At 36.2% G+C, this 57,671-nt stretch carries 54 protein-coding genes (2 of these 54 running past the window's edge); 28 read left to right on the plus strand and 26 right to left on the minus strand.

All coding sequences use genetic code 11. The features are described from left to right. Window positions 1-1,068: the 3' portion of a sensor histidine kinase gene (locus MUB18_RS09840; RefSeq protein WP_248755770.1), read on the plus strand. Its footprint begins 222 nt before the window's first position; the window shows 1,068 of its 1,290 coding nt (coding positions 223-1,290); the start codon falls outside the window, past its left edge; the stop codon is at window positions 1,066-1,068. Window positions 1,069-1,219: 151 nt separating this feature from the next. Here the strand turns inward: MUB18_RS09840 and MUB18_RS09845 are convergent, their stop codons facing one another. Together MUB18_RS09845 and MUB18_RS09850 are read right to left on the minus strand one after the other, a co-directional pair. Further along, window positions 1,220-2,023, minus strand: a complete 804-nt coding sequence (locus MUB18_RS09845) for a DNA alkylation repair protein (RefSeq protein WP_248755771.1) — start codon at window positions 2,021-2,023, stop codon at window positions 1,220-1,222. Further along, on the minus strand, window positions 2,020-2,658 hold the full coding sequence (locus MUB18_RS09850) for a peroxiredoxin-like family protein (protein WP_045753520.1): 639 nt from the start codon (window positions 2,656-2,658) through the stop codon (window positions 2,020-2,022). The genes MUB18_RS09845 and MUB18_RS09850 overlap by 4 nt, the downstream gene beginning before the upstream one ends. A gap of 92 nt (window positions 2,659-2,750) precedes the next feature. On the opposite strand from MUB18_RS09850, the gene MUB18_RS09855 reads away from it, so the two are divergent. The 4 genes from MUB18_RS09855 (at window position 2,751) to MUB18_RS09870 (ending at window position 4,869) form a co-directional block, all read left to right on the plus strand. After that, complete coding sequence (locus tag MUB18_RS09855; protein WP_045753521.1) at window positions 2,751-3,092, plus strand: winged helix-turn-helix transcriptional regulator; 342 nt, start codon at window positions 2,751-2,753, stop codon at window positions 3,090-3,092. Window positions 3,093-3,133: 41 nt separating this feature from the next. After that, window positions 3,134-3,640, plus strand: a complete 507-nt coding sequence (locus tag MUB18_RS09860; RefSeq protein WP_248755772.1) for a GNAT family N-acetyltransferase — start codon at window positions 3,134-3,136, stop codon at window positions 3,638-3,640. Window positions 3,641-3,847: 207 nt separating this feature from the next. Beyond that, a complete protein-coding gene (locus MUB18_RS09865; RefSeq protein WP_045755405.1) occupies window positions 3,848-4,270 on the plus strand; it encodes an NUDIX hydrolase in 423 nt (140 codons plus the stop codon). Window positions 4,271-4,437: 167 nt separating this feature from the next. After that, on the plus strand, window positions 4,438-4,869 hold the full coding sequence (locus MUB18_RS09870) for a nuclear transport factor 2 family protein (protein ID WP_248755773.1): 432 nt from the start codon (window positions 4,438-4,440) through the stop codon (window positions 4,867-4,869). 157 nt (window positions 4,870-5,026) lie between these two features. Here the strand turns inward: MUB18_RS09870 and MUB18_RS09875 are convergent, their stop codons facing one another. Next, a complete protein-coding gene (locus MUB18_RS09875; protein ID WP_045753523.1) occupies window positions 5,027-5,464 on the minus strand; it encodes an RrF2 family transcriptional regulator in 438 nt (145 codons plus the stop codon). Window positions 5,465-5,508: 44 nt separating this feature from the next. Then, on the minus strand, window positions 5,509-5,871 hold the full coding sequence (locus MUB18_RS09880; protein ID WP_094772277.1) for a hypothetical protein: 363 nt from the start codon (window positions 5,869-5,871) through the stop codon (window positions 5,509-5,511). A gap of 124 nt (window positions 5,872-5,995) precedes the next feature. Between MUB18_RS09880 and MUB18_RS09885 the strand changes: the two genes are divergently transcribed. From MUB18_RS09885 to MUB18_RS09895, 3 genes are all read left to right on the plus strand, one after another. Next, window positions 5,996-6,388, plus strand: a complete 393-nt coding sequence (locus tag MUB18_RS09885; RefSeq protein ID WP_248755774.1) for a group III truncated hemoglobin — start codon at window positions 5,996-5,998, stop codon at window positions 6,386-6,388. Window positions 6,389-6,736: 348 nt separating this feature from the next. Continuing rightward, window positions 6,737-7,159: a Fur family transcriptional regulator gene (locus MUB18_RS09890; protein WP_045755095.1), complete on the plus strand. Its 423-nt coding sequence runs from the start codon at window positions 6,737-6,739 to the stop codon at window positions 7,157-7,159. Window positions 7,160-7,219: 60 nt separating this feature from the next. Then, window positions 7,220-9,277 carry a heavy metal translocating P-type ATPase gene (locus MUB18_RS09895; RefSeq protein WP_248755775.1) on the plus strand — a complete coding sequence of 686 codons (2,058 nt, stop codon included), beginning with the start codon at window positions 7,220-7,222 and terminating at the stop codon, window positions 9,275-9,277. 74 nt (window positions 9,278-9,351) lie between these two features. Here the strand turns inward: MUB18_RS09895 and MUB18_RS09900 are convergent, their stop codons facing one another. Beyond that, on the minus strand, window positions 9,352-10,227 hold the full coding sequence (locus tag MUB18_RS09900; RefSeq protein ID WP_248755776.1) for an SIR2 family protein: 876 nt from the start codon (window positions 10,225-10,227) through the stop codon (window positions 9,352-9,354). 364 nt (window positions 10,228-10,591) lie between these two features. Between MUB18_RS09900 and MUB18_RS09905 the strand changes: the two genes are divergently transcribed. The 3 genes from MUB18_RS09905 to MUB18_RS09915 all read left to right on the plus strand — a co-directional run bounded on the left by MUB18_RS09905 (window position 10,592) and on the right by MUB18_RS09915 (window position 13,059). Beyond that, window positions 10,592-11,314, plus strand: coding sequence for a ferritin-like domain-containing protein (locus tag MUB18_RS09905; RefSeq protein ID WP_094772279.1), 723 nt, complete (start codon window positions 10,592-10,594; stop codon window positions 11,312-11,314). Between the two features lie 20 nt (window positions 11,315-11,334). Then, window positions 11,335-12,168: a ferritin-like domain-containing protein gene (locus MUB18_RS09910; RefSeq protein WP_045755092.1), complete on the plus strand. Its 834-nt coding sequence runs from the start codon at window positions 11,335-11,337 to the stop codon at window positions 12,166-12,168. A 621-nt stretch (window positions 12,169-12,789) separates the two neighbouring features. Beyond that, window positions 12,790-13,059, plus strand: a complete 270-nt coding sequence (locus tag MUB18_RS09915) for a hypothetical protein (RefSeq protein ID WP_045755091.1) — start codon at window positions 12,790-12,792, stop codon at window positions 13,057-13,059. Between the two features lie 24 nt (window positions 13,060-13,083). On the opposite strand, the gene MUB18_RS09920 is transcribed toward MUB18_RS09915, so the two are convergent. Next, window positions 13,084-13,848, minus strand: a complete 765-nt coding sequence (locus MUB18_RS09920; RefSeq protein ID WP_248755777.1) for an SDR family NAD(P)-dependent oxidoreductase — start codon at window positions 13,846-13,848, stop codon at window positions 13,084-13,086. An 82-nt stretch (window positions 13,849-13,930) separates the two neighbouring features. After that, window positions 13,931-14,338 (minus strand): helix-turn-helix transcriptional regulator, encoded by a 408-nt coding sequence (locus tag MUB18_RS09925; protein WP_094772280.1) that lies wholly within the window; start codon window positions 14,336-14,338, stop codon window positions 13,931-13,933. Between the two features lie 280 nt (window positions 14,339-14,618). On the opposite strand from MUB18_RS09925, the gene MUB18_RS09930 reads away from it, so the two are divergent. Continuing rightward, window positions 14,619-15,941: a MutS-related protein gene (locus tag MUB18_RS09930; RefSeq protein WP_248755778.1), complete on the plus strand. Its 1,323-nt coding sequence runs from the start codon at window positions 14,619-14,621 to the stop codon at window positions 15,939-15,941. 190 nt (window positions 15,942-16,131) lie between these two features. On the opposite strand, the gene MUB18_RS09935 is transcribed toward MUB18_RS09930, so the two are convergent. Beyond that, the gene (locus MUB18_RS09935) at window positions 16,132-17,124 is read right to left on the minus strand and encodes a GlxA family transcriptional regulator (protein WP_248755779.1); all 993 of its coding nucleotides are present in this window, start codon (window positions 17,122-17,124) and stop codon (window positions 16,132-16,134) included. A gap of 129 nt (window positions 17,125-17,253) precedes the next feature. Here MUB18_RS09935 and MUB18_RS09940 point away from each other — a divergent pair, with 129 nt between their 5' ends. From MUB18_RS09940 to MUB18_RS09955, 4 genes are all read left to right on the plus strand, one after another. Beyond that, window positions 17,254-17,676 (plus strand): SRPBCC domain-containing protein, encoded by a 423-nt coding sequence (locus MUB18_RS09940; RefSeq protein ID WP_248755780.1) that lies wholly within the window; start codon window positions 17,254-17,256, stop codon window positions 17,674-17,676. 21 nt (window positions 17,677-17,697) lie between these two features. After that, window positions 17,698-18,147: an SRPBCC family protein gene (locus MUB18_RS09945; protein WP_248755781.1), complete on the plus strand. Its 450-nt coding sequence runs from the start codon at window positions 17,698-17,700 to the stop codon at window positions 18,145-18,147. A gap of 12 nt (window positions 18,148-18,159) precedes the next feature. Next, entirely contained in the window at window positions 18,160-18,579 is a 420-nt protein-coding gene (locus tag MUB18_RS09950; RefSeq protein WP_248755782.1) for a VOC family protein, read from the plus strand. A 116-nt stretch (window positions 18,580-18,695) separates the two neighbouring features. Continuing rightward, complete coding sequence (locus MUB18_RS09955) at window positions 18,696-19,607, plus strand: NAD(P)/FAD-dependent oxidoreductase (protein ID WP_248755783.1); 912 nt, start codon at window positions 18,696-18,698, stop codon at window positions 19,605-19,607. Between the two features lie 158 nt (window positions 19,608-19,765). Here the strand turns inward: MUB18_RS09955 and MUB18_RS09960 are convergent, their stop codons facing one another. Both MUB18_RS09960 and MUB18_RS09965 read right to left on the minus strand, forming a co-directional pair. Next, complete coding sequence (locus MUB18_RS09960; protein WP_248755784.1) at window positions 19,766-20,122, minus strand: hypothetical protein; 357 nt, start codon at window positions 20,120-20,122, stop codon at window positions 19,766-19,768. A 54-nt stretch (window positions 20,123-20,176) separates the two neighbouring features. After that, the gene (locus MUB18_RS09965; RefSeq protein ID WP_248755785.1) at window positions 20,177-20,686 is read right to left on the minus strand and encodes a ClbS/DfsB family four-helix bundle protein; all 510 of its coding nucleotides are present in this window, start codon (window positions 20,684-20,686) and stop codon (window positions 20,177-20,179) included. A gap of 304 nt (window positions 20,687-20,990) precedes the next feature. Here MUB18_RS09965 and MUB18_RS09970 point away from each other — a divergent pair, with 304 nt between their 5' ends. Both MUB18_RS09970 and MUB18_RS09975 read left to right on the plus strand, forming a co-directional pair. After that, a complete protein-coding gene (locus MUB18_RS09970) occupies window positions 20,991-21,575 on the plus strand; it encodes a DUF3267 domain-containing protein (protein WP_248755786.1) in 585 nt (194 codons plus the stop codon). Window positions 21,576-21,873: 298 nt separating this feature from the next. Further along, window positions 21,874-22,155: a hypothetical protein gene (locus MUB18_RS09975; RefSeq protein ID WP_248755787.1), complete on the plus strand. Its 282-nt coding sequence runs from the start codon at window positions 21,874-21,876 to the stop codon at window positions 22,153-22,155. A 66-nt stretch (window positions 22,156-22,221) separates the two neighbouring features. Here MUB18_RS09975 and MUB18_RS09980 read toward each other — a convergent pair whose 3' ends face one another. Then, window positions 22,222-24,969: a substrate-binding domain-containing protein gene (locus MUB18_RS09980; RefSeq protein WP_248755788.1), complete on the minus strand. Its 2,748-nt coding sequence runs from the start codon at window positions 24,967-24,969 to the stop codon at window positions 22,222-22,224. A gap of 269 nt (window positions 24,970-25,238) precedes the next feature. On the opposite strand from MUB18_RS09980, the gene MUB18_RS09985 reads away from it, so the two are divergent. The 5 genes from MUB18_RS09985 to MUB18_RS10005 all read left to right on the plus strand — a co-directional run bounded on the left by MUB18_RS09985 (window position 25,239) and on the right by MUB18_RS10005 (window position 34,024). Beyond that, on the plus strand, window positions 25,239-26,600 hold the full coding sequence (locus MUB18_RS09985; protein ID WP_153196633.1) for a sugar porter family MFS transporter: 1,362 nt from the start codon (window positions 25,239-25,241) through the stop codon (window positions 26,598-26,600). Between the two features lie 2 nt (window positions 26,601-26,602). After that, complete coding sequence (locus tag MUB18_RS09990) at window positions 26,603-27,553, plus strand: carbohydrate kinase family protein (protein WP_248755790.1); 951 nt, start codon at window positions 26,603-26,605, stop codon at window positions 27,551-27,553. A gap of 66 nt (window positions 27,554-27,619) precedes the next feature. Then, the gene (locus MUB18_RS09995) at window positions 27,620-30,712 is read left to right on the plus strand and encodes a SusC/RagA family TonB-linked outer membrane protein (protein WP_248755791.1); all 3,093 of its coding nucleotides are present in this window, start codon (window positions 27,620-27,622) and stop codon (window positions 30,710-30,712) included. Between the two features lie 43 nt (window positions 30,713-30,755). Then, window positions 30,756-32,450 carry a RagB/SusD family nutrient uptake outer membrane protein gene (locus tag MUB18_RS10000; RefSeq protein WP_248755792.1) on the plus strand — a complete coding sequence of 565 codons (1,695 nt, stop codon included), beginning with the start codon at window positions 30,756-30,758 and terminating at the stop codon, window positions 32,448-32,450. Between the two features lie 83 nt (window positions 32,451-32,533). Beyond that, window positions 32,534-34,024 (plus strand): glycoside hydrolase family 32 protein, encoded by a 1,491-nt coding sequence (locus MUB18_RS10005; protein WP_248755793.1) that lies wholly within the window; start codon window positions 32,534-32,536, stop codon window positions 34,022-34,024. 66 nt (window positions 34,025-34,090) lie between these two features. Here the strand turns inward: MUB18_RS10005 and MUB18_RS10010 are convergent, their stop codons facing one another. Continuing rightward, window positions 34,091-34,330, minus strand: coding sequence for a hypothetical protein (locus tag MUB18_RS10010; protein ID WP_248755794.1), 240 nt, complete (start codon window positions 34,328-34,330; stop codon window positions 34,091-34,093). 115 nt (window positions 34,331-34,445) lie between these two features. Here MUB18_RS10010 and MUB18_RS10015 point away from each other — a divergent pair, with 115 nt between their 5' ends. Next, window positions 34,446-35,255 (plus strand): alpha/beta hydrolase, encoded by an 810-nt coding sequence (locus MUB18_RS10015; protein WP_248755795.1) that lies wholly within the window; start codon window positions 34,446-34,448, stop codon window positions 35,253-35,255. A gap of 47 nt (window positions 35,256-35,302) precedes the next feature. Next, entirely contained in the window at window positions 35,303-36,496 is a 1,194-nt protein-coding gene (locus MUB18_RS10020; RefSeq protein ID WP_248755796.1) for a metallophosphoesterase, read from the plus strand. Window positions 36,497-36,525: 29 nt separating this feature from the next. Here the strand turns inward: MUB18_RS10020 and MUB18_RS10025 are convergent, their stop codons facing one another. The 5 genes from MUB18_RS10025 to MUB18_RS10045 form a co-directional block, all read right to left on the minus strand. After that, entirely contained in the window at window positions 36,526-37,116 is a 591-nt protein-coding gene (locus MUB18_RS10025; protein ID WP_248755797.1) for an HD domain-containing protein, read from the minus strand. Window positions 37,117-37,273: 157 nt separating this feature from the next. Beyond that, window positions 37,274-38,287, minus strand: coding sequence for an SMP-30/gluconolactonase/LRE family protein (locus tag MUB18_RS10030; RefSeq protein WP_248755798.1), 1,014 nt, complete (start codon window positions 38,285-38,287; stop codon window positions 37,274-37,276). A 409-nt stretch (window positions 38,288-38,696) separates the two neighbouring features. Beyond that, complete coding sequence (locus tag MUB18_RS10035) at window positions 38,697-39,209, minus strand: hypothetical protein (protein ID WP_248755799.1); 513 nt, start codon at window positions 39,207-39,209, stop codon at window positions 38,697-38,699. Window positions 39,210-39,497: 288 nt separating this feature from the next. Next, window positions 39,498-40,211, minus strand: a complete 714-nt coding sequence (locus MUB18_RS10040) for a response regulator transcription factor (RefSeq protein ID WP_248755800.1) — start codon at window positions 40,209-40,211, stop codon at window positions 39,498-39,500. Between the two features lie 11 nt (window positions 40,212-40,222). Then, window positions 40,223-41,626, minus strand: a complete 1,404-nt coding sequence (locus tag MUB18_RS10045) for a sensor histidine kinase (RefSeq protein WP_248755801.1) — start codon at window positions 41,624-41,626, stop codon at window positions 40,223-40,225. A 141-nt stretch (window positions 41,627-41,767) separates the two neighbouring features. On the opposite strand from MUB18_RS10045, the gene MUB18_RS10050 reads away from it, so the two are divergent. Further along, window positions 41,768-43,174 (plus strand): alpha-L-fucosidase, encoded by a 1,407-nt coding sequence (locus MUB18_RS10050; protein ID WP_045755068.1) that lies wholly within the window; start codon window positions 41,768-41,770, stop codon window positions 43,172-43,174. Window positions 43,175-43,358: 184 nt separating this feature from the next. Here the strand turns inward: MUB18_RS10050 and MUB18_RS10055 are convergent, their stop codons facing one another. Then, the gene (locus tag MUB18_RS10055) at window positions 43,359-45,908 is read right to left on the minus strand and encodes a prolyl oligopeptidase family serine peptidase (protein ID WP_248755802.1); all 2,550 of its coding nucleotides are present in this window, start codon (window positions 45,906-45,908) and stop codon (window positions 43,359-43,361) included. Window positions 45,909-46,307: 399 nt separating this feature from the next. Between MUB18_RS10055 and MUB18_RS10060 the strand changes: the two genes are divergently transcribed. Further along, the gene (locus tag MUB18_RS10060; RefSeq protein WP_248755803.1) at window positions 46,308-47,660 is read left to right on the plus strand and encodes an FAD-dependent monooxygenase; all 1,353 of its coding nucleotides are present in this window, start codon (window positions 46,308-46,310) and stop codon (window positions 47,658-47,660) included. 122 nt (window positions 47,661-47,782) lie between these two features. Here MUB18_RS10060 and MUB18_RS10065 read toward each other — a convergent pair whose 3' ends face one another. The 7 genes from MUB18_RS10065 to MUB18_RS10095 all read right to left on the minus strand — a co-directional run bounded on the left by MUB18_RS10065 (window position 47,783) and on the right by MUB18_RS10095 (window position 56,669). Beyond that, on the minus strand, window positions 47,783-49,948 hold the full coding sequence (locus MUB18_RS10065; protein WP_248755804.1) for a TonB-dependent siderophore receptor: 2,166 nt from the start codon (window positions 49,946-49,948) through the stop codon (window positions 47,783-47,785). A 405-nt stretch (window positions 49,949-50,353) separates the two neighbouring features. Continuing rightward, entirely contained in the window at window positions 50,354-50,737 is a 384-nt protein-coding gene (locus MUB18_RS10070) for a hypothetical protein (protein WP_248755805.1), read from the minus strand. 865 nt (window positions 50,738-51,602) lie between these two features. Next, the gene (locus MUB18_RS10075; RefSeq protein ID WP_248755806.1) at window positions 51,603-52,898 is read right to left on the minus strand and encodes a TolC family protein; all 1,296 of its coding nucleotides are present in this window, start codon (window positions 52,896-52,898) and stop codon (window positions 51,603-51,605) included. A 1-nt stretch (window position 52,899) separates the two neighbouring features. Beyond that, window positions 52,900-54,033 (minus strand): ABC transporter permease, encoded by a 1,134-nt coding sequence (locus MUB18_RS10080; protein WP_045755063.1) that lies wholly within the window; start codon window positions 54,031-54,033, stop codon window positions 52,900-52,902. A gap of 1 nt (window position 54,034) precedes the next feature. Then, entirely contained in the window at window positions 54,035-54,982 is a 948-nt protein-coding gene (locus MUB18_RS10085) for an HlyD family secretion protein (RefSeq protein WP_248755807.1), read from the minus strand. Next, a complete protein-coding gene (locus MUB18_RS10090; protein WP_108158627.1) occupies window positions 54,963-55,664 on the minus strand; it encodes an ABC transporter ATP-binding protein in 702 nt (233 codons plus the stop codon). The genes MUB18_RS10085 and MUB18_RS10090 overlap by 20 nt, the downstream gene beginning before the upstream one ends. A 225-nt stretch (window positions 55,665-55,889) precedes the next feature. After that, on the minus strand, window positions 55,890-56,669 hold the full coding sequence (locus MUB18_RS10095; protein ID WP_248755808.1) for an alpha/beta fold hydrolase: 780 nt from the start codon (window positions 56,667-56,669) through the stop codon (window positions 55,890-55,892). Between the two features lie 336 nt (window positions 56,670-57,005). Here MUB18_RS10095 and MUB18_RS10100 point away from each other — a divergent pair, with 336 nt between their 5' ends. Then, entirely contained in the window at window positions 57,006-57,572 is a 567-nt protein-coding gene (locus MUB18_RS10100; RefSeq protein ID WP_045752134.1) for a Crp/Fnr family transcriptional regulator, read from the plus strand. Window positions 57,573-57,623: 51 nt separating this feature from the next. Here MUB18_RS10100 and MUB18_RS10105 read toward each other — a convergent pair whose 3' ends face one another. Next, a protein-coding gene (locus tag MUB18_RS10105; RefSeq protein WP_248755809.1) for a DUF6268 family outer membrane beta-barrel protein crosses the window boundary here: on the minus strand, window positions 57,624-57,671 show its 3' portion. The gene runs 336 nt beyond the window's last position; the window shows 48 of its 384 coding nt (coding positions 337-384); the start codon falls outside the window, past its right edge; the stop codon is at window positions 57,624-57,626.

Consider the following 57,671-nt stretch of genomic DNA (forward strand, 5'->3'; position numbering starts at 1 on the left):
ACTGTTATTTTTTTGAATAAATCAAGAAAGTATTTGAGTGCAAGATTAGTGATGGTCGGTTCAAGATTGGTTATTTACACCATCGCCGGATTGTATTTTCATAATGGGGGCGAATACTTTTTAGTGGCTTTATTGATTACAACTAGTCTCATGTTTGATACTAAGTGGATCAGATTTTCTTTGTGTTCTTTAATTTTTGTAGCCTGTGCAGCCGTTATTTTGTTTCCACAGCCGCCATTGCTCGGTTCACCAGTGCCCAGAGAGCAGGCTTATGTCAATATGATTGTAGGGATCATGCTGATCGTAGGTGTGGTCACTTATTTTAAGAGTATTCAAAGAAATTATCAACGAGAAGTGGAAAAGCAACGGCAAGCATTATTTTCTCTCAATAAGGACAAGGAAAAGATGTTTTCGATTCTAGCACATGACATCCGTAGCCCGATGGCTACTTTAGAAAATCTACTGCAGGTCTTTCATCAAGACCTACTGACCGCTAATGAACGTGTTGAAACAATAGGACTACTAAAAAATCAGGTATCTCAACTGGGATCAGTTATTGATAATTTATTGCGATGGAGTGTACGTGGAATGCAGGGTATCCAAACCTTACCAGTTGTTTTTGTTCTCCAACCTTTGTTTAGAGAGATCCTTCAATTTTTTGACTTACTGATCAGGCAGAAACAACTCACGATTCATATCAATGTTCCTGAACGGTTAGCATTAGTAGCAGATTATGATCAAACAGCTGTTATTTTAAGAAATTTATTAAGTAATGCTGTTAAATTCAGTAAAACCGGTGGGCGCATTACGATTACTGCAGTCGATCGGGTTAATGAAATTGATATTCTTATTAAAGACGAGGGTATGGGAATGGATGACCGTCGCATAAATATGCTGTTTACATCATCACAATTTTCCTCCCGAGGGACAGCGGGAGAAAGAGGGTTTGGATTAGGATTGATTTTATGTGCCGAATTTACAAGATTGAATGGTGGTACAATTCATGTAAATAGTAAACCTAATAAAGGTTCCACTTTTACTGTTTCTTTGCCTAAAGGTGAAATTTAGTATTTATCAGCTCTGGTTGCCATGCTGACTATTCTATATCCTCTGCTCGCCCTATGATTTACTTCAGGTCCATTGATTTATCACATCAAACCTGCACTAATTTTTAACGATTGAAACTATCCATGGGATAATTCAAGAATACTCTTTTACGCTAAGCTCCAATTGTCCTTAAAGCTTTCTTAATGATGTAATTGGTTTCTTTTGTTTCACTTTCTTTTTTCCAGCGTTGACATACCGAACGCACAAAATTTGCTTGTGTTTTACTGGCATCGTTGAGCCAGTTGCCTACACTATCCTGTACGTATCGCTCCGGATCAGATCGTAGTGGTTCTAAAATTTCCAGTGCTAACTCCGGATTTCGTTTGAGAATATCAATATGTTCGCACCAAACACCTCGTGGTCTTGTCGATTCGCTACTAAATCTTCTTATATTTTTGTCTTCATCTGAAGTCCAACGAGCGAGGATGCTGATACTGGTTATTAAATTGCTTGCGATCTGATGCCGTACTGCCATCCAACTAATTTCCCTTACTCCGAAATGTGTATCTGCAGAAAAAGGTTTAATCTGTTCCAATATTTGATCAATGCTCAGTTGTTGATTTTTACCAATCGTATAAGTTGCCCAACATCGAGCCATATCGGCTTGATGATGGGCAAGTATCTTTAAAAATTGCTGATCACCATTTTTAACTGACTGCTCAAAAAGAATAGTTCCGATAGCTTCATTGATGGTGTTTACCGTTTGTTTTTTCAACTGATCGATGGCTGATATAACTGGATCTAGATATACTAACCGATTATGTTCATGTAATATATGTGCTAATAAAGAGCGTTGGTCAATAGCCAACCACTCTACGAGATTTGCTGTTTCTATTTCTCCACGATTTAATTGTATTAAAATATCTGGAGTAAGATCTTGAGTTGATCTTGCACCTTTTCTTTTTACTTCCATCATAACTGATCTATAAGGTCTTGAATATTTACTCTGTTCATATAGTTACTATCAACAAATTGATAGATTATGGTATAGTCTGTGTCAATAATATATACAGCGGGAATGGGTAATTCGTTATGATCATTTTTGTTATAATCAGACAGGGAGATTCCTAGTTTCTCGTAGGTGTCGATTGCATATTTTGGTAGTTGAAATGAAATACCAAGCTGTTTGGCTAACAGATGATTTTGATCGGTCAATAAATCAAAATTCAATTTATGGCTAAGTTCTAATTCTTTATTATTATCCTCAGATTGAGGAGTTATTACCACTAATGTTACATCTTTTTGATGAAGAAGCTCTAAATGATCTTGCAGCGCTTTGAGTTGCAGATTGCAATATGGACACCAAGTGCCGCGAATGAAAGCGACGATTACTTTACCTTTTTTTAGCAGTTCATGTAAATGGATCAATTGATTATTGGTATTTCTTAAATTGAAATCAGGAAATTTATAACCCACTTGTATGCTGTTTTGGTCAATTTTGCTGTTTTTCAAATCTTCAATAGATTGACTAAAAACATTGATAATTTCTGCGGGTAACTGCTTTGCTAAGTTTTGGTTAATTTCTTCTATTTTCTTTGCTAAGTTTGTCATGCGATATGATTTGTTTTTGCAAATATTTAAAAGTAAATTCAGAATGACAATACCGCATATTATTATCCCTATGGGATAAAAAAGTCAATTTAATGAAAACAAAGCAACAAGCGATAATAGAAAAAATATGTCCATTGGAATTTGCTGTAAATACCATAAGTGGAAAATGGAAAATTCCCATTATTTGGCGAATCAATGAAGGGGAGAAGCGTCCAAGTGAAATGTTGAGAGGAATAGTAAGTGTGGACAGACGGGTATTGAATCAACAATTAAAGGAGCTGGAGGGGGATGGAATCTTAAGTAAAAAGAGCTTTAATGAATTGCCTCCTCGTGTTGAATATACGCTTACACCTCTTGGTGAAAAACTGGTGGAAGTGCTGTGGAAATTGAATGCTTGGGGAGAATTGTTAATGGAAGAAAAAGCAAATAATTAAGTCCACTGGATAAGGGTTCTGCTGTAAAATGTAATAGTATAATGATTGATAGTATAATGATTGATGTTTATTTGGTAAAGTTTAAATCACAGGATTTTGATGAATACTTTCAACTTGTAGGTGACGCTCGGGTTATGGAAATGATTACGGAACGAGCGATTCCAATAGAGGAGGCTCAAGTTGATTTTGAGCAACTGATCGATAATAATAAGTTGAATGAGAATTTTGGCAATTTCAAAATCTTAACCCTATCATCAAACGAGTTTGTTGGCCTTGCAAAATTAGCACTTCATGAGGAAGATCAGGTTGAAGCGGAGCTCGGGTATATGATTTTGCCTTACTATTGGGGTAAAGGAATCGCGAGTCAAGTCGCTAGACAATTAATCGAGCATGCGAAACAGCAGCAATCACTGGAAAAGTTAGTAGCCATTATTGATCCGAAAAATATTCCATCGAGAAAGATTCTGATCAATCATGGTTTTGTTTCGAAAGAGTTTAAGGATTTCGATGGATTGCCTGGTGAGATTCTGGAATTGGATTTGAAATGAAGGTGTGCTGAAAATCTCATAAGTACTCCTATTACGTGTTGATTTTTAGGAGCTCTTTAGTGTGTGCTCAAGGAGAAAGACCAATCATTATGCAGAAGATAAACCTTACTGCATTTATTTTTACAAAGTTTATAATAATTGAATCTTTCTATTGATTTTCCTGTAAAAATTGGTAGATTATCTTATCATACATTTAAAGTTTTTAATATGCATACAATATCATCACGTCTTCATACCGCAGGTCTGATCACACTAAAGGATCATAAATTATTGCTTGCTTATAGCAATAATAAAAAAGCATGGTATCTGCCTGGAGGTAAGGTAGATCAAGGAGAGAACTCATTGCAGTCGTTGAAAAGAGAAATAGAAGAGGAACTGATGATCGCGTTAGATCCTGAAAGGTTAAGATTTTATTGCCATATCACAGCTCCAGCATATGGTGAAATTCCTGTGGTGATTATGGAGCAAGATTGTTTTATATATGATCTTCAAGAAGATATCAAACCTAGTAATGAAATCGGAGAAGTTCGTTATTTCTCGCGAGCAGAATATTTAAAAGAACAATTTCAAGTTGTTGGTGTATTGATGGTTTTTGATCAATTGGAGGCTGACCATTTGGTAGGCGCTTAATACTTTACCTTTATTTTTCTGCTGTTTACCGAGTTTTAGCTATTGTTGATCTAAATGTAATAAAATTGATTGTTTACTTGTCTTAATTTTGAATCAGAAAGTTGAAAGAAATATTTGATTGACTAACTGATCACTAAAGAAAACTAAATCTATAAAATAAAGACATTATGAAAACATTAGTAAAAACATTCACAGCAGCAGTATTGGTAGCAATTTCGACCTTGACCATCGCCGCTGAACGTCCGGAAAAAGCAATTAATCTATCTACTGCAGATTTTGCTATCACTCATTATGTAGAAGTGATCACGGAAGGGCAATCGCTTGGACTGGAACAATTATTTGCATCAGATTATAGTCAAAAGGTACATGGCAAAAATATCAAAACAAATAGTAGAGCTGAAGTGATCAGTTTTTTGAAGAAGCAAAAAGGGTATCAGTTAAACTGCAAAACAACAACTTCAATTTTAGAGAAGTCTGCAAACTATATGGTGGCAAAAATCACGATGCAGTTTGAAAATTTTACAAGAATGGAATTGGTTACCTTAATCAATGAAGGCGGTGTCTGGAGAGTTTCTAAATCAATCAATAGTTATTTGTAGGAATTGTTTAATTAAGTATCATATGTTTATGTAGGTCCTGTCGAGAGATAGGACCTTTTTTGTTGAGTTTTTCTTTTCAAATACGATCGTTCGATGTTACATGTATTATAATATGTTCGCTGTGAATACTCCTAAATAAAAATAAAGGAGTGAATTGTCATTTATATAAAGTAACACTTCCTTTTATGAGTTGGAGATTAAACTGTCCGATACTTGTCTTTTTGAGCATACTGCTTAATTGATTTCTTACTTTTTTAAAATCATGGTGAAGTGGACATGGATTTTTTTCCGAGCAATAATCTAATCCCATGCCGCAACCTGTAAAAATCTGTTCGCCATCTATGGCTAATACAATATCAGCAATGGGCTTTTTTAATCCTTCTGGATCAATAAAGAATCCACCATGGGGCCCTTTTGAAGATTGTATTATACCTACTTTACTCAAGTTTTGAAGAATTTTCCCTAAGAAGGGTTCCGGAGACTTTACTTTTTCAGCAATTTCTTTAATACCTACCTTTCGTCCCTCTTGAGAGCTTTGAGCGATATAAAATACCGCACGGATGGCATATTCACAGGTTTTAGAAAAAACACCCATTTTTTGATTCTATTAATTGTCGTATTTTATGCAAAGATACAGCTCTAATTGGTATTTAAGACATTCTGTACACGTTCCATATGATCCTTTTTATGTATGGAAAGCCTGATGATGCTATTCTCAGTTGCCTTAAGATTGTGAATTATGGCTCCTTCTATGCCAATGAGATCTCCTTTTGTCATGGTATGCATAACGCCTGCAATATTTAAGTTGATGGATCCTTCCTGGATGTGTATGACAATAGGAAAGGGGCTTTTATGATCGACCATCAGTACTCCTTTTGCTAGACATATCCGGAGTTCTTTGGTCGATGATGTTTCTAATAAAAGCGTCACTATTGGTTTTTCTGATGCATGAGATACTCCTTGATATAGCGATACAGGCGTGTTGTTTTTATTCATTTCCATGTCAGTTTTTTTTTGATTAACACAAATATAGTAATAAAAGACTTTTAACTCTTTTAATTATGATTATATTTGATCATACATATAATACTGAAAATAATCGTTTTATTAATTATGTACCGGGCATATGAAAAAGAAAGATATCACAACACTAGCAGATATTCAATTACTTGTTGATACATTTTATGGGCGGGTTCGTGAGGATTTGCTTATTGGGCCCATCTTCAATAATTTATTGGAAGGACGTTGGGAGGAACATTTAAAAAAAATGTATAGCTTTTGGCAAACTATTTTGCTGGAAAAGCATAGCTACTTTGGAAGTCCATTTCCACCACATGCTGCCATGGCGCTTACTAATGCGCATTTTGATGCTTGGTTAAAGCTTTGGTATCGTACAGTGCACGAATTTTTTGAAGGAGAAAAAGCCGATGAAGCGATTCATAGAGGAGAGAAGATGGCCACTATGTTTTTATCTAAAATCAACTATTTTAATAACCTAAAGACTAAACCTCTCACTTAACACTCCCAAACCACCTTTTGAAAAGTAATTAAACCCTGTTGGCTCTACATTAGAGTATTGATATTTGAAGATATATGATCATGTTATGGATAAAATGTAATTAAAATATCATCCATTTTGCAAGGGCTAATGTTGACATCAGAAAGGTGGTATCTTAATTGTTGATGATAGTTTATTAATACATATCCATTTGAAATTATTAAGATGTACAGTTTATATATTTATATGTAAATTTCAGTAGCATAATCAATCATTTTTTTGATCGTATTGCTGTACAGCACGTTTGGTGGAAGATTAAATCTGGCTTTAAAAATTAAAATGGATGATATCCGGTTTAAAAACAAGTAAATGAATAGCGAAATTGAGAATAAACTTCGAGATAAAAATACGAAGCCAACGAGTATGCGGATTTTGGTTTACGATTTTTTGGCTTCACAACATATTGCTTTATCGTTGTCGGAAATGGAATCCCATTTCTATCCTGCAGACCGAATAACACTTTACCGCACACTCAAAACTTTTGAAGAAAAAGGTATCGTCCATAGTATACAAGAAAATAATACAAGTAAATACATACTCTGCCATGATGACTGTAATGAGGAAACCCATAAGGATTGGCATCTTCATTTTTATTGTAAGATCTGTAAGCAGACCACATGCCGGACAGATATCAGCTTTTCTTCACCCATTAATAGTGCAGTTCGAATGGATGAGGTTCGATTTTTTGCTAAAGGAATCTGTGAAAACTGTATGAATGAAACTATGCAATAGTATTGCATCTCATGAGTGAGTATCTTTGGTATTATTAATAGGTTTAAGAAATCTTATACAATGACTACACAACACAAACATACGTATGATCAGGCTGGAAATCAGCTTTGCTGTACAGAGGCGACAAAGATATATACACAAGCTGGTGCTCCTGAATTGGTTGACCATCAGAACAAATGTAAAGGTCATGATCATGAGGGACACGATCATACTAAACATAGTGATGATGATGGGCACAATCATGATCATGTAGCAGGCAGTCCATTGAAACTGTTTGCTCCTGCAATCATCTCTTTTGTACTTTTGATGGCAGCTATTGCTTTGGATAATTGGATGGCACAAGAGTGGTTTGAAGGTTGGATAAGGGTTGTATGGTATGTAGTTGCGTATGTTCCTGTGGGTTTTCCTGTTATTAAAGATGCGGTTGTCAGTATACGTAAGGGTGATGTTTTTTCAGAATTTTTATTAATGGTTATCGCTACCCTTGGTGCATTTGCTATTGGTGAATATCCCGAGGCTGTGGCAGTCATGCTATTTTATGCTGTTGGTGAAGTTTTTCAAACTTTAGCTGTATCAAGGGCTAAAGGAAATATTAAGGCGCTTTTGGATCAGCGCCCAGACGAAGTTACTATTTTGATCGATAATCAGCCACAAATCATAAAAGCTGCAAATGCAGAGATCGGATCTATTATTCAATTAAAACCAGGAGAAAAATTAGGTTTAGACGGTGAATTACTATCGGATGAAGCTTCTTTTAATACAGCCGCTTTGACTGGAGAAAGTAAACCTGATCGTAAATCAAAAGGTGACTCTGTCCTTGCGGGAATGATCAATTTGAATATGGTCAGTATGGTTAAGGTAACGACTTCGTATACAGATAGTAAATTGAGTAAGATCCTAGAGCTGGTACAAAATGCAACGGCTCAAAAAGCACCTACTGAATTGTTCATCCGTAAATTTGCAAAAGTATATACGCCAATAGTTGTTTTTCTAGCGATCGGTATTTGTTTATTGCCAGCGCTGTTTGTAGCAGATTACATGTTTAGTGACTGGTTATATCGGGCTTTAGTATTTTTAGTGATTTCTTGTCCCTGTGCTCTAGTTATTTCTATTCCTCTGGGTTATTTTGGAGGAATAGGTGCAGCCAGTCGCAATGGTATATTGTTTAAAGGAAGTAATTTTCTGGATACGCTAGCGACTATACAACATGTGGTCATGGACAAAACGGGCACCATGACTGAAGGGATCTTTCAGGTACAAGAAGTTAATTTTAATTCAGATTTTGATCAGGCAGTAATCTTAAAAATGGTGAATGCCTTGGAAAGTAAAAGTACCCATCCCGTCGCTACAGCTATCCATCAGTATGTCGGTGAGGTCGATCCCAACCTTCGCTTAGATCAAGTGGAAGAAATTGGGGGACATGGATTAAAGGCTGCAGTGGATGGAAAACAATTGCTGGTGGGCAATTTTAAGTTAATGGATAGATTTAATGTCCGTTATGATATTGACCCCGCTACGATTGTATATACGGTGATTGCTGTTGCGTATGATGGTCAGTTTGTTGGTTATATTACTATTGCGGATAGCATTAAAGCCGATGCATTAGATACCATTAAACAGTTGCACAAACTAAATGTAAAAGCAACTATGCTAAGCGGAGATAAAATCACTGTTGTTCGCTATGTGGCTGATCAATTGGGTATTGATCAGGCTTTTGGAGATCTGTTGCCCGAAGATAAAGTAAATAAGCTAAAAGAAATCAAAGCACAACATCAACGGGTGGCATTTGTTGGAGACGGTGTCAATGATGCTCCGGTTGTGGCGTTAAGTGATGTAGGGATTGCAATGGGTGGACTAGGTAGCGATGCGACCATTGAAACTGCAGATGTAGTGATTCAAGATGATAAGCCATCCAAAATACCAGTCGCGATTCGTATAGGTAAGCAGACTAAACGCGTTGTATGGCAAAATATTACATTAGCTTTTGTGATCAAAGGAATTGTACTGATCTTGGGAGCAGGTGGGATAGCAACGATGTGGGAGGCTGTTTTTGCAGATGTCGGTGTATCTTTGATCGCTATATTGAATGCGGTACGAATTCAAAAAATGAAATTTTAATATGATCGTAATACGTTTGTTTATTTCAAAAAGCAAACGTATTATATCTTTTATCTCTATATGATCGGTATTCGCTATAATTTGAGCTTAATGCTGTTTATTATTTTTTGATAATACTTCGATTTATTTTCTTCATCGATAATCTCAACTTTCACATCATTAGCACGTAATAGCTGAATTTTATCGGATGAATCATTCACATATTTGTTTGGGATATAATAGTAGATCTGATTTTTTATAAAAGTATTTTTCTTATAAAATTTGTTTCTCGCTCGGTAGGTCAAAAGCCACCACAGGTCGATCTCTACAAAATCTAATGAAAGTCCGAAAATATGAATGTCAGTAGTGAAGAAAAGGTCGATCCAGGATTGTAAAACCATTTGTCTTCCTGCCTGTAACCTTCTGATCAGAGAAGCTTTATATATTTTTGTGCTTGCTGAATAATTTGGTCCATTGACAACGTAATCTCGCATTTTTTGTAATTGCCCGCAGTAATGTTCATAACCTAGATTAATAGAGAAGGGATTATTGCAATCTCCATGTATATGCCAGTAAGTCTTGTTTAAAGAATGATATTTTCTAAATACACTGTATGTCGTTTCATTTACCAGACTAGTTTTCTCTTTCGGATGTGTACCGGCTAAACTGAAATCATAATTGGTTGTCATGATATTTTCAACCGATAATTCCCTAATCAGTTCGTGAAGCTCATTTTGTTGGATATTAGAAACGGCATCAGCAATAAAGGTTTTAAGTTCCTTTTCATCCATGTGTTGTTGCTGTATGGCGCTTAAAAATATCTCTTCATAGAGCATAGGAAATGGTTTCCGACCATTTTCTAAAGTTTGAACATGGTATTTGTTTTTGATGCTAATTAACAGATCATTCCAACTTGTTCCTTTGTTGATATTGTTGATGTCGTTGCCAATGAGTAGTGCTGTATTAGTCATGATCATTAATTGTCTTGATAATAGCTTGATTAATCTATTTGATCTCTTGTAATATCGTTATTTTTTATTATTCTACCTGAAATTGATTTAATTTTATTATCCACAAAGTTATGCAACCGAAATGTCATGGTGGGCTACATCTGGTTTGGATGTATTTTTTTAAATCTAAGCACGTTAATAAACAGTTTTTTTGATTAATTGAACTAAAAAATATGAAGAGACACTGTTATTGTGCTGATATCTAATGATTTAAACGGGTTTTTAAATTATTTATTAAAAAAAGTAAAATTGTCCAATCCATGGAGTAACAGTTCTCGTATATAGTTTTAGAAACTAAAATTATACACTAAAAAACGAATATGTTATGGAAAAGATGTCATCTCAAAAAGAGTGTTTAATCGATGAAAAAGAACACCTCGATAAAAAAGACCTTCATAGAAGGGATTTCTTAAAATTTACTGGTGCTGGACTTGCCGGTGTCGCTTTGTTAGGTCTTTCAAGTTGTAAAAAGGATCGTAATGACGATGTTGATATGGGCGGTGATGGTTTTTATTTTGGTAGTGGCGACATTGCTATTTTGAATTATGCTTACGCACTGGAACAGCTTGAAGCTGCATTTTACATTAAAGTTGTAAACAGCCCTTTTTCTGGTATTACAGACATGGAAAAGAGCTTTTTTACAGACATTCGCGATCATGAAATTGCACATCGTGAGTTTTTCAAAAAAGCATTAGGAGACAAAGCAATATTAGATCTGGAATTTAATCTCTCGGGGATTAACTTTTCTAGCCGTGACAGCGTATTGGCTACAGCAAAAACATTTGAAGATCTAGGGGTATCTGCCTATAATGGCGCAGGATGGTTGATCAAGGATGTATCTTATCTACTGTTAGCAGGCAAGATCGTTTCAGTGGAAGCTAGACATGCTGCATGGATCAGAGATCTTATTGATAATGGAAGTTTCGCTAATCAGGAGGTCATCGATTCAAATGGTCTTGATGTTGCAAAAAGTCCTAGCATAGTGCTGCAAGCTGCTGCCCCTTTTATCAAATCTAAAATTGATGTAAAGGATTTACCTACTTACTAACTTTTTTAAATTTTATTGTTATGAATCTTTTAAATGTTTTTGACGAAATAAATAATGTTGATCCTGAATTTACAGATCGCATTAGCCCACGTAGAGAAGTTATTCGAAATATGACTTCATTTGGTAAAAAAATTACATTGGCTTCTTTGCCTTTCCTCATAAGTGATTTGTTTAAGAAAGCATACGGAGCTACTGCACCTACCGATGTGACTGGGGTGTTGAACTATGCGTTGACCTTGGAATATCTTGAAGCGGAGTATTACACGATGGGCGTGGCGGCTTCAAATCTGATTCCTTCAGGTAGACCATTGGGCGCCATCACGACGATTCGCGATCACGAAAATGCTCATGTTAAATTTTTGAAACAGGTGTTAGGTGATAAGGCTGTTTCTAAACCTACATTTGATTTTACAGCAGGCGGTACTTTTGCCAATGTATTTAGTGATTATGATACATTTTTAGCTTTAGCTCAGGCTTTTGAAGATACTGGTGTACGTGCTTATAAAGGTCAGGCTGGAATATTGTTAGGCAACAAGGTTGTACTAACTGCTGCTTTACAAATCCATTCTGTAGAGGCTCGTCACGCATCTCATATCCGTCAGATGCGAAGAGCTCGCGGAGGTGGAGCAGCCAATCAAAAGCCATGGATAACAGGAGCTAATGATAGCGGGATTGGTGCAGTTGTAGATCCTGTTTATATGGGTGAAGATAACAAAATGCAAGCAAATGTCGATATTACAACTTTAAAGGGAGTGTCGGGAAATATATCTCTTGCCGCAGCAACTCAGTCTTTTGATGAACCATTGGGTGCTGAAGCGGTACTTAATATTGCAAGTCTGTTTATTAAAAAATAGTGTATTAAATTTTTGTGAGATCGCTCCTCATTCATATTGAATGGGGAGCATTTTTTTAAAGATAAGAATTGGATCATCTTCACGATTTAAATCTCAAATATTCCACAACTCTCCCTAATGGTGGAATTAGTATTTTCCTGATTCTCCCCAAATTTAACTATCTCTCCATAAATCCGGATAGATCATTCGAAACTCGTCTTCTCTCGCTTCACATTTCAGTTACAGCCTTAAACTTTTAATTGTAAAATTGATGGTTCTTCGGATAATTTGAAATTTCATTTATTTTACCCCAAAAAGTTGAAACATTTCATCGTGAATAGTTGTTTGGCAATAAGAAGATTAATAAAAGGTCGGATCATAGAAGGTAGTGTAATAATGAAGTTTATCGTAAATTATTAATAAAATGTAAGGCTCGATATTTGAGTTATTGATCTCTAGAAAAATATTATTTTGGAACTTTTGTCGCATTTTGAAATATCCTGTCTTGTTTAAAAGATTTTCAAATATAGACGTTGCCTAAATTTTAAACGTTTGGCAATACATTATAAAGAGCATTTACGATTAAGTAATTAATTTTTATAAGAGCTGGATATTTCAACTGTATGCACTTTATTTTAATGTATGAATATGCAATTTTTACCTGTTAACTATCATTTATTAAGGCAGCTGCAAATTAGAGGTTATAATATTTTAGCATCCGCTCAAGGGATCGATCATGAAAATCCAAGTTACTATCCCATTCAGGTCACGGACGTGTGGGATTATCTAGTGCGCATAGATAGTACATCTAAAGTTGGTGAACCAGCATTAATTGTTATCGATGATGCGCTCAGGAATGTGGAAGAACAACATTTTGATGGTGCTGTTTTTGTCGATTTTGAAATGGATTAAGATGATGTTATTATCATTTCTCTGCTACAAAAACATACCGCCCGATACTTCAATACGTTGTGCATTGATCCATTTCGCATCTTCGGTACATAAGAATGCAACTACACCTCCGATATCATCTGGCAATCCTACTCTGCCGAGTGCTGTTTGCGCTGCAATGGCGATGTTAACATGTTCGTTGTCGCGCACCATACCATTTCCAAAATCAGTTTCAATTGCACCTGGAGCTACAATATTGGCTCTGATTCCTCTTGCTCCAAGTTCTTTGGCTTGATATTTTGTTAATGTTTCCATAGCGCCTTTCATGGACGCATAGGCTGCATATCCTGGAGTTGAAAAACGAGCTAGTCCTGATGAAATATTCACGATAGCACCTCCATCTTGAAGAAGTGGTAAAGCTTTTTGCGTTAAGAAGAATGCTCCTTTGAAGTGAATATTTACTAAATTATCAAATTGTTCTTCTGTTGTTTCAGCGAAAGATGCATGTATTCCTATACCAGCATTGTTGATTAAAAAATCAAATCTATCCGTATTAAATACAGATTTTAGGATTGATTTTACTTCTGTAAAGAATGCATCAAAGATTTTGCTGTCAGCTACATTAAGCTGTAAGGCAGTCGCATTGACACCAAGTTTTTTTATTTCTTCAACAGTATTTTCTGCTTCTTTTTTTTGAGATTGATACGTTAAGATGATATCAATTCCTTTTGATGCAATTTTGAGAGCTGTATTTTTTCCTAGTCCACGGCTACCGCCAGTTACCAGTGCAATTTTATTTTTTGGTTCCATGTGCTTTTAAATTGAAAACAAAGTTAAGCGACCAATGTTGATAAAAATGGTGACTGTTTAAGTATTTATCAATGATTAAGGCTTATCCGTTAGTCCCATCAGGATTCTGAGATAAATTCAACAAAAAATCGGCTCGGTATTGTTTAGGAGTTTGTCCTGAAAAACGTTTAAAGAATTTAGTAAAGTTTGAGGGATCGTATGTTAGTGTCCTTGCAATTTCAGCAATCGGTATATTGATTTGCTGTAACATTGATTTTGAAATTTCCATTAAACGATTTTCCATAAAATAACAAGGAGAATGTCCTGTTGCAGATTTGATGGTATTACTGAGATGTATGGGATGAATGTGCAGCACGGCAGCAAAATCTCTGATCTCATACATTTGGTCCTTATTGCCACATAATATATCTGAAAGATGATTATCTAGCGCTCTTAAAAAATCAGCAGTTATTTCCTGCTCACGGACGAAGAGTTTTTTTGGGATTTTCATATCTGAGTCAACGCTGTTTGAACAAATATATAGTATTGACAACACAATGTAAAGAAAATGATAAATACTTTGAACAACATTATGGGAAATCCAAGTTCAGTTATTTCAAAAAATATAGTACATATATAAGGTGGCCTATTGCTTTTTGTACAATTTTTTTAAATTAATATTTCTTATCATTAATTTTAGTAAATTAACTAACGATTATTGACTTTCTATTTTTGAAAGGATAAAGTAAATTCGGCTGATGCTATTAAGTGATTATAAATAGAAAATGGGGATGGTGAATAAATTCCACATAGATCAACAAACATTAAAGGATATTCATATTGCAGCTTCCATCGATGGATCTGTCTTTGGTATTTTTGATCAAACGGTAACGGAAGGTGGACAACAAATTTTAAGAAATCTTTTCTACTCGCCACTTGGAGAAGTAGATTTAATCGAGCAAAGACATGCTAAAATTAAACGTTTAATCCCATTTATTAATATAAATTTTTCTTTCGATAGATTAGGCTTAAAAGATCTGCAACTGTATATCAGTAATCACCATACGGAGGGAGTGATTGTATTCAATTTTCTAAATTTATTTCGTCTTAATACTCCTGAATACTTTTATAAAAAAAGGCATATTATAGAAGTTTGTGAAGTCTTGATTAAAACACGTGCATTTGTAATGCAATGCTTGGCGCAAACCGAAGATTTAGTGATGTTAACCATTCGTGATAAAATTGAAAAATGTCTTCAAAATTTCTTTAAAAGTCAGCTGTATAAAATAAGTATGTTAAAAGTAAATACTTTTAATATCGACTATTATGACCGTATGATAAGAAAATATCTAGCCGAAGATCTGATTGATATTTTTAATTTTATTTATGAAGTCGATGCCTATTTATCTATTGCAAAGGTTGCCGTTCATCAATCTTTTTGTTTTCCTTCCGTATATTCAAAAGGTCAGTCAGGATCCATTGAAATCAAAGGTTTATATCATATCTTCCATAAATCTCCTGTAAAGAATGATGTTTTAATGACGAAGTCTAAGAAAATATGGTTTTTAACTGGGGCTAATATGGCTGGTAAATCTACCATTATTAAAACTATTTCAATAGCGGTTTACCTGACCCATATTGGATTTCCGGTACCTGCATATTCCCTAAAAACGGATGTGTTAGATGGGCTATTTACAAGTGTCAACTTATTTGATGACATTGAACTAGGATATAGTCATTTTTACAGCGAGGCTATTCGATTAAAAACAATATTAGATCAGCTAGATAAAAAATCAAATGCTTTGATTATTCTTGACGAATTATTTAAAGGTACGAATCATAATGACGCTTCTCAAGCTATTCTTGAAGTCATCAAGTATCTTTCTGAAATAGATGGTCCGTCTGTTATTATTTCTTCCCATATCACAGATCTTTATCAAGATCTGAAAAGTATGCCTAGCATTGAATTCATAAAGTTAGATATCGAGAAAGATGTTAATGGGCTTCCAATTTTTACATATAAAGTTACAAAAGGAGTTGCTGAAGAACGATTGGGAATGTGGTTGCTTAATAAAAGTGGTGTTTTTGATTCCTGTAAAAGATTAATTTCTTGAAGATGATTACATAAGTGTCTCTTGGTCATCGTAAAAGCAAATTTGATATTCTTGTCGAAAATTCATCAATTTAATTTTTTTAAATATTCAATAAACTACTCTAAATTTTAAAAAAAAGTAGTGAATAATGAATTGATGTATGTATGGTTATTGTAAAGATAAATTAACAAAATTGTGTTTTTTTCAAGTACTAATGCTCTTTTGAAGTCAGCTCATTTCCAACTTTTGCAAAGTTATTTCTATATTCTATTGGATTAAGTCCTGTTATTTTTTTAAAAATATCTCTAAATGCTTTCGTGTCGGTATAACCTACCTGAAACATCACTTCGGAGACATTTTTTCTAGATGCTTCGAAGTACTTTTTAGCTGCTTCGATACGTACACGTTGTATATATTCAATCGGTGTATTGCTTGTAGCACCTTTAAACCTTCTTTCGAATGTTCTACGGCCGACATTGATTAAGTTTGCTAGATCTTCAACCGTGATTTTATCATGATAATGCTCTTCTATAAAATCTTGGACTTTTTGGATATCGGTAAAATTATGATTTCTTTGACCTTTGAACATGGAAAACTGAGACTGACTATTTCTACCGATATCTAAGGCAAAATATTTCGATACCATTATCGCAGTTTCACGATCCGAATATTTCTCAACTAGATATAATATCAAATTCCACAAACTATTGGCACCACCGCTACTATAAATACGATCATGCGCTGTTATAATGGTACCATCTTCGATTTCAATATCGGGATATTTTTCTCTAAACTCATTGACGTAAGCCCAATGGGTAGAACATTTTTTTCCTTTTAACAGTCCTGTTTCAGCTAATAGAAATGCTCCTACACATAAGCTAGCAACAGCAGCACCCGCTTGATGAAGTGTTTTGAAGTAAGGTATAGCATCCGCATTGGCTCTAATACCTTCATCTATGTCTCCAAAAGTTGGCGGTATGATCAATAGATCCGTTTTAATAACTTCACTAAGCAATCGATTCGTTTTTATCGTGTACTCACCACTATTTGCATGTACATATTCATGTAGACCGACGTATTCGATATGGAATATCGGTTTCTTGCCGAAGAATGTCAAGAATTCATTGGCTGTGTGAAATGTTCGAAATGCAGGTGTAATACCTTCTATGGTACCATATTGTGGAACGAAAATGGAGATTTGCATCGTCTTTAGATTATATCATAAATATACAAATTGTTTTTGTCGCAATGCACCCTTAAAGTTGTCGTTTTTGCAATAGATCAAATTTTGTAAACTGTAGCATCTTTGTATAAGCAATATAAACATAGAACAATGACAACACAAACAAAGATTAACGTAACAGCGGTCGTGCATGCTTCTGCGGAAACGGTTTGGAAGATTTGGAATACACCCAGTGATATCATGCAGTGGAATTGTCCAGACCTGAGCTGGCACTGTCCGAAAAGCGAAAATGATGTACGGGTAAATGGAAAGTTCAAAAATAGAATGGAGGCAAGGGATGGCAGTTTTGGCTTTGATTTTGAAGGTACCTATGATGAAGTTGATTTATATAGGAAGCTATCGTATCGCTTGGCCGATGCTCGGAAAGTCACAACAATATTTACAGAATATGATGGTAAAACAACTGTAGTTACTACATTCGATGCTGAAACGGAGAATGATCTAGAAATGCAAAAGCAAGGATGGCAGGCTATTTTAACCAATTTTTCAAATTATGTCGAATCAAAAAATTAGTAAATCCTAAAATTTAGTGTTATGAAAAAGAATACAGTTTCCTTACATCGGATTATTCAGGCAAGTCCTGAAAAAGTATTTCGTGCTTTCTCAGATCCAATAGCGCTGGCAACTTGGTTACCTCCTTATGGCTTCTTATGTACGGTACAGCAAATGGATTTTCAAGTAGGAGGAAAATTTAAGATGACCTTTATTAATTTCAGTACTGGAAATGGTCATTCATTTGGAGGAGAATATTTAGAAATTACTCCGCATGTTTCGATTCAATACAGCGATAGATTTGATGACCCTAATTTACCTGGCGAAATGATCACGACAGTATCATTAAACAAAGTATCCTGTGGGACAGAACTTGTTGTCGAGCAAACAAATATTCCAGATATAATACCTGTAGAAATGTGTTATTTGGGGTGGCAGGAGTCTCTTGAAAAAATGAAAAAGTTAGTTGAACCTGACATACCCGATGCTTAAATTTCAGATACAATGTTATTTAAAAACACCAACAAAGTAGTAAGTGGAATCTTCCTCACATTTTCTGGAAATTGTAAAGAAGCGCTAACATTTTACCAGAGTTGTTTTGGTGGTACATTACATTTTGATACATTCACGAAAAAGTTACAGGATTTCCCAAAAAATCCTGTAACTTTTGGATCACTCATCTCTAAGGATATTGTTATTCACGGTTCGGATTTAGTTGCTGATGAAGGACGAATCATTGGGAACCATCTATCTGTCTTTTTAATGTGTGAAAATATTGTTTATAGAAATTTGTTAGTTGATAAACTCGCAAGCAATCATGATCATTTCCCTAAAAGGCATCATGATTTACAAAAACTAATTGAAATAAGCGATGCTTATGATGTGAAGTGGTTGTTAGCAATCTCCTGTGTCATGCAACCGTAAGAATTAAATTTATATTTTATAAAATTATTGCAACTTTATTGCAATAAAGACGGTAATCATTATCTTTATTAAAATTAGATCCTGCACTTGTTACTGGATCAATAAAACTATGATATATGATGAAAAAGGTTGAAATTTATGATGTTACTATTATTGGAGGCAGTTATGCAGGACTTTCAGCAGCACTGGCCTTAGGGCGTTCTTTGAGAAATGTGCTCATCATCGATAGTGGAATACCCTGTAATCGACAGACACCTTATTCCCATAATTTTTTGACACAAGATGGAAAAACTCCTTTAGAGATTGCAACGTTAGGAAAGGAACAAGTTGCTCAATATGAAACTGTACAATTTTATGAAGATCAGGTAATAAACGTGAAATTTTTGCCAGAAGGATTTGAACTTATAACAGCAGGTGGACATAATTTTAAAGCTAGAAAATTGATTTTTGCTACGGGAGTTACGGATATTTTGCCAGATATAAAAGGATTTGCTGCTTGCTGGGGTATTTCTGTTATTCATTGCCCATATTGTCATGGTTATGAGTTTCGTCATAAAAAAACAGGAATTATTGCACGTGGAGATCGTGCACTTCATCTTGCTTCACTAGTTAATAATTTGACTGATCAGTTGAGTATTTTGACAGTGGGGGAGGCTGATTTCAAAGGGGAGCAATTGGATAAATTAGGCCGCAATCATATTGATGTCATAGAGACGGAAATAGCTGAAATTATACATGATGCGGGGCAGGTCAAAGAAGTGATATTTAAAGATGGTACATCGCAACGTTTTGACGCAATTTATGCTGCGGTTCCATTTGTTCAACACGCTCTTATTCCTAATAAGTTAGGATGTGAGTTGACTGAACAAGGGCATATCAAAGTTGATAATTTTCAGAAAACTACCATTCCTGGTATCTATGCTTGTGGTGATAATAGTACGATGATGCGTTCTGTAGCCAGTGCAGTGAGTACAGGAAATATTGCTGGAGCGATCGCTAATATGGAATTGACATTAGAACGTTTTTAAATTGTTTGCTTTTATTCTGGAAATAGAATTATAATGACTTGCAACAAGGATAGGTAATGGACTATTATGGACTTCTATCTGTCATATAAATCAAAATAAAATCTGTAAAATGGTGCTCAAATAATATAAAACGCCATTTTACAGCTATGTTATAGCTCTTATTTTAATTTTATGTATTGATTTGAGATACCATCGTATAATAGCGTTAAGGTGTCTTTATTAATGGTATAGTTACACTCAGATTTTTTCTGACTTTCTTTTTCTACAGTTATGATTTTGTCTTTTTCAATTTTGTAACTTGATATTATGGTATGCTGCATCTTTCCTTCTCCTAGATGTTGGAGAAACTGTCCATCTTTAGTAAACTCTAAGATGATTTTTTCTACTAGTTTTCCTGTTTTTGCATCTTTAAGAGAACCATCCCATTTTCCAATGATCTTTGGATTTTCTTGGGCATTACAACTTAAGAACATACAGCATAAGATAACAAATACTTGCTTTATTTGATTTTTCATAGGAATTGGGATTAAGCTTTATCGTTCGTTAAAAGATTATTGATATGAATCCGATTAAATTTCTTTCTGTTTTTTCCATTTACGTATTCTTCCAGTTGCGTTTGCATAAGGTGATGAGGTATTAAATTGTATCATTCTTCCTAAGGTCCAATTTTCATACCAATTGATTTCATAGAGTTCTTGATTAGATTTTGTCGCTATGAGTGATAAAATCTGGTCAACATGGATGTCCAGATTTTGCTTTAAGGTTGTAAAATCGTCCGCTTGATAATCTTCGTAAAATTTTTGAGCTAGCCTGCCCAGCTCATTCCATTTATAGCCTGTTTCAGGAAAATCGACAGACTCATTGTTGTCTTTCTTTTGGTTCCATTTTAAAACTAATGCTCCCCAACCGATTAGGTAAGCTAAAAGATTATTGATAATCATCTTTGTTCCTTTTGCGTGCCCTTCTAATTCCTGTATCCTTGTCAGCTCTTGTGGAATGCTGCTCAGTTCTTTTTTTAGTTTATTATAATTGATCTCGACAGCTTGCCGTAATTCTTCTTTGTTTGTTGGAATTGCCATTTTAATTGATTGATGTTAAGAACTGCTATTGATAACCACAGTTTCTGTTTTATTTGTGGTGAGAAGCATCTCCTCCTACTATAGGAATTGGGTTTACATATGGTATAGAATTTTATTTTATGGAGTTATTTTACTATTCAAAAATAGCTCTTTAATTTCTATGTTAATAATTTTATTCCTTTTTATAAGAAAAAATTGTTGGTGTGATGCTTTATTTTTATCTTCAAGATTAATGTCGTATCCCATCATATTTTTTTAGATGATGATGGAAAAGTAACAAATTAAGTATTAAACCGATTTTTATATGGAACCAGATTTTACAGAAAGCTATACTAAAGAAATGCGAACCATAGATCTATATCGCGCTAATGTTGTGGCGTTGTATTTATTTGCAATAGTGATCTTAGCATATGGTATTCCATTTTATTTCCTCTGGTCTACACAAGATTTTATCAGCATAATGAAAGATTCTTTTGGAGGTAACCTTATTTCTGCTCCTCTTCTTATCTTTTTGATTATGATTGTTGGAATTGTTCTGCATGAGCTGATCCACGGTATAACTTTTTCCGTGTATGCTAAACATGGATTTAAATCCATTAAGTTTGGTTTTTTAGTGAAAATGTTAACTCCATATTGTCATTGTAAAGAACCGTTAAAAGTAAACCATTATATTATAGGGGCTTTAATGCCTGCTATAATCCTAGGCATTATTCCAGCATTGATTTCATTGATAACTGGAAATATATTCCTTTTGTTATTTGCCATATTTTTTACTGGGGCAGCTGCAGGAGATTTTTTAATTGTCAAACTTATTTGGAAGGAGGATCGATCATCGATGGTTTTAGACCACCCTTCAGAGGCAGGATGTTATATTCTTAAAAAGATATAGCATTTGTTATTTTGTCATTTTTTTTGACTTCTCCTTGATCGGTAGGTATGTATCATCCTTTCATTAAATTTCCTTAATTTTATGGATATAACAAACCATTCGATTACTGTAATTGTTATTGAAAACAAAACTTATGGTTAGGTTATCTGTTCTTGTAATTTTTAGTATGTTTCTTATTCATACTGCCTGTGAGTCTCCTCACTCAAGGGAACCTCTACATGCAAATCAAAATTCAGAGGATAGCGTGACACAAGAACCATCTCATATTTCATTTTATGGTGGGAGCTTCTTGAAAAATATGAACAAAATATCTGGGATAACAGATACTATTTTGATCTCCGTAAATAAGCCTGATTCGGCCGTTATCACACTGCTTAGTCCAGCAGATACCGCAAATATTCGAATTGCTCAACTTTTCTCGCCAGACGGTACCGTTGATGGTCCATTTGGGAAAGACTTAAAATATCGATTTAAGGACACGGGAGATTATTACATCACGGTCAATGAGAACCTCATGGTGGGTAATCATTATACAGGTCCTTACCAAGTGAAGATGGTCATTACAAATCATGGTCATTAGTGGACATTTATAATCAAATGGATATAAATTGTTATAGATTTATTTGTCTATTATCATCATATCCATTTATTTAATTTTTTCCTTTTTAAAGGCAGATGGAGTAATTCCGTAATATTTTTTGAATGCGGATGTGAAATAAGCGGCTGATGAAAATCCGACCTTTTCTGCTATTTCATTAATATTAAGTCCTTCCATAATAAGGTGTTGAGCCTTTTTCATTCTTCTTTGCAGCAAATGTTCATTAACACTGCATTGTAGTAGGGCTTTTACTTTTCTATACAATTGTACACGTGACATGTGGAGCTCTGAGCTAATATCTTCTACGCTTAGTTTTGGATCGGATAATCTAGACTCTACGACTGCAGAGAAGTTGTTGAGAAATCGCTTGTCCTGTTCCGAATACTCACGTTCGCTCAGATCATCAGATGGATCTATCTCACTCATATACCGTTCTTTTAAGCCTTTGCGTAGATATAATAAATTTTCTATTACAGCTTTTAAGTGATCTGTATTGAAAGGTTTAGTTAGGTATGCATCTGCCATAGCTCTCATACCTGCGATCTTGCCTTCATCTGAATCTATTGCTGTGAGCAAGATAATGGGGATGTGTGAAGTCTGTGCATCGAATTTTAGATATTTTAGTACTTCTATACCACTTTTGTCTGGTAACATAACATCGCAAACGATCAAGTCTGGATATTTAGTCGTGGCTAGCTCCACTGCACGATCATAATTTTCTGCTGTATAAATATTATACTCCTGTTTCAACAGATCCTTTAAAAACATCCGGATATCAGCATGATCATCGATAAGCAGTATGCTTGGAAGTCTGCTGGAGGTAAAACTGACCTCTTCGTCGAGCTGCTTCGAGTTGTAGGTCGATAATGCTTGTTTGGTGATTGATGCCGTTGATGGCACGGTCTCCCTAAGTTCATTGTTTTTGAGGTGTAGATGACCTATAGGTAGCCGTATGGTGAAACAGGAACCCTCATTTAGTTTACTACTGACAGTAACTTGTCCGTGATGAAGATTGATAATTTCCTGTACATATGAAAGTCCGATACCAGAACCATCAGGATTATAACCGCCTTGATAGAAAGGGTCAAATACATGATCAATATGTTCTGGGCTGATGCCTCTGCCATTATCGATGACGCGGAGGTAAACATAATCGCCAAAAGTATTGCGCTCCAAAATGATTTCGATCTTCCCGTTCTTCTCGGTAAATTTGATAGCATTAGAGATTAGATTGGACATGACTTGTTCAAGCAGGTATTCGTCAAACCAGAGCTCTTTGATTTGTGCCCTATTGCTATAGGAAAGTGATATTCTATTTAGCGTTGATAAAGGTTTAAATGTTGCGATCACCTGATGTATAAAATGATCTATTGGTACAGGTGCTGCCTGTAATCTGATCTTGGATTTTGATATCTTATGCATATCAATAAGTTCATTTACAAGCTGGAATAATTTATGCGCGCTGCGTCTAATACGTTGTAATTGTTCCTTAGCACTCACTGAAATTCCCTTTTCTTTCAATAATTCTTCTACAGGAGCTAATATCAGGGTAAGTGGAGTTTTAAATTCGTGTGATACATTAGTGAAAAAATTACTGCGTGCTTCAGAAGCTTCTTTGACTTGTTCGCTCATCTCGATGAGTTGCTGTTGCTGCTGTAAGATTTCTTTATTTTGGCTCTCTAAATCTTTATTTTTACTCCAGTTACTTTTGATCACAATGATGGACACGCCGCCAAATACCACAGCCATAACTAAACTTATGATCAGTACGTTAAGAATGGTTTTCTGATCGTTGTAGATTTTGCTCTGCTCCGTGATCAGCATCTGTTGCCTATCGATATCGCTTTGTTGCACTTCGATTTTTTCAGATTGGAGTGCCATCAAATTAGCATTGCTACTATCGATGACTAATGTGCCTAACAGATTGTCCCTTTGATAAAATTCCTTTTTTAGTATAGCTATTGCTGTTCTTATAGCTTCGGCTCCTCCAGTTGGATATAGTAGGGAAGCTTGCAGATAGCCTTTATTGATCTGTTCTAGTCCATTGCCGGAACCTGGTAGCGCATCAACACCGATGATAATTTGATTAGCTTTGGTATCAAATCGCTGCAGAATTTCTCGTACTCCTAATGCCATCTGATCATTGAAAGCAAAAATGAGGTCGCTACTTGCTAATTCTTCCAAATGATCTTGGGCTAACGTACGAGCCTTTGCTCGTTCCCAATCTCCTTCTAGAACATGGGTGATTTTTATTGCTGGGTGATCCCTTAGGGATTCGCGAAGACCTTTTTCTCGTTCAATGGATGCTGAGGTTCCTTTCAGCCCTGTGATGATCGAAATATTGCCTTTTCCTTTGAGTGTGTTTGCAATGTATTTGCCTGCCAAATTACCAATAGCCACATTATCGGCACCTACGTAAGCATTATATAGATTAGATGAGGTCTTACGATCAGTTACAATAACCGGAATATTCTGTTGATAGATGGAGTTGACTATCGGTGTAAGTGGATCTGCTTCGTTGGGAGATACGATCAGTAAGTCAATATCTTGTTTTAAAAAAGTTTCTATCTGTTGGATCTGCTGTTTGCTATTACCTTTTGCATCTGCATAGAGAAATGCTATTTCAGGATGGAAACTCAGTTCACGTTTCATCTCTTGCAGCATGGTTTGTCTCCATGCATCAGTCCCTATACACTGAGAAAAAGCGATGGTATATTTTTCTTGAGGTTGATGTTGCTGACAAGAAATAAAAAGCAACATGGACAAGAGGAATACATATATAAGACTTCTAGGCATACTTGATTATATAAACGAAAGGCAATATACATTTTTTTATTTTTTGAAGCTTCTCTATTCAAACTTAGTGTAAAAAGTACATCAGTATTATTGGGGTATAAAATGAATCAGGATTATAATTTTTTGTTCAATTTTCACTAATCAATACATGGGGGTCAATATTTAATCAACTGAAAGTCATTGTGTTTGTGGGTATTTTGTTTCATGTATCAAATTTTATTCAATTTGTCTGCTATTTGTATCTCTAAAGTAGACTTGGGCACATAGATTTGCTTCTAATCAATTATAAAAGTGATATGAACAAAAACATGGTGTTGGCCTGGTCATTTGTCGTGGCCCTGGGAGGATTTTTATTTGGATTTGATACAGCGGTAATTTCTGGAGCGGAGAAAGCAGTTCAGGTATTTTGGAATTTGACTGAGTTTGAGCATGGATTGACGATGGCTATCGCTTTGATAGGAACTGTTGTTGGTGCTGCTCTTGGTGCATTACCTTCTGATCGATTTGGTCGAAAAAATACGCTTTTCGCAGTTGCTTTACTCTACTTTTTCTCTGCTATAGGTACTGCGTTAGCCTATGACTGGTCGCTCTTTTTGATCTTCCGATTTTTAGGAGGTATAGGTGTTGGCGTTTCCTCGGTCACCGCACCGATCTATATTACAGAAATCTCACCTGCCAAGTCTAGAGGTAAGCTTGTTGGTCTTTTTCAATTTAATGTCGTATTGGGTATACTCATTGCATATTTGTCCAATTATTTGATTGGACAATGGGGGGAGGAGTCATGGCGATGGATGCTAGGTGTCCAAGCTTTTCCAGCTGCATTATTCTTTATACTTATATTTTTCATTCCTGAAAGTCCAAGATGGCTTTTATTACATCGTAATAGACGTGAAGAAGCTGAGGAAACCATGAAGAAGATCAATGCGGACAATTATAAAGATGAAGTACAGTTGATTATCGATAGTCGACAAAACAGTCAACGTGCAGGTGAACAGTCGAGTGCTCTTTTTTCTAAACAATATCGCACTCCATTGATCTTAGCCATATTATTTGCTGTTTTTAATCAAGTTTCTGGTATTAATGCAATCATCTATTATGCACCTCGGGTATTTGAAATGGCAGGATTAGGTGCTCAAAGTTCTTTGTTATCGAGTGTGGGTATCGGGCTTGTAAATTTTATATTCACGCTACTGGCTATCAATTTCATTGATAAAGTAGGTCGACGAAAACTCATGTTAGTGGGATCAATTGGACTTATCCTTTCGCTATCATTGGTTTCATTTGCCTTCTTTTCTGGGCATACAGAAGGGTTGTCTATTACTTTTTATTTGATGCTTTATATTGCTTTTTTTGCATTCTCTCAAGGAGCAGTAATCTGGGTGTTTATTTCCGAAATTTTTCCAAATGATGTTCGTGCTAAAGGGCAAACAATCGGGAGTCTGACACATTGGGTGATGGCTGCGCTTATTACATTTTGTTTTCCCGCGCTAACTGAATTTTTAGGGGGCGGATACACCTTCTTGATTTTTGCAGGCTTCATGGTATTGCAATTGATTTTTGTGATCCGTATGATGCCTGAGACTAAAGGAACTTCATTAGAAAATATGGATCAAACGATTAATTTACATTAAGGATGAGGAGAGAAAAATTAACCATTCGTGGACTTTGCTTTGGTGAAGTGCTGTGGGACAACTTACCCACAGGTAAAAAACTTGGTGGAGCTCCTTTAAATGTTGCTTATCACCTCAATAATCTTGGCTTAGAAACTCAGATCATCAGCCGGGTGGGAAAAGATAGTGGTGGATATGAATTGATTACAGGGTGTGAAGAACGTGGTATTCCTACTAAACTTTTGCAGGTCGATGAGGAGCATGCCACTTCAACTGTGGAAGTACATGTGGATGAACAACTGGAAGTTACTTATGAGATTGTTTTTCCTGTAGCATGGGATTATATCCAGTTAACTGAAGATGATATCATTGCTGTTCAGCATGCTGATTTTCTAGTGTATGGGAGCCTTTCTTCACGTCATGAGGTTTCATATCGTACGCTAAAGGAACTATTAAAGTTGGCGAAGTACAAAGTGTTAGATGTTAATTTGCGAGCACCTTTCTATTCACAATCGCGCTTGTTGGATTTGCTGAGTTATGCTGATCTCGTGAAGATGAATAAAGAGGAACTCGGGATCATTGCGCAGTGGTTAGATCTACCTAAGGAAGACAATGATGGACAGTTGGTGGAGCAGATTATGCAACGATATGCTATTGATGAGGTCATTGTAACCTATGGTGCTGCTGGAGCAATTTATCACGCTAAACGAACGGGCGTCAGTTATCATTTTGCGGCATATCAGGTTGATGTGAAGGATACCATTGGGAGTGGAGATTCTTTTTTGGCTGCTTTTTTATCGAAACGTATGCGCAATCAAGTTGATATCAGTATTGAAGAAACCATGGGGTTTGCGGCTACGCTAAGTGCTTTTGTTACGCAAAGTACTGGAGCATGTCCAAGCTATGATGCGAGTGCGATCAACAGATTTGAATGGATTCATTATTTGGGAAGAGGGGAGGCCAATTCAAGTTAAGAAAAAGATTGACCTAACCTATATCTTGATAAACGCTAATTATAAACAACTAAAATTTACTAAATTATGAGAAGAATAGTTTTTACACTATTGTTCCTGGGATGCCTGTTGTCAACGGTGTATGCCCAAGACATTCCGTTGTCTGGAAAAATTACCAATAACAAGGGACTTCCACTATCCGATGTGACAGTTACCGTAATGGGAACACAGCATGTGACTGCTAGCGATGAAAATGGAAATTATAAAATAAATGCCACCAAAGGTACTCAGATCCGCTATACTCGTGTCGGCAAGAAAATAGTATATGTAACTGTGGGCGAGCAACGAGTCGTAAATGTGGTGATGGACGAAGGAGAAAACTTGGATGAGGTTGTCGTTACGGGATATCAAACGCAGCGTAAAGCAGATCTGACGGGGGCAGTCGCAGTAGTGAAAATGGATGAAATAAATGCACCCTTAACAGGCAATGTCATGAAAAGCCTTCAAGGTCGAGTACCTGGTGCATTTATTACGACTAGTGGTTCACCTGACGGTTCTGCCAATGTGCTCATTCGTGGAATTGGAACTTTGGGCAACAACAGCCCTTTATATATTATTGATGGTATGCCAAGTACTAAATCCATGAATGAAATATCTGGACTTGATATTGAATCGATTCAGATTCTTAAAGATGCATCTTCATCAAGCATCTATGGCTCTCGCGCAGCTAATGGGGTAATCATTATTACGACAAAAAAAGGGGGTAAAGGTTCTACACGTGTAGATGCACGTGTATCTACTGGTATCAAAAATTATGCAAAATCATTGGACTGGCTGGATACCCAGCAACGGGGGCGTGTACAATGGCAAGCTGCACGTGATGATGGTACAGATCCAAACTTTGGAGTTTATACGTTTAAAGATGTGCAAAATAGTGATGGCAGCTGGCAACTGAATGAAATTATAGTACCCGAATATATTGATGATGCTAAGACAATGCGTGCTGCCAATACCGATTGGGTACAGGAAGTGGGACAGACGGCTTTGGTACAGAATTACAATGTAAGCTTAATGACGGGTAACGATAAGAGTAGAGCACTCTTTTCTGTGGATTATTTCGATAATCAAGGAACGGTTAAAGGAACGTATTTTGAGCGTCTGTCCGGTCGGTTAAATACAGATTTTAATTTACTGGAGGGTCGTGTGAAAATAGGTGAAAACTTATCGATCACCAAAATAAAACAAGATGTACTAGGCAATGTGTTAGATCGCACGCGTAATATACAACCGATCGTTCCTGTACATACTGTAGATGGTATGGGTTGGGGTGGTCCTGTAGCAGGGATGAGCGATCGCCAAAATCCGGTTAGACTGATCGCCGATAATGAGCAGAATAGACGAAATATGCTGCGTTTATTTGGCGATATGTATATCGAAGTGAAATTGTTAGAAAATCTAAAATTTAGATCCATGCTTGGGATGGACTATTCTTTTCTCTGGGACCGCAATATGCAGAAAACCTATGTTTCTGGATTTATGTCCGAAAATACAGCAAGTTTAAACAATGTTAATAATAGATGGGGTAACTATGTGTGGAATAATACGCTGACCTATAAATGGATCCTGAATGAAAAGCATCATTTTGATTTTTTGGCTGGTCAGGAGCTCATAGATTATTATGCTGAGAATCTGCAGGCAGGACGTCGTAAATTTGCTTCTGAAGATCCCGATTATATGTATCTGGATGCTGGAGAGGGTATTCAAACAAATAGTGGGAGTGGTACTGCCTACCGACTGCTTTCGTATTTTGGAAAAGTAAACTACAATTTAGCGGATAAATATTTGCTATCTGCAACAGCAAGATACGACGGTTCGTCCCGATTTGGAGCTAACAATCAATTTGGTTGGTTCCCTGCTTTATCTGCAGGTTGGCGTTTAAGTCAAGAAGATTTCCTGAAATCTGTCGATGTCATATCGGATCTGAAGATACGCTATGGTTGGGGAAAAGTAGGTAATCAAGAGATTGGTGATTTCGCTTCTTATGGGATGTATCAAGCGAGTTATGCGACTAATCCAACATGGGATCCTGACAATGGAACCGCATACGATATCAATGGTGCTGGTACAGGTACACTACCTTCTGGATATAGACGTGTGCAGCAACCTAACCCAAATCTACGCTGGGAATCGGCTACTCAGCATAATATTGGTGTGGATTTTGGATTTTTTAATCAAAAACTAACAGGTTCATTCGATTATTTTAAAAAGAACACCTCGGATATCCTGATATCGCCACCTTTTATTGCCACTTTGGGTGAAGGGGGCAATCGTTGGGTAAATGGAGCAAGTATGTCAAATAGGGGATATGAATTTTTGTTATCCTATTCATCATCTCATAACCATTGGAAGTATTCCGTAACGGGAAACATGGCTGGATACCGCAATAAAATAGTCAAACTACCAGAAGATGTTATTAATTCTTATCCTGGAAATGGGGTAGATCAAACCATTTTAGGAAGGCCACTTAATTCCATGTTTGGATATGTAGCGGATGGTCTTTTTAGAACCATGGAAGAGGTGAATGCGCATGCAGAACAGGTCGGCAAAGGGTTAGGACGAATCAGATATCAAGATATCAATCAAGATGGTCGAATCGGTGATGAAGACCGAACTTGGCTAGGTATTGCCGATCCAGATTTTATTTATGGAGTAAATTTCTCGGTAGGCTATAAGCAATGGGACGTGAGTATGTTCTGGAATGGGGTTTATGGTGGTTTGGTTAACAATTCTGCTAAAGGTTATACGGATTTTATCAGCTTTTTTGGTGGTGAAAATTATGGTACACGCGTACTGGATGCATGGTCACCACAAAACTCGCAATCAGATATTCCAGCTTTATCATTTAACGATCTCAATAATGAAAAAAGATTCTCTAGTTACTTTGTAGAAAGCGCCTCTTATTTTAAGTTGAGAACACTGGAATTGGGATATAGTTTGTCCTCATCTGTATTGAAAAGAATTAAAAGTCAGGGAGTAAGATTCTATGTATTAGGCGAAAACCTGTTGGCATTTAAAAAGAGCTGGGGAAATTATAAATATACAGGTGTAGATCCAGAAACCCCAAATTCGGGGTATCCAATTCCGTTTTCAATTACCGCAGGTATAAATGTTTCATTTTAATCGTAACCTTGTCATGAAAAAATCAATATATATATGTTACACTGTGTTATCGCTAATATTAGTGAGCAGCTGCAGTGATTATCTGGATATCAATCCCAAAGGTCAATTGGGCGAAAATCAGTTGAATAATGTGGAGGCAGCAGAAAATCTGGTCATTGCTGCATATTCTTCATTGGGTAATGAAAACTATAATAATAAAACAAATAGCCTATGGCCATATGGCGATTTGAGGAGTGGAGATGCTTACAAGGGAGGTGCTGGTACGGGTGATATGGAAGAATGGAACCTCTACGAGACCTTTGTCTCTATGCGGGTAGATGTTGGCGGATTGGATCAAAAGTGGTATCGACAATATGTTGCCATATCACGTGCAAACAATGCTTTACGAGTTATAAATGGTCTGAATGCAACTGACTATCCTAAGAAAGACATCCGCACCGCTGAAATGCGGTTTTTGAGGGCTCATTATATGTTTGAGCTCAAATTACTTTTCAAGTATATCCCTTTTGTAGATGAAAACTTAGCACCAGAGGATTATGTTACCCTATCCAATCGGGAGTATTCTGATACTGAACAATGGAATAAGATTATTGATGAATTTAGATTTGCAGCCACTACATTGCCCGAACAACAGGAGGGTCATAAAGGGAGAGCTAATCAATTTATGGCTAAAGCATATCTAGCGAAGGCTTTACTATATGCGGCATATGAGCAAAATGAGCAACATCAGGTGACAGGTATTAATAGCCAAAAATTGGAAGAAGTGGTGAAGCTTGTCACGGAACTTGAGGGACGCTATGACTTGTCACAGGATTTTGCTTTTAATTTTCTGTGTGAATATGAAAATGGTCCTGAGTCTATTTTTGCAGTGCAGAATTCGCTGAATGATGGAACAGAATTTGGTCGTTTAGATTGGAGTGCTATGCTCAACTATCCCATGAACAATGAGTATGGTTGCTGCGGTTTCCATCAACCAAGTCAAAATCTAGTCAATGCATTCAAAACCGATAATGAGGGTTTACCACAGTTTACAGGATTTAACAATCTAGATCTAACAACTGCTGCACAGGTGAAAACACAAAATGTGGATCCTAGATTATTGCATACGGTAGCTATCGTAGGTCTCCCATATAAATATAAAACTGATTTTATCTTTCAGAATAGTTGGGTTCGCCAAATCGAAACTTATGGCAACTATATGTCATTGAAAGAAGTGGTGTTATATGATAACCCTTGTTTTAAAAAGGTAAATCCATTTATGAGCAGTAGTAAAAATAGGGATATTATCAGATTTGATGATGTCTTGCTCTGGAAAGCTGAGTCTTTGATCGAATTGGGTAGACATACGCAGGCATTACCCATTATAAATAAAATCAGGAAACGGGCAGCTGAGAGTACGTTTAGATTGGTGGATCGTGAAGGTGCGCCTACAGGTCAATTTAAAGTTGCCGCATATGTAGATGGGGTAAACTGTACTTGGAATCAAAATTATGCACGTGAGGCATTGCGTTGGGAGAGAAGATTGGAATTTGCTATGGAAGGGTTTCGGTTCTTTGATCTAGTACGTTGGGGAATTGCGGATACATATATCAATGCTTACTTGCAGAAAGAAAAAACACGACGAAATTATTTGGCAGCTTCGGTATTTAAGAAAAGTAGAGATGAATATTTTCCGATACCATTGTCGCAAATCAATTTCAGTAAAAAACTATATGTCCAAAATTTTGGTTGGTATTAATAATATTAAATTGAACTATGGGAAAAAGGTGGAAAAGTAATGATAGATAATCTGGAATTTTATAAACTTAAAAGTATATGGTAATGAGGAAATTATTAGGTATTTTATTGGTTTTGACAGTATTTAATAGCTGTCATACGTCGTCGAAAACAAAGTCTGTAAAGAATGAAAAATATAGACCTACCTATCATTTTACTCCCAAAGCGGGATGGATGAATGATCCGAATGGAATGATATTTTTAGATGGAACTTACCATCTGTTTTTTCAACATAATCCAGATTCGACTGTATGGGGACCGATGCATTGGGGACATGCTACGAGTACGGATTTAATTCATTGGGAAGAACAACCTATTGCTTTATTTCCAGATAGCCTCGGGACTATCTTTTCGGGTAGTGCTGTAATTGACAAAGACAATACTGCTGGATTTGGTAAAGATGCCTTAGTGGCTATCTTTACACATCATAATCATAAAATCGAAAATCAGAAAACAGGGTTGCACCAATATCAAAGTATCGCTTACAGCTTGGATAAAGGAAAGTCATGGACGAAATATGAAGGTAATCCAGTGTTGCCAAATCCAGGGATTTGGGATTTTCGTGATCCAAAAGTGATGTGGCACGCCGAAAGTAAGCAATGGGTGATGACATTAGCTACCAAACAGTCGATTACTTTTTATGGTTCTCGCAATCTGAAAGAATGGGTCAGGCTCAGTGAATTTGGGAACGAAGTAGGCGCACATGGTGGAGTTTGGGAATGTCCAGATTTACTTCGCTTTTCGACGCCTGATGGTGAAAAATGGGTATTACTTGTGAGCATCAATCCAGGAGGACCTAATACTGGTTCGGCAACGCAATATTTTGTGGGTGATTTTGATGGTAAAACTTTTACTTCGAATCAGCACGATATTAGATGGATGGATTATGGACCTGACAACTATGCTGGAGTAACTTTTTCTAATACTGGCGACCACCATATCTTGATGGGGTGGATGAGCAACTGGGAATATGCCAATACTGTGCCAGCATCGACTTGGCGAAGCGGAATGACAATAGCAAGAATGCTTCATTTACAACAGGTCAAGAACCATTGGTATTTGGTCTCGACACCGATCACAGGGACGGGCAGCGTGGAAGAGATTGGAGATGCAACGCTGGAAAATGGGTCATTAGATTTGAGTAAATATATCAAAGGAAGTAATGGTGCGTTTGAATTGTCATTTGTCGTCGATCAAGTTGCTCCTTTTAATATCTTATTGGGTAATGAAAAAGGAGACGAATTAATGCTTGGATTTGACCAATCAAATCAGCAATACTATGTAGATCGGTCTAAGTCTGGAAATACTAATTTTAGTTCTGCCTTTATTCAACGTACGGTATCACCTCGTATCTCAGATCATAAAACGATCTCCTATAGATTATTGGTCGATCATAATTCGGTGGAGATATTTGCGGATGGAGGAATATCTAATCTGAGCAACTTATTCTTTGTTGAACAGCCTTTTGATGTATTGAATTTGAAGTCTTCACACCCAGTTGGTATTAAGGATTTGAAAGTAAAAATTATTAAGTAAATTTAACACTATTTTAATAGTACAAAGAAGTGCTGTACTATTAAAATAGTGTTGCTATTCAGCATGTTATTCTTTAGTAAAAGTAAATTCACCTCCGCCTTGTTTCAAGACCATTGTTTTTTCTTGTGGATCAAAAGATAATACAATACCCGCTTTCTCGAGTTTGAATGTATCTTTCTCACTAGGTTCTAACTCATTGGCAGCCTGTCCTGTGGCTTGTACAATGAGTGTGTGCCCAGATTTAGTTATGGTGAGTTTAATCGGCACCTGATTCGACGAATAAACTCCTATATATTGATCTAACATAGAGCGATCTACTTGATAAGTTGACCATTGCTGATGAAAGTTTCAGCGTATCTACTTTTGCTATATTTAATTTATTGATTAACTTTAAATTTAGTTTATTTTAAAATATATCAATATGTTATACAAAAGTCTGATCTTCTTCTTCTTCGTACTCACTCAATTTCCGCTTTCAGCTCAGGACTATAAATTGTTAAAGGATATTTCTTATGTAGAGAAGAGTGACTCCGATTTGTATAAACAAGAACGGTGTAAATTAGATTTGTATCTTCCGGAAAACAAATCTGATTTTGCTACGATCATCTGGTTTCATGGTGGAGGCTTAGAGGAGGGTGCTAAATATGTTCCACTGGAATTGCAGGGTAAAGGAGTGGCAGTTATTGCCGTAAATTATCGGTTAAGCCCTAAAGTTAAAGGGCCGGCTTATATTGAAGATGCTGCTGCTGCTGTTGCTTGGGCTTTTAATCATATTAGTCAATACGGGGGTGACCCTGCTAAAATTTATGTTTCCGGTCATTCTGCAGGAGGTTATTTGGCCTTGATGGTGGGGTTGAATAAGGCATATTTGAAATCTTATGGTATTGATGCCAATAACATCAAGGGATTAGCACCTATCAGTGCACAGACTAATACTCATTATACCATAAAGAAGGAGCGAGGCCAGTCAATGGAAATCCCTATCATTGATCAATATGCACCTTTAAGTTTTGCTAGAAAAGATGCACCTCCTATTTTATTAATCACAGGAGACCCTAAATTGGAGATACCTGCAAGATTTGAAGAAAACGCTCATTTAGCTGCAGTGCTGTTAAGTTTAAAACACCCTCAAACTGAGCTTTTCCAGTTGCAGGGCTTTGATCATGGCGCTGTATATGCACCAGGATGCCTCTTACTGTTAAAGTGGATCGCTGCACTTGAAAAAAAATAAAGTAATTTGGCACGGCATTCGTCTACTCTATAAGAGCGTTTGACGATATGGCAAAAAGACTTATTTTATTTCTATTACTATTCTTGATCAGTGATATTTACTTTTATCAAGCTGTAGTTACACTTTTTTCGGGTTCATCAATTCCAATTTTTTATTGGTTTGTTGACGTTTTAATAATTGTCTCGATTGTATCAATTATTTTTCTTCGCCAACGAATAAGTGATCTTCAACGCATTGCTTCTATTTTGATTACAGCAATGTTGCTTGTTTTTATACCAAAGTTGTTTTCTTTTCCGATCCTATTCATAGAAGATATTGGACGATTGTTTCGCGGTTTTCCTGCACGAAGTGTTTATGTGAGTGAAATAGTCGTTTTTATTGCAGTAGCGATCTTTTTAGCTATTGTTTTTGGGCTTACCCGAGGTAGACATCTGTATCGTGTCAGAAAGGAAATTCTATATTTTTCAGATCTGCCCGAAGCATTTGATGGTTTTACGATTACACAGTTATCGGATATCCATTCGGGCAGTTTGAGTAATATAAGAGGGGTGCAGAAGGGTATTGATTTGGCTAATGCACAGAACAGCGATGTCTTATTATTTACGGGTGATCTGGTCAATAATATGGCATCGGAGATGGATCCTTGGATCGATACCTTCACAGCTTTAAAAGCCTCATATGGTAAATATTCAGTGTTGGGTAATCACGATTATGGTGATTATATTAAATGGAATAATGTTTCAAGTAAAGAAGCTAATCTACAGCGTTTAAAAGAAATACACAGGGAGATGGGGTTCAATCTGTTATTGAATGAAGCTGTAACACTTCAGAAACAAGGACAACGCATTGCATTAATTGGCGTGGAGAACTGGGGTAAGGGAGGTTTTCACCAATTTGGCAATCTGACTCAAGCAACGGAAGATATTCCTATAGATTCATTCAAAATCCTGATGTCTCATGATCCATCACACTGGGATGCGGTGACAGTTGATCATGAAAAACATGTCCATCTCACTTTAGCGGGGCATACTCATGGTATGCAGTTCGGAATTGAAGTTTTTGGGTTTAAATGGAGTCCGATTCAATATTTTTATAAGCAATGGGCAGGTTTGTATCAGCGTGATGGTAAATTTTTATACGTCAATAGAGGTTTTGGTTTTCATGAATTGAAGGGGCGGGTAGGAGTATGGCCTGAAATTACTGTACTGACTTTAAAACGTTCTGATTCTGCGACAGCATAAGACAAATAGCACAATACCTTGCTTAGGGCCTATTTTTTTAAAATCCCCTTTTCCACACTCTCATCAATTAGTTTTTCAGCAAAATCCCATATCGTCTTGGAACCTTCATCAATTATTTTCTTTTTATCGTATACTTTGCTGTAGTTAATGTCAAATTCATTCCAAGTTCCACCACTGTTTGAGGTGTTTTGTAGCAGTGGTTCTAAGCGATCCATTGCTCTTGCAAATTTGGCCTCATGAGTGAGCCCTGCTTCAAATTCTTCCCAGATTTCAATGAGCCCTTCTGCCTGCTTTTGTGGAAGTAATCCAAAAATCCGTTTAGCCGCAAGCCTTTCTTCGTCGGTGTTTGTATGATTTTTCTGAGTATCGTAAATAAAGGTATCACCTGCATCAATCTCCACTATATCATGTATGAGTACCATCTTGACAACTTTTAGAATATCAATAGGTTCGTTGGAATGCTCTGCTAATATAATTGCCATCATGGCTAAATGCCAACTATGTTCTGCATCATTTTCATTTCGATCACTATTAAATAGTTTGGTTTTTCGTTGTATGTACTTGACTTTATCAATTTCTTTAATAAAATCGATTTGTTGCTGTAAATTTTTAAGATCCATCTTGATGAAATAAAAGCTGTACTACAATTCTGTATTGATTGGTGTAATTTTTTATCTGCACGAGTTATTCCTTCTATCCTGCGGTTAATATAAATTTTGCACAGCTGATCGGAAAGTTTTTATTGACCATAAATATAGAAAAATTGCAGTACATGCGTTAAATCTTTAGTAGCGGAATACGTAATAATTTATCTGATGCAGTTATATACAAGTATCCGTCTCCGCCGAAATTACAGTTCGCAGTAGCAATACCAAGTTTAATCCTGCCTAACAATAATCCCTCGCTATTGAAGATAACGATTCCATTGCCAGCTGCTGCAAATAAATATCCACCAGCCTGTACTTTGATCCCATCAGCTGCCATCGGTTCTGATGGAAATTTTGACCTAAAATCTACGAAGATCTTACTATTAACAACTTCCAATTTATTATTGAGCGTATACTCCATAATTAAGGGCTGCTTATGATCACTGATGGCGACATATAATTTATCTTGTTTTTCAGATAAGGCAATACCATTTGGTCGAGTCAGGTTGGAGATGATCTGAGTAGCTTTTCCAAAACGATCCAATCGATATACACCGTTTTCTGTAATCTCCCTATTTACTGTATCGCGTTCTCTGTGCGGAAGCCCATAAGGAGGGTCTGTGAAGAAATAATCACCACGTTGATGCTGACAAATATCATTTGGTGAACTGAACCTTTTATGATTCCAGTGTGTACCCAATGGTTTAAATTTTCGGGTAGTAAGATCAATTTGTACGATACGTCTATTTCCATGATCACACGCTATCAAATGTCCTTCCTGATTGATCAATAATCCATTTGTGCCCGGTTCGTCACTATAGATATCAGGGCCTTGATATCCGGCAGGTTCAAGAAATTTCTCAAGTCCATTTTTTAAAGACCATTTATATATGGTATTAAGTCTTGGATCGCTAAATAATAGGTAATTTTCATCGTAGTTCCATACGGGACCCTCCGTCCACTGCATGCCATCTGCTAGCAATTCTACCTTTACAAAAGGATCTATTATTTTATTAAGTTCAGGATGAAATACTTCAATGGTCGCACCATCTAAAAGTTTCGAATTACTTTGCCCGAACATGGTGATGGGATATAGAATGGTCAAGATAAGTACAGCAACTGGGATCATTTTATTGGGTGTCATTCTTTTTTCTGTATTGATTTTTTTATTAAATTATTCTGAACAGCTTTAAATATATGATGTCATTTCTGACCTTTTCAAAGCGAATTATAACGTAATGATCATGAATTCGATCATTACTAGCACTTTAGGTTAAGTAAAGATAGGAATATTTATGGTTTAGTCGAAGTGACGAATTTTTGTGGGTTTGTAGGATTAAATTTTTGTAAGAAATCGCTTGGAGGCATGTCTAAAATCTAATCTCAATAAATTATGAATAGATCAGGTTAATCAAGGTAACGAATGTGTGCTGATCTATTCATAATCAGGGAGTCAAAAGTGATATCCTCTTGTAAAAAACAAAAACTCCTGAACTTCACAAAAAGTGATCAGGAGTTTTTGTTTTTTAATGCTTTTTAATAAAGCAAAAAAATTATTTTAAAACGAACTTAAATCCCATAGAAAAACTTGATGGATCAAAGTTAACGTCATGTGAAATATTCCACCAAGGTTTCCAGTCAAAATGCATCGCTAACGGTGCAGATGGAATTCTAAATTCTAAACCTAATGCGGGACGGATCGCAAAATCCACATGGGTGTCATCATTTTTCCAGTGATAGTTTTTATATCCTTTGTTATAATCGATAAATGATACTTGAGGACCGACACCGATATACCAATATAGACCTCGAGCGCCCTGAATACGTCTGTTATAAGAATAGTCAACACCTAGGACTGTGATATGATCCCCAAATAATACCTGTGCATTTACTGCATCATTTCCGCCAAAATTGTGTTTAATCTGAGGGCCAAATAAAGTCTCCCCATCGCCCAAATCTATTCCTAGCCCAATAGCTGTCCGATAGGGTGTTTGTGCATTTGCCTTTTGCTGCGTGGCAAAAAATAAAGTAAAAAGAGTAAGAAAAGGTAGAATTACTTTTTTCATGATCATTATAAGATATTTTAAGTGAGCGTTTTCAAAATGAAAACTTTCGCTGTTGCAACAAATAGTTTGCCAATTATACTCTGAAATAAATGTTAAAGTTTTATCATATTGTTTATGAGGTAATTGCCGTTTGAATAGTTGTGATCGCCCATTTTCAATAATCAACCAATCTCTTGTTTATGATTAGGGGTGACTGGAGAACATGCTTATTTATAATTTGAATAAAAATTTAAATAGGATGGGTTTACGACTATTCCAGTACAATTGTTAGATCGGTCAGGTAATTTATTATGATTCTTCATACACAAATATATATCCAGCTCCATAGACACTATCAATTCTGATGTTTTTTTCAGAATTGACTAGTTTCCTTATTCGCGAAATAAACACTTCTAAGCTTTTTCCATTAAAATAATCTGTATTTCCCCACAACTGCAAAAGAATATCTTTTTTTAATACCAATTGATTCTGATTTTTAATTAATAAATCAAGAATTTCAGTTTCACGAACAGTTAATTTTTTCTGTTTGCCATTGGACATTGAAAGTAACATACGCTCTTTTATAAAGGTTATGCTTCCTACTGAAACAGGGGCGATAGTAGCCACTTTAATTGGAATTTCTTTCTTTAATTTTAAGAAGTTTTTAATTTTTAATATGAGCTCTTCCATTTCAAAAGGTTTTCCGATATAGTCAATCGCACCTAGCTCTAAGCCTTTCATTCGGTCGATTTTTTCATGAAGGGCAGTTAAAAAGATGATGGCCTGATTCTGATTAATTTTTTGAAGTTGTTTTGCTAATTCAATTCCGTTCATATCAGGAAGCTGGATATCGATAATTGCTAAAGCATATATTCTTTTTTTATACTCATCTAGAGCGATTTCAGCAGACGGGCTCCAATATACACTGATACCTTTAAATCGCAAATATTGAGATAATACTAAGCCCAAATCGGGTTCGTCTTCTACCAAAAGTATATCAAAATAATGGTTTTTATCATGCATACGTAGCGTGGTTATGGTTGTATTATTATTATTATTAATTTAAATCTGGATCCTTTACCGATCTTAGATTCCACTTTTAAATCCCAATCCAATAAGTCTATAATTGTTTTTACGTAATATAGTCCTAAACCTAAACCTGGTTTTTTACCACTTGATTTAGAGCGATAGAATTTCTCAAAAATATGTTTTAATTCTTCCTGATGGATACCAACACCATTGTCTTCAATATTTAAAATTAACTCATTTTGTGTCTCTTCCCAATAAAAAGAAACTTTCGGTGAAGCACTTTGATTGAATTTTAACGCATTGTTCACCAGATTGTCTAAAATAGAAAAATATAAAGAAGAATCTATCCATATCTTTTTAGATAATGATAGGGGAGTATAACTGACCTCAATTTTTCCTGAATGGCGTAGCGATATATCTTTTAAAAACTCTTTTGTTAATGAACATATATCTTCTTGTTTTAAATCAGGTTTCTGTTTTGGCAAAGAGACAGATTCTAAGATTTGTTTAAAATAAGTTTTCAATCGATCGGCTTGCCGCTCTATCACATTGCCTAAAGATCCAATTTCGGCGGTATTTAATATGGCCTTTTGCTCCTTTAGGGTTTCTGCACAGATCAGAATGGTCGTGATGGGAGTATTAAATTCGTGCCGTATATGATTTAAGAATTCAGTTTTTAATTCCGTTTCTTTCCTTTGGTCGATCCAATTTTGATAGGTGAGGTAGTTAATTGTGATAATCAGTAGTATACATAAGATCGAAAAACATAATACAGGCAGCATATCCATCAATACTCTTGTCATTCTGTCGGGGTAATCGACATATAGACTGTAGGTAAATCTATAGGCGACATGACTCGCTACACTGACGGATAATTGGAGTATCTTGTTATTATTATTTATATCTTTTAAATTTCCGGCTATCTCGGTATTAATTTTTCCGTCATCTTTAAGGGAAAAAGTCTTCCAATCATGTCCATTTGGTAATAATAAATCCAATCGATCAAATACTAACTTATATGATAATGTGGTATCCAAATGATGTTTTGCTAATATTTCATTAAACACCATATCCATGTTTTGATATCGGCGCAATTCTCCCAAAAAAGAGGACAGCACCTGCTGTTGTTCCTGTTGTAGTGCCTTTGGATTATTTGCTAATGTACGATATAGACTTGATAACTGTGGCTCTAAAAACTGTTGAAACAGTTTATTTCCGCCAGGGAATAGTTTGTCATTCATCACATATTGACCATATGATTTTTCGATCTTCTGTTTTTGAATATTTTGAAAATTTTTATCCTTGTATTGATAAGTATTGAATACCAAAAAACCAATCAATAAGCAAAGCATAAAAAAACTACAGCATAACACCCATTTATAAAATCTGGGATTGTGTCTTAATATCATATTATAAATCTAGGATAATTTCAGTTATCCTAATCATCATTAACCTTTTATTAGGTTTTCATTATCCTTCTATTAATCACTTGAGCGTATTATAAAGGTTATTTTTGAAGCATAATTAAATTATAAATCTATTGATGTCATATGAAAAATAACAAATTTTTGACCGCAGTGTTACTTATCTTAGGCTTAATGCAAGTAAACACGATTGTGGCTCAAGTAAAGGAATCTGAATTAAGGAAGCAACAACTTGATTTTGTAAATCTAGGCTTTGGAATGTTTATCCATTATGGAATGCCAACCTATATGGATCAGGATTGGTCAGATCCGAATGCTTCGCTAAGTTTGTTCAATGCTCCTAAATTGGATGCAAACCAATGGGCTCTCGCTGCAAAGTCAGCTCATATGACTTATGGCTGCCTGACTACGAAACATCACAGTGGATTCCCGATCTGGGATACTAAGACCACAAACTATAATGTGATGAATACTCCTTTTGGACGTGATGTAGTGAAGGAATATGCTGATGCTTTCCGTAAAAATGGATTAAAAGTGATGCTTTATTATTCTATTTTAGATACGCATCAAGAAATTAGACCTAACCATATAACCAGCAACCATATTCAGATGATCAAGGATCAATTGACGGAACTGTTAACTAATTACGGTGAAATTAATGCATTAGTAATTGACGGTTGGGACGCTCCATGGTCTCGTATTTCTTATGATGATATTCCTTTTGATGATATTTATTACCATATTAAATCTCTTCAACCTCAATGTTTGGTTATGGAACTTAATTCTGCGAAATACCCTGGTGATGCGTTATTCTATTCAGATATTAAATCATATGAACAGGGTGCTGGACAGTTTATCTCCAAGGAACATAATAAACTTCCTGCGATGGCTTGCTTACCACTTCAACAGAATTGGTTTTGGAAAAAATCATTTCCTAAAACTCCCGTTAAGGAGGTCAAGAGTCTTGTCAATGATTTCATAATCCCTTACAATGGTGCCTATTGTAATTTTATGCTTAATGTAGCTCCTAATGCTGACGGACTTATTGATGAAAATGCATTGATCGCACTCCAGGAGATCGGAAACTTGTATAAAAATAAACCCTCTTATTCGGAATTACCGGCTTATGAAAGTCCTGTAATAGGAAGTAATATGGCACTAAAAGCATATACAAATTCGAGCTGGAGTGACGATATGAATCTTATGGATTTTGCAAATGACGATAACTTTGGGAGTTCTTGGGTGTCAAATGCTGCCGCTTCTGCTAGTCCATGGTGGGAACTTGCTTTTGAACGATCAAAAGCATTCAACACAATTGTGATTACAGAAGGAAAAGATCATCCATCGGTTTACAATCTAGTTTATTTTAAAGACGGAAAGTGGTACCCAATCCTTGCTGAGCAGAAAGATCAAGGACGTATCAAGATATTCAAATTTAAGACTGTGATAGGTCAAAAAGTGCGGTTGAATATGAAGCCAAAAAACGGGAAAGTTGTACTGGCAGAGGTAGGGATATATCATGAAAGAACATAAATTTTGCCATTAAATATAAAGACATTCAAGAGTAATAATTTTTATTACTCTTGAATGTCTACTTTGAGCGAAAATTTTATCCATGATAATAAGATAGCTATACGATTTGGTACTTAATTCGCTGCAGGATCGATAAGCTCATTGCTAAGGGATATAAATTTTAAAAGATTATATCTCAATTCGTTTATTTTTGATTTACTTTCCATTCATTTGTGAAGAATCCCGCGTCTATAATTCCTGCCGGTCCATTTTTTAACATAGTTAAGTTGAAAAACATATAATCAGGAAAACCACTTGCGCCAGCAAAATATTGATTTGCCCCTGCTGCTTGCATACCACTAAGTCCTGTGCCGGTAATCACCCCAACAGCTCTTGATTGTGTGCCTGGTTTTTTCCAATAAAAATATCCGCCTAGATCACTTCCATTATAAATTTGTTTATCTATTTTGATCTGACCTGGGAGTACCGTAATTGGACAGTCTTTTAATAAAATATCCCAAGCACTGTTTGTTTTTGAATTACCAATGAGTATGATGTTATGTTCCGTATATTTATTTGCTTCAAAATCACGGTCAGCGATTATTTCAAATGCTCCATTTCCTCTATAATACCAGGCTTCTGCATCATGGCGTACTTTTTCTAATGCCCACTTATTTTCTTCCTTGGTACCCATGGTTCCATAAACATATACCATCCCATGGTTAAATGCTTCTTTAAAAGTACCATTACGATGTGGCCCCTTTTGATCTAATGATGGCTTTGTTATGATGCTCCAGATCTGATCTTTTTTTTGTAAAAAGATGAAAGACTCGTTCGTTGTATTCCTTTGGTATGTAATGGTATTTAAACTATCGAGGTCAATAGTCAATGCAACATTTTTATCAAAATCTGCTAAATCCAACGAGAGCACCTCTACATTCTCTGTTTTGCCGATTATGGTTCCTCTCTCCCGATCTCGTGTTAGGACAATATGTGAATAATCTAGTGGCTTTTCCTGTTGATATACTGTACCCCAATAGTAGGAGGAGGATATCCCAGGATTAGCGGTTTTGAAATCGATATGATTGACGTCAATGGCAGCTTTTCGTTTATGTATTTTAAAATAATCAAATAAAGGTTTCCAGTCTACACTTTCATTACTATACCAATGTGATCCACCTGGATATTCATAATAATTGAAATCGGGATGGAATGTACCCAATAACTTACGCATCTGACGAGCATAATCTACGGATACTGTACGGTCTGCATCACCATGCAATACATATATCCCAAGTGGCTTATAATTGGTTGCATATGCTACTACGTCGCTTTGATTGCCAGATCGTAATAATATATTTTCTAAGGCATTTTGTCCTTTTTCTGGAATCAATCCGTCGGCAGAACCGTAACCCTTTAAGGTTGGATATCCTGCACATGGTGCTATTGCAGCCCATTTGTCAGGATACGTTGCTCCCAAAAACCAAGTGCCATGTCCTCCCATAGAATGGCCTGTTAGATAGATTTTTTGCGTATCTGGTTGCAAAGTTTGTTTCGCTAAACTGAGCACTTCCAACGCATCTATTCTCCCCCAATCTTCCCAGTTGAATCCTCGTGGTCGACGATTGGTCGGTGCCACCAGAGTTCCCCAGTCTTTTGCCTGATATGCTTGTGCTTGACCAATGGCTTCTACTCCAGCTCCATGAACGGATAAAAAAAGCGCATCACCAGATTTTTCGCCACCCAATGCTGGATTTACCGCATAGTATTGTAAACTATTGTCTATCGTACTTATAAAGGTGACCCGATATGGCGTATTACTATTGACACTTTTCAATGGAATTTTTTTCTGATCGATTAATTGACTTTTATTCCAAATTGAAATATCCGAAAGAATCTCTCCTAAGCTATGGATTGTTGAGGCATCGATAGGAACAATAACTTTTCGAGTACTATGCGCCCTGATTACGGGTGAGATGACAGATGCTTTTTGATTTCCTGTGTTGCTCTGTATCTTTAGATTATGTACATCTTTATTACTATTGTTGATGAGTACAATACCTAAGAGCAAATGTTGGTTATTTTTGCCTTGTACAATATCGGGTTGCGTCAGATCTTCGGTACCGATGATGAGCTGGTTTTTAATGAAACTCAGCTGTGCCGCGATGGACGAACCTCTAACATAAAATTCATTTAAACCTTTTTTTAACTGAAATGGAATATTTAACCATCCCATGCGGTATGGATCTCCAGTATGCAATTCTCCATTAATTAATACAGCACTATTTCCTCTAATATTAAGTAATGCAGACTGTACTTTGTCGGATTGATAAGTGAGATATAGATAACTTGAACGAGGACCTCTATAAGTGGTCGACATCGACCTGCTGGTTTGATCTTGTTGAGCTACACGGCCAGGCCCTGGAGGATTGTTGGGTTGCTGCAGGTTGGCATCCATATTTTGCTGACGCCTAAAAAAACCATTTGTATCTGCTTTTGCAGCAATCCATAAAGATTTTTCTGAAGTTCCATCCCATGTTTTTCCAGCTATGGGACGAGGGAGTCCATGTTGGTAATATTGTGACAACAGCTCATCAGTATATACTGCTTCCCGACCATAACTGTAAGGAATATCTACCGTAAGTCCTTCTGTGAATTTATATGTATTTTGGGCAGAAGAAAGAGTGCAGATTACAGTTAAACATAAGCCTATAAATAAAGTTTTTATACTTAATCGTAATAAATGGTATTGCATAATAAAAGGGTTTAGTACGTCTAATATACGGATCTTTATTTTATCTCCTTTAAATTTCAGTATAAAACAAAGCCAAAAATCTTCTCGATAAGCATCGAAATGTTGACTTGAATAAAAATTAGCACTTTAGTTTTCTTTTTATCGGATTGTTCATCACTATTTGTCTTAAATTTGTTTTATTCTTATAAACTATTATATGTTCAATAGGTATAAGTTTATCGTCACTATAGCTGAAAATGAACTTTTTAATGCGTAATAGTAGTGGAAAAGATCTCATTATATATAGCAGTCAAAATAAAATAGAAAGCAGTGAAAGAAGCTGAAATTGAACGAAGAAGCTGGTGTATTTGTCAGGAATGCCAGGGTAAGGGTAAAAAAAGTCGAAAGCTTACTAAAAAAATGCGACTTATTTATCAAGCAGCATATGATCAATTTGAAAAAACTGGTGGTAATGGTGTTGCTCCTGTTAAACCAAAAGGACATCTTTCTCTTTGTTTGAACTGCAATGGTTCTGGTTTAATACAGTCATCAAGTTGTCCGCTCGCCAATAATGAAAATTATCCTCACGTTGCTATTGTAGGTGGTGGTATCGGTGGAGTAGCATTAGCCGTAGCTTGTCTGCACCGGGGTATTCCTTATACGCTCTATGAGCGTGATCTTAACTTCAATGCGCGTTCTCAAGGTTATGGTCTCACCTTACAGCAGGCTAGTAAAGCGATTTCAGGGTTAGGCATTCTATCCTTAGAGGATGGGGTAATATCTACAAAACATGTCGTTCATACGATTGACGGAAAAGTCATTGGTGAATGGGGAATGAGAAAGTGGGTACCTGAAAAAACAAACACAGGTGATAAGCGTTCAAATGTGCATATTGCACGACAATCCTTGCGTTCAGCCCTTTTAGATCAATTAGGTAGTCATGATACGGTTCTGTGGAATCATCAATTGGTAGATTTTAAAGAAACGGAGTCGGATGGTCTTTTGCTAAGCTTTCAAGTTGATGGAGAAGTGAAAACTGCCAAAGCCGATCTTTTGGTCGGAGCTGATGGCATTCGCAGTTCTGTCCGGAGATTGTTAATAGGAGAAGATATTGCTCCTTTACGTTACTTGGGCTGTATCGTTATATTGGGTATATGTCCTTTGAGTGCTTTAGAAAATTTTCATAGCCCTTTACTCGATTCTGCCACTGTGTTTCAGACTGCTAATGGGAATGAACGCATCTATATCATGCCTTATTCATCGGACTCAGTCATGTGGCAGCTTAGTTTCCCTATGAGTGAAAATGAAGCTAAAGCGTTGAGCGATCGAGGATCACAAGCCCTTAAAGAGGAGGCATGTCGACGGACGCTATGGCATGATCCGATTCCTCAGATTTTAGCTGCGACCCAGGCAGCTCAGATCTCTGGCTATCCTGTGTATGATAGAGAAATTCTTGATGCAGAATGGTTGAAAGGAAAGGTGACACTTATCGGAGATGCAGCTCACCCAATGAGCCCATTTAAAGGTCAGGGGGCAAATCAAGCGCTGCTGGATGCACTTGCATTAGCGAGAGGCATATCAAGCGCATGTGGGTCATCACATTGGAAAAAAGATGGTATTAGAAAAGCGGTACTGGTTGATTATGAAGAAGAGATGATCATGCGCAGTGCGATTAAAGTGAAAGATTCAGCTGATGCAGCAAAATTTTTACATTCTGAAATGGTGCTGATAGAAGGAGATGAACCCAGAGGAAGCTGTGTCAAGAAGAATTAATCTAACTTGTTGATGAATAAGAAGTATTGGAGTTGGGAAGCTGAAATTTTAAATGTATGGATCATCTTATTTAATCAGTTGGATGATCGTCCTCTTTAAGCTAAAAGAGGACGATTGGATTTTTAGAAATGTAAGCGCATAGATAATATACATTGACGTAAATTTCCTTGCGTGATAAATCCTCTTCCTCCATAATAGTAACGTTGGTTGAACAGGTTCTCTGTGGTAAAGTTACAGGAAAATTGCTTGTACTGATATCCAATAGTACTATTAAACAGTGTATAATCGTCTGTAGAGAAGCTTCCTGCCGTTTTGCTGTTGATGATTAAATCCTGACCTACATAATTACCACCGATACCCAGTATCCATTTACTTGCATTGACGATTGCTGTTTCATAATTCACATACCAAGTTGCAGACCATGTAGGACCGGAGTTAACGGGTCTCAAACCTGTTGTTGAGTTTTCAGCTTTTGTTATTTTACTTTCATTGTAGGCAGCACCACCATGTATGAATAGATTTTGAATAGGTTGTATCTGGATATCCAATTCTATACCTCGGCTGTATTGTTTACCATCCTGAATATATTTTGTGGCATCATTTTGATCCGCCATCACGGTATTACGGACGTGAATATTATAATAACTAAATGTTGCATCTAACAATTGATGAAGGCCAGATATTTTAACTCCTGATTCCCATTGTGTACCATATTGAGGTTTGAAATTATATAAAATTCCATTGATACTTGTGGGAGCAATATTCTGAAATCCGCTCATATAGTTCGCGAAAAAAGTAAATGTTTTAGGAATGATCTGGTAGGTCATACCTATTTTTGGTGTCATAGATGTCTGTTTATATGCCCCTGTTGTGGTTGCTGTAGATACATCTTTTGTCCCATTGTTGATTAAGCTGCTGTATCTAGCACTTAGCATGATCGATAGTGCACTAAATGGTTTGATAACATCGGAAATGTACGCTGAATAGGTGTTTTGAGGTGATATAGTATGGTTAGGTTGTTTGGGCAGCACTATTTTCGTAATCAGATCTGCATTAAATAAATTTGCTGACAGGGATGGATTATCGATAGATACGGTATCGATATAGCCTGCACTTTTATAATTTGCCATATAACTATAGCGATAGTAATCCAGTCCAATCAGGAGTTTGTTGTCCCAATTGCCAATGCTGAAATTACCGATAAAATTTTGTTGTACTTGGTGGTTGGTGATATCTTCGGCGTCGTACCGCAACACCTTTCTTGCTACAGCCGTATTATTGGTCACTAATAAATTGGTTTGATAAGTGCCATTTGAAGTACCGTACGTCGTAGCAAGATTGGTTTCTGATTGCCAATGGTCGGAAATTAAGTAACTTATTTTTGCATAGAAATTGATCGATGTTGTTTTCCATAATAAGCTATTATCCGTATACGATTTGTTATAAGCGAGGTCCAAATCTTTAGAGTTCTGTACATTGACCAATTGACTATTTATGAGTGGGCTGGCGGGAGTAAATAGCGGACTATTGGTCGCGATTTTACGTAAAAACTCGGCTTCAAGCTTAACTTTTAACTTGTCATGGAGTTGGTAAGTAAAACTTGGTGCCAAAAATATGTTTCTATTTAATCCTTGATCTTGAAAGCTTTTTCTGTCAGAATACGTGCCAAAAATGCGAAATAGCGCTTTATGGCTAGAATCTAAAACGGAGTTGACTTCTATGCTTGAGCGTTGCAAATTATTATTACCTGCCGCAAGTGATAAATTTGTAAATGAACTATCGATGGGTGCGTAAGTTTGTACATTGATAAGACCTCCAAAAACCATATTTGCGCCACCGAACAAGGTTCCGCTTGGACCTTTGATCACATCTAACTGTTGTATGTTACTGTTATCATCACTGTATTGTAGATAAGCATTTAAACCATTTCTAAAATTGCTTCGGGTTCTAAAGCCACGAATTGAAAAATTTGGAGCTAATCCAGCCCAACTTGGAGTGACCCCGGTCGCATTGGACAACAGGGCTGTTTGGGTATAATAATTTCTGTTTTGAGTAAGTTTGGGTCCTACACTAGTTGTCACCTGTGGATTTTCATAATCAGTAATATTTAATCTTGCTGTTTGAATGCTTGATCTGTCTTTTTCGCTGACACGAGCTTTTACGAATACCGAATCTAATTGCTTTAATATAGGTTGGTCTTTGGACTGTGCGTGTGCTGTATGAATGGAAAGAAAAATGATAATTGCATTGACAATTAAAAGTGTAAAATGTGTTATGCGTATGAACATAAGTACTTGCGTGGTAAGAAAAATATGGAGAATTATTTGGAATCAGTACCCTAGACCTAACCTGCTAAAATTTGGATTAGGATCGGGTATTTGCTTATGCATATTTGTAGCAAAATCGATTTTGGTTAAACTCGAACTTTTTGCCTTGCTTTAAAATCAATTCCTGTACTTCAGCACATCTAACTATTGTGCTTCGTATTTAGAATTGCATATGATCTTTTTGTTCTGTGCAAGGATATGGCGCAGTTTAAGACTATGTGCGAATAGACCCAAAATAGGACTTCGTAATTTCTATTTTTTAAGAAGTCGATATAAAAAATGACAGAGAAGACACTATGTTTTAGAATAATGCAGATCGCTCAGCTAGATAAATCGAGAAAAGGCATTTTTAAGGAAATAAATCGATTATGCCATATAACCTGTAGGAGGCTTGAGTTGTCTGTTAAAAACGTACAGCTTCCACATCGGGGTGTTGGATAGTCGCACATGATTTTGAGATGTAATTGGAAAATACTGACTGTCTTTGACGACTGGGAATTGATGATGACAGATTAATAAGGTAGATTTTGAAAAATTTTCTTGAAGATCTTTATGCTTTTGTGTATCTTTTTTCAAGGCTCTCATCAAGAAGCAATTACCGTTGCAGTGCATCGTGATATTGTTCTTGTTGATACAATATTTTGTAGCAATTTCACTTCGGTTTGCATAAAAACTCAATACAATAAATGCCTTGCTAAAAGTCATCACGGTGATGGATATCAAGAGTAATATTGTCGTAATTAATTTCAAAATCTGTTATTCGATGATTTAGTGAGCTGTTGCGAATATAGCTGATTTTTTTTAAATCTTCTTTTAGCGATCGCTAATTTATACTAATACCTTGTACAAATTTTTCAACTGCTATTTGAAGCTTTTATAAATTCAGTATTGCGCCTGCTTACGTGTAGCGATACGTTATCATTTAGCAACGTTTTATCAACCCAAAAGCTACTGATGACAGTAGCTCTTTAGTAGCTTTTTAGTATATCTTCAGTACATCTCCAGTACACTATTGGTAGGGAATTAGTACACTCCCGGTACACTCCCCGTACACTCCCCGTACACTTTTCGTATGTTCATTGTGATTAATTTGCGCAAATAAAAATGATGTATCCTGTCATATAACGCCTGATCAGGTCTATTTCTGCCATTTTGGTCATATGATGCCATTGTGGACATCTTTTTTCTTTCCACTCTTCATCTTTGTGTTGTCAACAAAAAATTAAAATCATGGTAAAACAAAAAAGTTTAATCAAGTGTATAGTAGATTTTTTCTTTATCAAACCTTGTCATCAGAGTGATGTAGTTCGTATGAAAAGCGGTTTATACACATCTCAAATCTACACGTATTCCAATTTTAAGATGAAGCTTGAAAATATGTTTACATTTTGTCCTGTGGTGCGTAAGGCTCTTCTGTATGTACGATTAAACAATTTGCTGATGCTACTCATAAGTAACAGATTGTCTTTGCTGGTTTATCGGAATCAGAATGCCAAGGTGATCAATGGAGGCGAAAGGCATATGGGAGGTAAATATTCATGTTGATCCGATGAGGTGTATCTTGATTGATGCAAGAGTGTCAAAGCGAGGATGATGTTTTTGTACTTATGTATTTTTAATTAATAGAAGGATTGTTGTCTGAATCATCCAATAATAACTTGATCAAATCGTATTCTGCCTGCCAAATATCTTTTTTGGCTTTTTGGTAACTAAGGACTGATTCGTGGTATTCTGTCAAGATCAATCTACCTCCACGATAGGCAGAATCTTGTTCTTTTACAGCTTGAGCGGCTAATTTTTCAATGTGGTGAAGGCGATCAATCTTCAGCTGGGCAGTCTTAATTTTAGTATTCTGTTGCTGTGTTTTGATCTGGTCAATGTGCTGTTCTTCTTGTAATTGCAATTCCAAAACATGAGCATTTAGTATTTCTTTTTTTAATGTAGGTTGCGCTGTGAAATAAGCAGAAAGGGGGATACGGAGTGCAATATTGACATAACTATTTCCATACCAAGCATTATTTTTATCGAGGCGAAATTCATTGCTGAAATATTGTTTTCCTAAATAGGCATTTGCAGTTAATGTCGGTAGTAGTTGCTTTTTAATGCTCCTTCTCTGCAAGAGATTGATCTGCTGATCAAGCGCTATAGATTTGATGGCAAAATTTTCTTTTTTGAGGTGTTCGACAAAGCCCTTGATAGCTTCGATATTTGAACTTAAAGTCTGTGTGTTTTCTAAGTTGGTATATTTACGTAGCTCTAGGTCTGCATCTATGAGAACAGACCATGCTTCATATAGAGTAATGCGTTTGCGCTCGTATTCTTGTTGGGCGCTAAGGTATTGATTGGATGGAAGTCGTCCCGCTTCATAACGCGCTTTGCTAATCTGTAAAATATCCGCATAAGATGCAGAATCTTTTAATGCCATTTCATATTGTTGTGTGGCGAGTACAACAGAAGCGTATGCTAATGTCGCATCATGTTTCCAATCTTGTTTATGTTGATCTCTAATGATTTCCGCTTTTTGGATTTCTAGGGACTGCTGTTTTTCATTAAGCTGTCGTTTAGGATCAAATAAGCTCCACTCCATTTGGATCCCAGCTTTAGAAGACCATTTAGTAGCAAACTTTAAGGGTATAATAGCTCCATCCAATGCGTTGGGGTCAAAAGCGATGGCGGGTACTGGTGTTGTTGGAATAATGAGATTGCGCTGCAAATTTGCATCTATATAAAATACTGGAGTGCGATTGCTTTTTATTTCTTTTAATTCCTGTTCTTTGATTTCTTTACGTAGTAAATCTTGCTGGTGAGTGAGGCTTTGATCGACATTGTTCCATAATTGTTCTATGCTCAAGGCCTGCGCTTGAACGAAGATTGGAAAAATGGCCAGTATAATGATTACAATCTTTTTCATACTAAAAAACAGACGCTGGTTCCAGTTTAGCAATTTTACGAACCGCAAATAATGAACCGCCAACTGAAATAATTAAAGTGATCAATAATAAAAATAAAGCAAATATTGGTGAAATATCAATAACTAAACCTGATCCTGCTACACCAAACTTGAATCCGATAAGTAAAAGCATGGCAATCAAATAACCTATTATAGCATATAAAAAAGCTTGTGCTATAATGAGCTTATTGACATAACTTTTTTTCGCTCCAATAGCTTTTAATGTACCATAGTCTTTGATTCTGTCTAAAGCTGAAGAATAGAGGGTGAGTCCAATGATGAAAAATCCACTGATCATGGCAAAAAGGACCAATGTACCGAAGCTCATGCCCATATTGGATGTTACCAAGATTTCTTTGATTGTAGATTTTTGCAATTTTTTGGCATCCCAAGCCCGCAATTGTGGAAATAGTTGCGTAATCTCATTACTGATCTTTTCTTTATCTGTTCCTGGTTTTAATCTAGCAATGATGATATTCACTTTAAATGGTGGGACATTTCCTAAGAGTCTTGCATTGTTGGTGGAGGTGTACATCAGACTGGCTCCGAATGCTTGTGCTTGTTTTGTTATCAAACTTATTTTAGCCCTTTGTCCATTGATTTCAATAGCTTTGTTGACGAATAGGGTGGTATTCCAGGTTTTTGAACTAAAAAATTCAGCTGATACTGAGCCTGGATCTGTGAGTGAGGATAATATCCCTTCTTTTATCCGATCTTGATCAGGACCCATAACATAATCTGGAGCATCGGCTCCAACTAAAGTCACTGAAGCTGTTTTTCCATCTAAAAAGGTAGCTCGAGCTGGTGCTAGGATCACTGGAAAAGTTTGCGCTATATCGGGTAAGCTTCCGATTTGTTGTACTAATCGCTGATCGAGACTATTGACTGTATTGATATTGCTACTCTGGGCTTCTATGATCCATAGATCGTTATCTTGAACAGGAGCGTTTCCTACTAGATTACCCATTAGCCCCATTAGAAAAAAAAGAAGTCCCAATTGTTGACCGATTAGAAATATACTGATCACAATAGCGGTGATAATACCGACACTTTTTGCTCGGTCGTATTTGATGAATTTATAGGCCAATCTCAACATATTACTTGATCTTGATCGTACAGTCTACTTTTGCGTTAATGGCCAGTTCGTTGTTCGTACTTAGCTGTATTTTGATTTTTCGAACACGACGGTCTTCGCCTTCATTTGCGGTTTCATAAAGGATGGATTTATTGGATAATATAGGACTTGTATAAATGACATGTCCCTCTATTGCTTTATCTTTTCTTCCCACTTGGGAAATGGTGACCAACTGACCAACTTTCACGTCTTGTGCAAATAATTCATCTACTTCGGCCTCTACAATTGGTTCAACTACATTTACTATTTTTCCAAGCTCAGTCGTACTACTGATACTTTGTCCAACATGAGCCGTTAAATCCATGACGATTCCTGATTTACGCGCTTGAATAGTAAAATCTGTAACCAGATTTTTTGTTTTCTGTATCTGTAAATATTGTTCCTTTTCGGCAATCTGTTGAGCTTTGTATTTTTTTTGAAGTCCTTCTAGTATAAATTCTTCTTGACGCCAGTTGGAGTAATCTGTTTCCATTACTTCTCTTGTCTCCGCATTTTTGGAAAATAGTTGTTTTGAAGTTTCATATTTATCTTGCAATTCTTGCACATGTAGTTTCCCTCTATGGATATCCTCCAGTGATATTGCGTTTTGAGCTTTTATACTGTTGAGCTTTGCCTGCTCTTGTTTGATATCCAACGGAGCATTTCCTTGCTCAAGCTGGATAAGAATCTGTCCTTTTGTTACCGAATCACCTTCTTTGACCAATACTTCCTTAATCAGTGCTGGGGTGGTACTAGCAATAAGGGCCCAATCTTCTGCTGGAATAATTTTTCCTAATGCCTTTACTTCGCTTACCTGTTTTAGGATCTGGTCGCTGCTTTGGGTAGCTTTTGGTTTCTTATCCGAACTGCATGCACCTGCAATCATGGCAATGACCATCATGATCGTTAACCTATTTGTAATCTTCTTCATTTCTAATTGCATCTGAAACTTTTCCTTCTTCGACATATATTACTTTGTCCGCATATTGGCGCAGTCGTAAATCATGAGTGACGATGACGACTACTTTGTTTTTAGAAGCTAGTGTTTTGAGCTCTTTCATAATGCTCTCAGCGCTTTTTGCATCTAATGAAGCTGTAGGTTCATCACAAAGAATCATGGATGGACTTGTTACTAAAGCTCGTGCTATGGCCACTCGTTGCTTCTGTCCACCACTGAGTCTTTTTGGAAGCGTATACATACGGGTAACTAATCCGACTTCTTCCAAAGCTATTTTTGCTCGTTTGGTCGCCTCATTTTTTTTTATTCCTTGTAATATAAGTGGTTGCATGACATTTTCTAAAGCGTTTAATGGTTCGATAAGGTTAAACTGCTGGAAAATAAAGCCTATTTCATGTAGGCGTAATGTCGCTAAATCTGATTCTTTTAATTCGCTCACTTTCTTGCCTTTATATATGACTTCACCTTCTGTTGGATAGATCACAAAACCTAGAATAGATAATAGCGTAGTCTTTCCGCTGCCCGATGGGCCCATAATCAAGGTCAATTTATTCGTTTCAAAACTGATAGTCGTGCTGTCTAATGCAGTTATGGTCGTATCGCCTGTCTTATAAATCTTTTTGACATTTTCTAATGTGACGATTTGCTCTGGCATATCATATTTTAGTAAAAACAACTATAGTGAGGCCATGTTTGCCTTAGATATACGAATATCGACAAAATTTTAGACACCAAGAAAATGTAAAAAAAATCAATCTTTGGGATTTGATAATAACACTCCCGTACTTAACGTATAGGAGTGTTTTTAAGCTTCATTTAATGATTTTTTGGTACAAGAATCGTTTCCTCTATAATGGGGATGTTCATGTCCTAAGTTTTGTTACTGATCCAAAAACTCAGCAACAAAAGTGTCGAAGGCTTGTGGATTTTCTGCTTGTACCCAGTGACCGGCATTGGGAATAGTTTTGATCGTAGCTTTTGGAAATTGAATTTCGATGTTTGTCTTGTCTTCTGGAAGTATATATCGAGATTTTTCGCCTGCTAAGAATAAAGTTGGGCCTTCAAATACTCCTGATTTGATCCCTACGGTAATGAAATCAGTATATTTTCCTTTTAAAACATCTAAATTAAAACGCCAACCTAGTTTTCTATTTTCTTTGATGTAGACGTTTTTTAATAAAAATTGAATTACACCGGGCTCTTTGATATATTTTTCGAGCGCGGTCTGCACATCTTTTCTATTTTCGACATTTTCAATATTTACGGCACTTAGGGCATTGAATATATCTTCATGATGCGGCGGATATGGTTTCGGTGCAATATCTGCCACAATAAGCTTTCTTACTTTTTCGGGATGGTCGATTGCAAATTGCATCGCAACTTTACCACCTAGTGAATGCCCTAAAAGATCAATTTTATCTGCTCCAATTGCTTTGATATAAGTATATAAATCATCGACCATGGCTTCTATAGACATCTCATCGCTATGAAAACTCCGACCATGATTACGCAGGTCTAGCAGATGTACCTGCCTTTTTTCACCGAAACTGCGACCAAAAGTCCCCCAATTGTCCGACATGCCAAATAATCCATGTAAAACCACTAAAGGAATACCTGTGTTTTGTGCTCCATATATCTTGCTGTATTGTAGTTCTTCCAATGTTAATCTGTTTTAATAAATGCTTCAGTTCTTATTCAAAATTACTAAAATTAATTTATAGGGTTGTACTATAAATCCATTTGCATCACTTATATTGGTTGTAAGTGAGATCGATTTTATAATAAATATTGCTCGTAACTCCATCCGAGTAAACTGCTGCTCATATGATTTGGTAAACTGGTGCCTGCAGTATCTTTTTATGATGGCCGTACGTTTTTACATACTGTCGGAAGTAAATGGCTGAATAGATGATAGTATCAATTGCTGAAAATATTAATGTAGATTTGTACTATTAAAGAGGCTAGATGGTCTGAAGAATATATATAATAAGCAGTAATGATAGCAGATTTTTTTCGCGATTTTGAAATATTTACAGAACAGGAAATTAGTAAAGTGATTCAACTTTTTGAATTGAGGGTTTTGGATAAAGGTGATTATTTTGTTCGTGAAAATCAAAGATGTAATGAAGTCGCATTTATACAATCGGGAATTTTTCGTTCATTTTATACAACTCCTAAGGGCGATGATATTACGTATTGTTTTCGATTTCCAAATGATTTGATTGCGGCCTATTCATCTTTTATAACAGGAAACCCAAGTGTAGAAGCGATACAGGCTATTTCTCAGGTGTCACTGTTGGTGATTCAAAAAAATAAACTTGATGAATTAGTGCTTGAAAATCAGATCTGGACCCAATTTCTTAAAGTTATTGCAGAGCAGCAATATCTTGAATTGGAAAAGCGGGTGTTTCAATTGCAAAAGGAAACTGCTGCACAACGATATGCTTCTTTACTCAAAAATCAACCGCAATTTATTTTACAAATCCCGTTACACTATTTAGCTTCTTATCTCGGAATTACCCAACGTCATTTGAGCCGTATTAGAAAAGAGATCACTTTTTAGTTGTTCATGTGCTATTGATTCATAGACGTGATACCTAGCTCTTAAGTTTTATTATAAATGCATCTTTAAACCTGCAGATGCGTAGGCAGATGCTCGGAA

The organism is Sphingobacterium sp. PCS056 (assembly GCF_023273895.1).
Lineage (GTDB): Bacteria > Bacteroidota > Bacteroidia > Sphingobacteriales > Sphingobacteriaceae > Sphingobacterium.

What these genes read in the sequence shown, in the direction of transcription:
- MUB18_RS09855 (WP_045753521.1), top strand. Translation starts at nt 2,751, where the DNA reads ATGAAAACAAAGCAACAAGCGATAATAGAAAAAATATGTCCATTGGAA.
- MUB18_RS09960 (WP_248755784.1), bottom strand. Translation starts at nt 20,122, where the DNA reads ATGAAAAATCAAATAAAGCAAGTATTTGTTATCTTATGCTGTATGTTC.
- MUB18_RS10010 (WP_248755794.1), bottom strand. Translation starts at nt 34,330, where the DNA reads ATGTTAGATCAATATATAGGAGTTTATTCGTCGAATCAGGTGCCGATT.
- MUB18_RS09895 (WP_248755775.1), top strand. Translation starts at nt 7,220, where the DNA reads ATGACTACACAACACAAACATACGTATGATCAGGCTGGAAATCAGCTT.
- MUB18_RS09845 (WP_248755771.1), bottom strand. Translation starts at nt 2,023, where the DNA reads ATGATGGAAGTAAAAAGAAAAGGTGCAAGATCAACTCAAGATCTTACT.
- MUB18_RS10065 (WP_248755804.1), bottom strand. Translation starts at nt 49,948, where the DNA reads ATGTTCATACGCATAACACATTTTACACTTTTAATTGTCAATGCAATT.
- MUB18_RS09880 (WP_094772277.1), bottom strand. Translation starts at nt 5,871, where the DNA reads ATGGAAATGAATAAAAACAACACGCCTGTATCGCTATATCAAGGAGTA.
- MUB18_RS10015 (WP_248755795.1), top strand. Translation starts at nt 34,446, where the DNA reads ATGTTATACAAAAGTCTGATCTTCTTCTTCTTCGTACTCACTCAATTT.
- MUB18_RS09870 (WP_248755773.1), top strand. Translation starts at nt 4,438, where the DNA reads ATGAAAACATTAGTAAAAACATTCACAGCAGCAGTATTGGTAGCAATT.
- MUB18_RS10035 (WP_248755799.1), bottom strand. Translation starts at nt 39,209, where the DNA reads ATGAAAAAAGTAATTCTACCTTTTCTTACTCTTTTTACTTTATTTTTT.
- MUB18_RS10030 (WP_248755798.1), bottom strand. Translation starts at nt 38,287, where the DNA reads ATGACACCCAATAAAATGATCCCAGTTGCTGTACTTATCTTGACCATT.
- MUB18_RS10050 (WP_045755068.1), top strand. Translation starts at nt 41,768, where the DNA reads ATGAAAAATAACAAATTTTTGACCGCAGTGTTACTTATCTTAGGCTTA.
- MUB18_RS09920 (WP_248755777.1), bottom strand. Translation starts at nt 13,848, where the DNA reads ATGGAACCAAAAAATAAAATTGCACTGGTAACTGGCGGTAGCCGTGGA.
- MUB18_RS10045 (WP_248755801.1), bottom strand. Translation starts at nt 41,626, where the DNA reads ATGATATTAAGACACAATCCCAGATTTTATAAATGGGTGTTATGCTGT.
- MUB18_RS09945 (WP_248755781.1), top strand. Translation starts at nt 17,698, where the DNA reads ATGAAAAAGAATACAGTTTCCTTACATCGGATTATTCAGGCAAGTCCT.
- MUB18_RS10020 (WP_248755796.1), top strand. Translation starts at nt 35,303, where the DNA reads ATGGCAAAAAGACTTATTTTATTTCTATTACTATTCTTGATCAGTGAT.
- MUB18_RS09935 (WP_248755779.1), bottom strand. Translation starts at nt 17,124, where the DNA reads ATGCAAATCTCCATTTTCGTTCCACAATATGGTACCATAGAAGGTATT.
- MUB18_RS10055 (WP_248755802.1), bottom strand. Translation starts at nt 45,908, where the DNA reads ATGCAATACCATTTATTACGATTAAGTATAAAAACTTTATTTATAGGC.
- MUB18_RS10060 (WP_248755803.1), top strand. Translation starts at nt 46,308, where the DNA reads ATGCGACTTATTTATCAAGCAGCATATGATCAATTTGAAAAAACTGGT.
- MUB18_RS09865 (WP_045755405.1), top strand. Translation starts at nt 3,848, where the DNA reads ATGCATACAATATCATCACGTCTTCATACCGCAGGTCTGATCACACTA.
- MUB18_RS09875 (WP_045753523.1), bottom strand. Translation starts at nt 5,464, where the DNA reads ATGGGTGTTTTTTCTAAAACCTGTGAATATGCCATCCGTGCGGTATTT.
- MUB18_RS10090 (WP_108158627.1), bottom strand. Translation starts at nt 55,664, where the DNA reads ATGCCAGAGCAAATCGTCACATTAGAAAATGTCAAAAAGATTTATAAG.
- MUB18_RS09900 (WP_248755776.1), bottom strand. Translation starts at nt 10,227, where the DNA reads ATGACTAATACAGCACTACTCATTGGCAACGACATCAACAATATCAAC.
- MUB18_RS09925 (WP_094772280.1), bottom strand. Translation starts at nt 14,338, where the DNA reads ATGAAAATCCCAAAAAAACTCTTCGTCCGTGAGCAGGAAATAACTGCT.
- MUB18_RS09965 (WP_248755785.1), bottom strand. Translation starts at nt 20,686, where the DNA reads ATGGCAATTCCAACAAACAAAGAAGAATTACGGCAAGCTGTCGAGATC.
- MUB18_RS09930 (WP_248755778.1), top strand. Translation starts at nt 14,619, where the DNA reads ATGGTGAATAAATTCCACATAGATCAACAAACATTAAAGGATATTCAT.
- MUB18_RS09980 (WP_248755788.1), bottom strand. Translation starts at nt 24,969, where the DNA reads ATGCCTAGAAGTCTTATATATGTATTCCTCTTGTCCATGTTGCTTTTT.
- MUB18_RS10025 (WP_248755797.1), bottom strand. Translation starts at nt 37,116, where the DNA reads ATGGATCTTAAAAATTTACAGCAACAAATCGATTTTATTAAAGAAATT.
- MUB18_RS10100 (WP_045752134.1), top strand. Translation starts at nt 57,006, where the DNA reads ATGATAGCAGATTTTTTTCGCGATTTTGAAATATTTACAGAACAGGAA.
- MUB18_RS10085 (WP_248755807.1), bottom strand. Translation starts at nt 54,982, where the DNA reads ATGAAGAAGATTACAAATAGGTTAACGATCATGATGGTCATTGCCATG.
- MUB18_RS09860 (WP_248755772.1), top strand. Translation starts at nt 3,134, where the DNA reads ATGATTGATAGTATAATGATTGATGTTTATTTGGTAAAGTTTAAATCA.
- MUB18_RS09940 (WP_248755780.1), top strand. Translation starts at nt 17,254, where the DNA reads ATGACAACACAAACAAAGATTAACGTAACAGCGGTCGTGCATGCTTCT.
- MUB18_RS09915 (WP_045755091.1), top strand. Translation starts at nt 12,790, where the DNA reads ATGAATATGCAATTTTTACCTGTTAACTATCATTTATTAAGGCAGCTG.
- MUB18_RS09890 (WP_045755095.1), top strand. Translation starts at nt 6,737, where the DNA reads ATGAATAGCGAAATTGAGAATAAACTTCGAGATAAAAATACGAAGCCA.
- MUB18_RS09955 (WP_248755783.1), top strand. Translation starts at nt 18,696, where the DNA reads ATGATGAAAAAGGTTGAAATTTATGATGTTACTATTATTGGAGGCAGT.
- MUB18_RS10075 (WP_248755806.1), bottom strand. Translation starts at nt 52,898, where the DNA reads ATGAAAAAGATTGTAATCATTATACTGGCCATTTTTCCAATCTTCGTT.
- MUB18_RS10040 (WP_248755800.1), bottom strand. Translation starts at nt 40,211, where the DNA reads ATGCATGATAAAAACCATTATTTTGATATACTTTTGGTAGAAGACGAA.
- MUB18_RS09995 (WP_248755791.1), top strand. Translation starts at nt 27,620, where the DNA reads ATGAGAAGAATAGTTTTTACACTATTGTTCCTGGGATGCCTGTTGTCA.
- MUB18_RS09990 (WP_248755790.1), top strand. Translation starts at nt 26,603, where the DNA reads ATGAGGAGAGAAAAATTAACCATTCGTGGACTTTGCTTTGGTGAAGTG.
- MUB18_RS10005 (WP_248755793.1), top strand. Translation starts at nt 32,534, where the DNA reads ATGAGGAAATTATTAGGTATTTTATTGGTTTTGACAGTATTTAATAGC.
- MUB18_RS09950 (WP_248755782.1), top strand. Translation starts at nt 18,160, where the DNA reads ATGTTATTTAAAAACACCAACAAAGTAGTAAGTGGAATCTTCCTCACA.
- MUB18_RS09970 (WP_248755786.1), top strand. Translation starts at nt 20,991, where the DNA reads ATGGAACCAGATTTTACAGAAAGCTATACTAAAGAAATGCGAACCATA.
- MUB18_RS09885 (WP_248755774.1), top strand. Translation starts at nt 5,996, where the DNA reads ATGAAAAAGAAAGATATCACAACACTAGCAGATATTCAATTACTTGTT.
- MUB18_RS09910 (WP_045755092.1), top strand. Translation starts at nt 11,335, where the DNA reads ATGAATCTTTTAAATGTTTTTGACGAAATAAATAATGTTGATCCTGAA.
- MUB18_RS09905 (WP_094772279.1), top strand. Translation starts at nt 10,592, where the DNA reads ATGGAAAAGATGTCATCTCAAAAAGAGTGTTTAATCGATGAAAAAGAA.
- MUB18_RS10080 (WP_045755063.1), bottom strand. Translation starts at nt 54,033, where the DNA reads ATGTTGAGATTGGCCTATAAATTCATCAAATACGACCGAGCAAAAAGT.
- MUB18_RS09850 (WP_045753520.1), bottom strand. Translation starts at nt 2,658, where the DNA reads ATGACAAACTTAGCAAAGAAAATAGAAGAAATTAACCAAAACTTAGCA.
- MUB18_RS09975 (WP_248755787.1), top strand. Translation starts at nt 21,874, where the DNA reads ATGAACAAAATATCTGGGATAACAGATACTATTTTGATCTCCGTAAAT.